General features: G+C 60.7%; 49 protein-coding genes, 1 pseudogene and 1 CRISPR repeat array. Of the genes and pseudogenes, 13 read left to right on the top strand and 37 right to left on the bottom strand.

Going from position 1 to position 57,671, the window contains the following annotated elements; translation table 11 throughout:
* Positions 1 to 35: 35 nt before the first annotated feature.
* The 3 genes from MR935_RS05050 to MR935_RS05040 are packed head-to-tail and all read right to left on the bottom strand — an operon-like array spanning position 36 to position 5,287.
* Positions 36 to 2,252 carry a DNA gyrase/topoisomerase IV subunit A gene (locus tag MR935_RS05050; RefSeq protein ID WP_290571620.1) on the bottom strand — a complete coding sequence of 739 codons (2,217 nt, stop codon included), beginning with the start codon at positions 2,250 to 2,252 and terminating at the stop codon, positions 36 to 38.
* Positions 2,215 to 3,270, bottom strand: coding sequence for an acyltransferase (locus tag MR935_RS05045; protein WP_290571618.1), 1,056 nt, complete (start codon positions 3,268 to 3,270; stop codon positions 2,215 to 2,217). Before MR935_RS05045 ends, MR935_RS05050 begins: the two co-directional genes overlap by 38 nt.
* A gap of 25 nt (positions 3,271 to 3,295) precedes the next feature.
* Positions 3,296 to 5,287, bottom strand: coding sequence for a DNA gyrase/topoisomerase IV subunit B (locus MR935_RS05040; RefSeq protein WP_290571616.1), 1,992 nt, complete (start codon positions 5,285 to 5,287; stop codon positions 3,296 to 3,298).
* A gap of 242 nt (positions 5,288 to 5,529) precedes the next feature.
* Between MR935_RS05040 and MR935_RS05035 the strand changes: the two genes are divergently transcribed.
* On the top strand, positions 5,530 to 6,930 hold the full coding sequence (locus MR935_RS05035; protein WP_290571613.1) for a spore germination protein: 1,401 nt from the start codon (positions 5,530 to 5,532) through the stop codon (positions 6,928 to 6,930).
* A 304-nt stretch (positions 6,931 to 7,234) separates the two neighbouring features.
* Here MR935_RS05035 and rpsU read toward each other — a convergent pair whose 3' ends face one another.
* The 4 genes from rpsU to MR935_RS05015 form a co-directional block, all read right to left on the bottom strand.
* Positions 7,235 to 7,417, bottom strand: coding sequence for a 30S ribosomal protein S21 (gene rpsU / locus MR935_RS05030; protein ID WP_031472056.1), 183 nt, complete (start codon positions 7,415 to 7,417; stop codon positions 7,235 to 7,237).
* A 119-nt stretch (positions 7,418 to 7,536) separates the two neighbouring features.
* Positions 7,537 to 9,945: a leucine--tRNA ligase gene (leuS, locus tag MR935_RS05025; protein WP_290571602.1), complete on the bottom strand. Its 2,409-nt coding sequence runs from the start codon at positions 9,943 to 9,945 to the stop codon at positions 7,537 to 7,539.
* Positions 9,946 to 9,992: 47 nt separating this feature from the next.
* A complete protein-coding gene (gene rsfS / locus MR935_RS05020) occupies positions 9,993 to 10,358 on the bottom strand; it encodes a ribosome silencing factor (protein WP_290571600.1) in 366 nt (121 codons plus the stop codon).
* 37 nt (positions 10,359 to 10,395) lie between these two features.
* Positions 10,396 to 11,775: an LCP family protein gene (locus MR935_RS05015; RefSeq protein ID WP_290571623.1), complete on the bottom strand. Its 1,380-nt coding sequence runs from the start codon at positions 11,773 to 11,775 to the stop codon at positions 10,396 to 10,398.
* Between the two features lie 19 nt (positions 11,776 to 11,794).
* Between MR935_RS05015 and MR935_RS05010 the strand changes: the two genes are divergently transcribed.
* Positions 11,795 to 12,190 carry a hypothetical protein gene (locus MR935_RS05010; protein WP_290571598.1) on the top strand — a complete coding sequence of 132 codons (396 nt, stop codon included), beginning with the start codon at positions 11,795 to 11,797 and terminating at the stop codon, positions 12,188 to 12,190.
* Positions 12,191 to 12,281: 91 nt separating this feature from the next.
* Here the strand turns inward: MR935_RS05010 and yqeK are convergent, their stop codons facing one another.
* The 18 genes from yqeK to MR935_RS04920 form a co-directional block, all read right to left on the bottom strand.
* Complete coding sequence (yqeK, locus tag MR935_RS05005) at positions 12,282 to 12,869, bottom strand: bis(5'-nucleosyl)-tetraphosphatase (symmetrical) YqeK (protein ID WP_290571596.1); 588 nt, start codon at positions 12,867 to 12,869, stop codon at positions 12,282 to 12,284.
* A gap of 38 nt (positions 12,870 to 12,907) precedes the next feature.
* Entirely contained in the window at positions 12,908 to 13,501 is a 594-nt protein-coding gene (gene nadD, locus MR935_RS05000; protein WP_290571594.1) for a nicotinate (nicotinamide) nucleotide adenylyltransferase, read from the bottom strand.
* Positions 13,498 to 13,797: a YhbY family RNA-binding protein gene (locus tag MR935_RS04995; RefSeq protein WP_290571592.1), complete on the bottom strand. Its 300-nt coding sequence runs from the start codon at positions 13,795 to 13,797 to the stop codon at positions 13,498 to 13,500. Before MR935_RS04995 ends, nadD begins: the two co-directional genes overlap by 4 nt.
* Entirely contained in the window at positions 13,791 to 14,393 is a 603-nt protein-coding gene (gene rdgB, locus MR935_RS04990; RefSeq protein WP_290571590.1) for an RdgB/HAM1 family non-canonical purine NTP pyrophosphatase, read from the bottom strand. The genes MR935_RS04995 and rdgB overlap by 7 nt, the downstream gene beginning before the upstream one ends.
* The gene (rph, locus tag MR935_RS04985) at positions 14,393 to 15,118 is read right to left on the bottom strand and encodes a ribonuclease PH (RefSeq protein ID WP_290571588.1); all 726 of its coding nucleotides are present in this window, start codon (positions 15,116 to 15,118) and stop codon (positions 14,393 to 14,395) included. Before rph ends, rdgB begins: the two co-directional genes overlap by 1 nt.
* Entirely contained in the window at positions 15,119 to 16,045 is a 927-nt protein-coding gene (gene ftsY, locus MR935_RS04980; RefSeq protein WP_290571586.1) for a signal recognition particle-docking protein FtsY, read from the bottom strand.
* Between the two features lie 61 nt (positions 16,046 to 16,106).
* Positions 16,107 to 16,490 carry a DUF7668 domain-containing protein gene (locus MR935_RS04975; RefSeq protein WP_290571584.1) on the bottom strand — a complete coding sequence of 128 codons (384 nt, stop codon included), beginning with the start codon at positions 16,488 to 16,490 and terminating at the stop codon, positions 16,107 to 16,109.
* Positions 16,487 to 20,080 (bottom strand): chromosome segregation protein SMC, encoded by a 3,594-nt coding sequence (smc, locus tag MR935_RS04970; RefSeq protein ID WP_290571582.1) that lies wholly within the window; start codon positions 20,078 to 20,080, stop codon positions 16,487 to 16,489. The genes MR935_RS04975 and smc overlap by 4 nt, the downstream gene beginning before the upstream one ends.
* A 170-nt stretch (positions 20,081 to 20,250) precedes the next feature.
* Positions 20,251 to 20,922, bottom strand: coding sequence for a ribonuclease III (gene rnc / locus MR935_RS04965; protein WP_290571580.1), 672 nt, complete (start codon positions 20,920 to 20,922; stop codon positions 20,251 to 20,253).
* A 20-nt stretch (positions 20,923 to 20,942) separates the two neighbouring features.
* Positions 20,943 to 21,956 (bottom strand): phosphate acyltransferase PlsX, encoded by a 1,014-nt coding sequence (gene plsX / locus MR935_RS04960; RefSeq protein ID WP_290571578.1) that lies wholly within the window; start codon positions 21,954 to 21,956, stop codon positions 20,943 to 20,945.
* Position 21,957: 1 nt separating this feature from the next.
* The gene (gene trmFO / locus MR935_RS04955; RefSeq protein ID WP_290571576.1) at positions 21,958 to 23,262 is read right to left on the bottom strand and encodes a methylenetetrahydrofolate--tRNA-(uracil(54)-C(5))-methyltransferase (FADH(2)-oxidizing) TrmFO; all 1,305 of its coding nucleotides are present in this window, start codon (positions 23,260 to 23,262) and stop codon (positions 21,958 to 21,960) included.
* On the bottom strand, positions 23,255 to 25,720 hold the full coding sequence (gene topA, locus MR935_RS04950) for a type I DNA topoisomerase (RefSeq protein WP_290571574.1): 2,466 nt from the start codon (positions 25,718 to 25,720) through the stop codon (positions 23,255 to 23,257). The genes trmFO and topA overlap by 8 nt, the downstream gene beginning before the upstream one ends.
* Before the next feature lie 77 nt (positions 25,721 to 25,797).
* Positions 25,798 to 26,997, bottom strand: a complete 1,200-nt coding sequence (gene dprA, locus MR935_RS04945; RefSeq protein ID WP_290571572.1) for a DNA-processing protein DprA — start codon at positions 26,995 to 26,997, stop codon at positions 25,798 to 25,800.
* A gap of 12 nt (positions 26,998 to 27,009) precedes the next feature.
* Entirely contained in the window at positions 27,010 to 27,789 is a 780-nt protein-coding gene (locus MR935_RS04940; protein WP_290571570.1) for a TrmH family RNA methyltransferase, read from the bottom strand.
* Positions 27,786 to 28,442 (bottom strand): potassium channel family protein, encoded by a 657-nt coding sequence (locus MR935_RS04935; protein WP_290571568.1) that lies wholly within the window; start codon positions 28,440 to 28,442, stop codon positions 27,786 to 27,788. Before MR935_RS04935 ends, MR935_RS04940 begins: the two co-directional genes overlap by 4 nt.
* 51 nt (positions 28,443 to 28,493) lie before the next feature.
* Entirely contained in the window at positions 28,494 to 29,864 is a 1,371-nt protein-coding gene (locus tag MR935_RS04930) for a TrkH family potassium uptake protein (RefSeq protein WP_290571566.1), read from the bottom strand.
* 201 nt (positions 29,865 to 30,065) lie between these two features.
* Entirely contained in the window at positions 30,066 to 30,197 is a 132-nt protein-coding gene (locus MR935_RS04925; RefSeq protein ID WP_290571564.1) for a hypothetical protein, read from the bottom strand.
* A gap of 93 nt (positions 30,198 to 30,290) precedes the next feature.
* Positions 30,291 to 31,181, bottom strand: a complete 891-nt coding sequence (locus MR935_RS04920) for a helix-turn-helix transcriptional regulator (RefSeq protein WP_290571562.1) — start codon at positions 31,179 to 31,181, stop codon at positions 30,291 to 30,293.
* A gap of 107 nt (positions 31,182 to 31,288) precedes the next feature.
* On the opposite strand from MR935_RS04920, the gene MR935_RS04915 reads away from it, so the two are divergent.
* From MR935_RS04915 to MR935_RS04905, 3 genes are read left to right on the top strand one after another with little or no spacing between them, the layout of a single operon-like run.
* Positions 31,289 to 31,972, top strand: coding sequence for a class II aldolase/adducin family protein (locus tag MR935_RS04915; RefSeq protein WP_290571560.1), 684 nt, complete (start codon positions 31,289 to 31,291; stop codon positions 31,970 to 31,972).
* Between the two features lie 30 nt (positions 31,973 to 32,002).
* Positions 32,003 to 33,442 (top strand): rhamnulokinase, encoded by a 1,440-nt coding sequence (locus tag MR935_RS04910; RefSeq protein WP_290571558.1) that lies wholly within the window; start codon positions 32,003 to 32,005, stop codon positions 33,440 to 33,442.
* Between the two features lie 4 nt (positions 33,443 to 33,446).
* The gene (locus MR935_RS04905) at positions 33,447 to 35,231 is read left to right on the top strand and encodes an L-fucose isomerase (RefSeq protein WP_290571556.1); all 1,785 of its coding nucleotides are present in this window, start codon (positions 33,447 to 33,449) and stop codon (positions 35,229 to 35,231) included.
* 13 nt (positions 35,232 to 35,244) lie between these two features.
* On the opposite strand, the gene MR935_RS04900 is transcribed toward MR935_RS04905, so the two are convergent.
* Positions 35,245 to 36,111 carry a hypothetical protein gene (locus MR935_RS04900; RefSeq protein WP_290571555.1) on the bottom strand — a complete coding sequence of 289 codons (867 nt, stop codon included), beginning with the start codon at positions 36,109 to 36,111 and terminating at the stop codon, positions 35,245 to 35,247.
* A 132-nt stretch (positions 36,112 to 36,243) separates the two neighbouring features.
* Here MR935_RS04900 and MR935_RS04895 point away from each other — a divergent pair, with 132 nt between their 5' ends.
* From MR935_RS04895 to MR935_RS04875, 5 genes are all read left to right on the top strand, one after another.
* Positions 36,244 to 37,548, top strand: coding sequence for an ABC transporter substrate-binding protein (locus tag MR935_RS04895; protein WP_290571554.1), 1,305 nt, complete (start codon positions 36,244 to 36,246; stop codon positions 37,546 to 37,548).
* Positions 37,549 to 37,633: 85 nt separating this feature from the next.
* Positions 37,634 to 38,509, top strand: coding sequence for a carbohydrate ABC transporter permease (locus MR935_RS04890; RefSeq protein WP_290571552.1), 876 nt, complete (start codon positions 37,634 to 37,636; stop codon positions 38,507 to 38,509).
* On the top strand, positions 38,506 to 39,330 hold the full coding sequence (locus MR935_RS04885; RefSeq protein WP_290571550.1) for a carbohydrate ABC transporter permease: 825 nt from the start codon (positions 38,506 to 38,508) through the stop codon (positions 39,328 to 39,330). Before MR935_RS04890 ends, MR935_RS04885 begins: the two co-directional genes overlap by 4 nt.
* A 19-nt stretch (positions 39,331 to 39,349) precedes the next feature.
* Positions 39,350 to 40,651, top strand: a complete 1,302-nt coding sequence (locus tag MR935_RS04880) for an alpha-L-fucosidase (protein WP_290571548.1) — start codon at positions 39,350 to 39,352, stop codon at positions 40,649 to 40,651.
* A 192-nt stretch (positions 40,652 to 40,843) separates the two neighbouring features.
* A complete protein-coding gene (locus MR935_RS04875; RefSeq protein ID WP_290571546.1) occupies positions 40,844 to 42,028 on the top strand; it encodes an ABC transporter ATP-binding protein in 1,185 nt (394 codons plus the stop codon).
* 74 nt (positions 42,029 to 42,102) lie between these two features.
* Here MR935_RS04875 and MR935_RS04870 read toward each other — a convergent pair whose 3' ends face one another.
* A complete protein-coding gene (locus tag MR935_RS04870; RefSeq protein WP_290571544.1) occupies positions 42,103 to 43,014 on the bottom strand; it encodes a YitT family protein in 912 nt (303 codons plus the stop codon).
* Positions 43,015 to 43,205: 191 nt separating this feature from the next.
* On the opposite strand from MR935_RS04870, the gene pfkB reads away from it, so the two are divergent.
* Entirely contained in the window at positions 43,206 to 44,135 is a 930-nt protein-coding gene (pfkB, locus tag MR935_RS10790; protein WP_442863014.1) for a 1-phosphofructokinase, read from the top strand.
* A 65-nt stretch (positions 44,136 to 44,200) separates the two neighbouring features.
* A CRISPR array of direct repeats spans positions 44,201 to 44,840; the repeat unit is 33 nt; unit sequence ATTTCAATCCACGCTCCCCGTGCGGGGAGCGAC.
* Between the two features lie 174 nt (positions 44,841 to 45,014).
* Here pfkB and cas2 read toward each other — a convergent pair.
* The 7 genes from cas2 to cas3 all read right to left on the bottom strand — a co-directional run bounded on the left by cas2 (position 45,015) and on the right by cas3 (position 52,678).
* Positions 45,015 to 45,305: a CRISPR-associated endonuclease Cas2 gene (gene cas2 / locus MR935_RS04865; protein WP_290571542.1), complete on the bottom strand. Its 291-nt coding sequence runs from the start codon at positions 45,303 to 45,305 to the stop codon at positions 45,015 to 45,017.
* A 7-nt stretch (positions 45,306 to 45,312) separates the two neighbouring features.
* On the bottom strand, positions 45,313 to 46,344 hold the full coding sequence (gene cas1c / locus MR935_RS04860; RefSeq protein WP_290571622.1) for a type I-C CRISPR-associated endonuclease Cas1c: 1,032 nt from the start codon (positions 46,342 to 46,344) through the stop codon (positions 45,313 to 45,315).
* On the bottom strand, positions 46,344 to 47,003 hold the full coding sequence (gene cas4, locus MR935_RS04855; protein ID WP_290571540.1) for a CRISPR-associated protein Cas4: 660 nt from the start codon (positions 47,001 to 47,003) through the stop codon (positions 46,344 to 46,346). Before cas4 ends, cas1c begins: the two co-directional genes overlap by 1 nt.
* Positions 47,000 to 47,896 carry a type I-C CRISPR-associated protein Cas7/Csd2 gene (cas7c, locus tag MR935_RS04850; protein WP_290571539.1) on the bottom strand — a complete coding sequence of 299 codons (897 nt, stop codon included), beginning with the start codon at positions 47,894 to 47,896 and terminating at the stop codon, positions 47,000 to 47,002. Before cas7c ends, cas4 begins: the two co-directional genes overlap by 4 nt.
* A complete protein-coding gene (gene cas8c, locus MR935_RS04845; RefSeq protein ID WP_290571537.1) occupies positions 47,889 to 49,619 on the bottom strand; it encodes a type I-C CRISPR-associated protein Cas8c/Csd1 in 1,731 nt (576 codons plus the stop codon). The genes cas7c and cas8c overlap by 8 nt, the downstream gene beginning before the upstream one ends.
* Positions 49,616 to 50,278 (bottom strand): type I-C CRISPR-associated protein Cas5c, encoded by a 663-nt coding sequence (gene cas5c / locus MR935_RS04840; protein ID WP_290571535.1) that lies wholly within the window; start codon positions 50,276 to 50,278, stop codon positions 49,616 to 49,618. Before cas5c ends, cas8c begins: the two co-directional genes overlap by 4 nt.
* A 255-nt stretch (positions 50,279 to 50,533) precedes the next feature.
* Complete coding sequence (gene cas3 / locus MR935_RS04835; protein ID WP_290571533.1) at positions 50,534 to 52,678, bottom strand: CRISPR-associated helicase Cas3'; 2,145 nt, start codon at positions 52,676 to 52,678, stop codon at positions 50,534 to 50,536.
* Positions 52,679 to 53,110: 432 nt separating this feature from the next.
* Here cas3 and MR935_RS04830 point away from each other — a divergent pair, with 432 nt between their 5' ends.
* Positions 53,111 to 54,226, top strand: a complete 1,116-nt coding sequence (locus tag MR935_RS04830) for a galactose ABC transporter substrate-binding protein (protein ID WP_290571531.1) — start codon at positions 53,111 to 53,113, stop codon at positions 54,224 to 54,226.
* A 210-nt stretch (positions 54,227 to 54,436) separates the two neighbouring features.
* Entirely contained in the window at positions 54,437 to 55,936 is a 1,500-nt protein-coding gene (locus MR935_RS04825) for a sugar ABC transporter ATP-binding protein (protein WP_290571530.1), read from the top strand.
* A gap of 132 nt (positions 55,937 to 56,068) precedes the next feature.
* On the opposite strand, the pseudogene MR935_RS04820 reads toward MR935_RS04825, so the two are convergent.
* From MR935_RS04820 to MR935_RS04810, 3 genes and pseudogenes are all read right to left on the bottom strand, one after another.
* Positions 56,069 to 56,245: pseudogene (locus tag MR935_RS04820) on the bottom strand (toprim domain-containing protein); the annotation flags it as partial.
* A 69-nt stretch (positions 56,246 to 56,314) separates the two neighbouring features.
* Positions 56,315 to 57,166, bottom strand: a complete 852-nt coding sequence (locus MR935_RS04815; protein ID WP_290571529.1) for a hypothetical protein — start codon at positions 57,164 to 57,166, stop codon at positions 56,315 to 56,317.
* Between the two features lie 118 nt (positions 57,167 to 57,284).
* The coding region (locus MR935_RS04810; protein ID WP_290571527.1) for a CD1107 family mobile element protein at positions 57,285 to 57,671 on the bottom strand (387 nt) is incomplete at its 5' end.

The raw sequence follows: 57,671 nt of genomic DNA, 5'->3' as shown, positions 1-57,671 counted from the left end.
AAGCGCCACGCTTTCGCCCGGTTTTTGCTTTTGTGTCAATCCAGCGTCATCTGCTTGTCCGGCAGATCCTCCTCGCTCAGCAGCGCGCCGATGGATGGGATCGCGCGGCAGCGGTAGCGGCCGTTATCGGTCAGGCCGGCATCCTCCATGCGCACCGCGCGCGTGATGGTATGCTTGCCGCGCAGCACCATCGCCTGCACGCCCTGCGTCGCGCGGCTGGCCTTGATATCCAGCATCCCCGCGCGGAAGGTCAGCGCGCGGTTCGCGGTCGAGAACAGGGTCAGCTCGGTCTGCTCGTCGACCGGATGGAAAAACGCGACCGCGGGCGACTTATCCGAATATGCGCCGGTCAGGCGGCGGCGGTTGGTTTTGGTCTCAAACGACTCGAGCGAAAAACGGGCGGACTTGCCGTTTTGGAACACGATGACCATATTGCCCTTATAATCCCCGGGCAGCAGCGCGTAAACCGGCGCTTCGCCCTCGTCCATGCCAAGCTTCTGCGGCAGATAATCGCCCAGCACCGAAGCCTTGCTGTCGTCAAAATCGCTCAGGCGTGCCTTGTATGCCTGGTGCGCGGTGGTCAGGAAGATGATTTCGGCCTTGTTGGTCGCTTCGGCCTGCCAGCAAACAGCATCGCCCTCCTTGAGCTTGTGCTCCTGCGACATCCGCCACGACTGCGGCGTGATCTTTTTGAAATAGCCCTCGCGCGTCAAAAACAGCAGCACAGGGTAGTCCTCGATGTGCTCCTCCTCGTCAAACACACTGACCGCCTCGGCCGTGACCAGCCGGGTGCGGCGCGGCGCGGGATATTTTTTGATGATCTGCTCCAGCTCCTTGATGATGATGCCGCGTATTTTCGCGTCGGACTTTACGATCTCCCCGAGCCGTCCGATCTCCTTTTCGAGCGCCTCGGTCTCCTGCGTGCGCTTGAGGATGTATTCCTTGTTGATATTGCGCAGGCGGATGTCCGCGATATACTCGGCCTGTAATTGGTCTATGCCAAAGCCGATCATCAGGTTGGGGATGACCTCGGCGTCCTCCTCGGTCTCGCGGATGATGCGGATGGCCTTGTCGATATCGAGCAGGATCTTGGCAAGGCCGTGCAGCAGGTGCAGCTTTTCCTTTTTCTTGGTCAGGTCGAAAAACACGCGGCGGCGAACACATTCGGTCCGCCATGCGGTCCACTCCTCCAACACCGCGCGCACGCCCAGCACGCGCGGCATACCGCCGATGAGCACGTTGAAGTTGCAGGAAAAGCTGTCCATCAGCGGGGTCATCTTCATCAGCTTGGCCATCAGCTTGTCCGCATCAGCGCCGCGCTTGAGGTCGATGGCGATCTTCAGACCGGAAAGGTCGGTCTCATCGCGGATATCCGCGATCTCGCGTATCTTGCCCGCCTTGACCAGCTCGGCCACCTTGTCGATCACGGCTTCGATCGTGGTCGTGTACGGCAGCTCGGTCACCTCGATCAGATTTTCCTTGCGGAGCAGCTCCCACTTGGCGCGCACCTTGAATGAGCCGCGCCCGGTCTCATAGATGGCGCGCATCTCGCGCTCGTCGTAAATCAGCTCGCCGCCGGTAGTAAAATCCGGGGCGGGCAGGGTCGAGAGCAGGTCGTGCGCCGGGTTTTTGATATACTCGATGGCCGTGCGGCAAGTCTCCTCCAAATTGAAGCCACAAAAGCTCGACGCCATACCGACCGCGATGCCGGTGTTGGCCGATACCAAAATATTCGGAAAGGTGGTCGGCAGCAGCACCGGCTCCTTTTGCGTGCCGTCGTAGTTGTCGGCAAAATCGACCGCGTCCGCATCGATATCGCGGAACAGCTCGCCGCAGAAGGCGTCGAGCTTGGCCTCAGTGTAGCGCGGCGCGGCGTAGGCCATATCGCGCGAATACACCTTGCCGAAGTTGCCCTTGGAGTCGATAAACGGGGTCAGCAGCGCCTCGTTACCGCGCGTCAAGCGCACCATGGTCTCATAGATCGCGCTGTCACCGTGCGGATTGAGCTTCATCGTCGCGCCGACGATGTTGGCCGACTTGGTGCGGTTTCCGTTCAGCAAACCCATCTTATACATGGTGTACAGCAGCTTGCGGTGCGAGGGCTTGAAGCCGTCGATCTCCGGTATCGCGCGGGAGACGATAACGCTCATCGCGTAGGGCATATAATTCTCGCGCAGCGTATCGGTGATGCGCTGGTCGATGGATGCGTGTTCCTTATATATTTTTGGTTGATCGTTCTTCTTTTTTGCCATTCTGCCCCTCCATTATCATTGGCTGCTTGCGCGGTGCGCCGCCCAGCAGGCTGCCAAACGGCAAGCCGGACACCGCCACAGCAATCAGCAGGCCGCCGGCGGCTGTCATCAGATAGCTTTGCCATAGCCTGAGATAGATCACCGGCTTCTGCCGGATGGTCCACTCGTTCCACAGGCGCATAACGAGCGGATGCGATAGATAAAGCGCGAAAGACAAGCGGCTCAGCGCCCGCACCGGCCACGAAGGCTGCTCTGTCAAGCTGCACAGCAGCCATAGCAGCAGCCCGCTCGCAAAAACATAAACTGTCAGGTCAGGCCGCAGCGACAGCCTGCCAATCGCCGGCAAGCGCCGCGCCGTTGTCACGACAAGCGCCGCACTCAACATCCACAGCACAGCCACACCTGCCAAGTGCAGCCAATTCCCTTTTTCCGGCAGCCGGTCTCGCCGGCGCAGCCACAGCCCTGCCACATAAAACAGCAGGTAGGGCACGAAGAGCCGCGTGTAAGGCAGCGGCAGCGGCGGCAGCGTCCATAGAGAGAGAATTTCACCGCAGATCAGCACCTGCATGGCAAGCGTCAGCGCTGCGGCGGCAGCCAGCGTGGCATGGGGTGCGCGCCGCACCGCGCGGTACAGCGGTACATACAATATCTCCAACTGGATCAGCACAATGATAAAATACAGGTGGATATAAGCACCGCCGCTCGCCAGATCCCACAGCGGTCTTTCATGCGGCTTACCGAACGCAGCATCGACGAGCAGGTAAACGACCGACCAAAGCACAAACGGAGGCAGTATCCGCCTCATTCGCCTACAGAACAGCCGCAGCGGCGCGTCAATGTCCTGATTTTCTCCCCCGTGTCCAAACCCTGACAGCAGAATGAACAACGGCACCGCAAAACGGGCCAGTTGGTTGCAAACGGTCTGCACACCACTTGCACCGCCGGATGACACGTGGATCATCACCACTGCAAGCGCTGCGGCGGCGCGCACACCGTCCATTTGTCTGTATCGCCTCAATCCTGCACACCTCTCCGCCGCCTGTTCATGAGATATCCGCAAGCTCCAGATACTGTGCGCCGTTTTCCGCGATATACTCCTTGCGTCCGGCGAGATTATCGCCCAGCAGCAGGTCGAACATCTCGCTCGTGGCCTGCGCCTCGTCAGGTGTGATGCGGATCAGGCGGCGGGTCTCGGGGTTCATCGTAGTCTCCCACATCATGTCGGCCTCATTCTCACCCAGCCCCTTAGAGCGCTGGATGAGCAGCTTTTTGCCCGCCAGCTTTTGCAGAATGGCGGCCTTTTCGCCCTCATCAAAGGCGAAGTAGCTCTTGTCCTTATAGGTGATCTCATACAACGGCGATTCCGCGATATACACATAACCCTTTTCGATCAGCGTCGGCGTCAGCCGGTACAGCATGGTCAGGATGAGTGTGCGTATCTGAAAGCCGTCCACATCGGCATCGGTGCAAATGATGACCTTGTTCCAGCGCAGTCCCTCCAAATCGAACGCGGACAGCTCCTTGGCCGCCTTGCCGCGCACCTCTACCCCGCAGCCGAGCACCTTGAGCAGGTCGGTGATGATATCGTTTTTGAATATCTTGTCGTAATCAGCCTTCAGACAGTTGAGTATCTTGCCGCGCACGGGCATGATGGCCTGAAACTCGCTGTCCCGTCCCTGCTTGACCGACCCGAGCGCCGAATCACCCTCGACGATATACAGCTCGCGCCGCGCGGTGTCCTTGGTGCGACAATCGACAAATTTCTGCACGCGGTTGGCCAGATCAAGGCTGCCGGACAGCTTCTTTTTGATGTTCAGACGCGCCTTTTCGGCCTGCTCACGGCTGCGCTTATTGATGAGGATCTGCTCGGCGATCTTATCCGCCTCGGCCTTATTCTCGATAAAATAGATTTCCAGCCCCTGTTTGAGAAAATCGGTCATCGCCTCCTGAATGAACCGGTTGGTGATGGCCTTTTTGGTCTGGTTTTCGTAGGAGGTCTGGGTAGAAAAGCAGTTGGTCACCAGCACCAGGCTGTCCAGCACGTCCTGAAAGGAAACCTTGCTCTCGTTCTTGGTGTATTTGCCCAGCTGCTTGAGATAGCCGTCAATCGCCGAGACAAACGCGCTGCGCACCGCCTTATCCGGCGCGCCGCCATGCTCGAGCCACGAGGAGTTGTGGTAATACTCCACCCGGGAGACCGACGAGGAAAAGCAGAACGCGCAGCTCAGCTTGGCCTTATACTCGTCCTTGTCCGCGCGGTCCCGGCCGCGGCGCTCGCCCTCCAAAAACTGCACGGTAGTCAGCGGGTTTTCGCCCGCAAGCTCGGTCACATAGTCGACAATGCCATGCTGATACAAAAACTCGGTCGTTTCAAACTTGCCGCCCGTCTGGTTTTTCAAGATAAATTTCAGGTGGCTGTTGACAACCGCCTGCCGCTTGAGCGTATCCAGATAATATTCGACCGGGATGTTGATATCGGTGAACACCGCAAGATCGGGCTTCCAGCGGATGGTCGTGCCCGTTTTGCGCGCGGCCGTCGGCTTTTTGGCAAAGCCCTCGGGCACGCCGGTCTTGTTTTCACCCTTTTCAAAGTGGAGCGTGTACTCAAATCCGTCCCGCACGACGGTCACATCCATATATTCGGAGGCGTACTGCGTCGCACAGGTGCCAAGGCCGTTCAGTCCCAGTGAGAACTCATAATTCTCGCCCGTGTCGTTCTTATATTTGCCGCCCGCGTACAGCTCGCAGAACACCAGCTCCCAGTTGTAGCGCTGCTCGCTTTCGTTCCACTCGACCGGGATGCCGCGCCCATGGTCGGCTACCTCGATCGAACCGTCCGCGTAGCGGGTCACGACGATCTCGCTGCCGTAGCCCTCGCGCGCCTCGTCGATCGAGTTGGACAGTATCTCAAACACGGCGTGCTCGCAGCCCTCCAGCCCGTCCGAGCCGAAGATAACGCCCGGCCGCTTGCGGACGCGGTCTGCACCTTTGAGTGAGGAGATGCTCTCGTTTCCGTAGGATGGTTTCTTGCTCATGCAGTCTCTTGCTCCCGTTTTTCAAAATTCCGTTTTCTCACCAGTATAGTATACGCGATATCTTGCCCATTTTCAATCATTTCCTTGGCAAACGAAGCATATACCGCATTTTTATGCCGCATCTTCCATCTCCTGCCGCGCAGGCCGGGTGCTTTTGCGCGGCAGGCGCTTGCCGCTGTCGTATAATCCCACCCCTTTTCGCGCAAGCTATTTCCATTTATATGGAAAGGGCGGAACCTTCTATGTCCGATTTTGATGCCCGCGCCAAGGCGCTGCGGGCGGCCTTGCAGACCCAAAAGAGCTTCGATCTGCTCGATCGCCCGGTATTTTTCGGCGGACGGCGCGCGCTGTTCGTGCTCGTCGATGGCTTTGTCAAGGACGATCTGTTTGAAAAAATCATGGAATTCTTCTACGCGCTGAAGCAGGACGACCCTTGCTTTGAGAGCGCGCAGCACTTTCTCGACCGCGCCGTGCCCTACTGCGAGGCCGCGCTCGAGCCGGATCTGGACAAGGCTGTCACCGCCGTGCTGTCCGGCCAGACCGCGCTGCTGATTGAGGGCTTTTCGCAGCTCATTCTGCTCGACATCCGCACCTATCCCCAGCGGGACACCGCCGAGCCGGAAAAGGACAAGGTGTTCCGCGGCTCGCACGACGGCTTTGTTGAGACCATGGTGCTCAACTGCGCGCTCATCCGGCGGCGCATCCGCTCGACCGCACTGCGGATGGAGGCCTATTCGCTTGGCAGCGCCAGCCAGACTGACGTTGTGCTGTGCTACATGGATGACCGCGTTGACCGCGCTGTGCTCGACAAGCTGCACGAAAAGCTGGCGCACCCCGGTGATGTAGACGCGCTGACCATGAATCAGGAGAGCTTGGCCGAGCTGCTGTTGCCGCACAAGTGGTATAACCCCTTTCCGCGCTTCAAATACACCGAGCGTCCGGATGCCGCCGCCGCGCAGGTGCTCGAGGGCGACGTGGTGCTGCTGGTGGACAACTCCCCCGCTGCAATGACGCTGCCCTCCTCGCTCTTTGACATCATGGAGGAGGCAAACGACTATTATTTCCCCCCGCTGACCGGCTCATATCTGCGCCTGATCCGCTTTGCGGTGCTGCTGGCCATGCTGCTGCTCACGCCGCTCTGGCTGCTGGTCAACCGCAACCCGGCGCTGCTACCCACGTCGATTTCCTTTCTCATCCCGGCGGAGGCGCCCCGCGTGCCGCTGTTCTGGCAGCTGCTCATATTGGAGCTTGGCATTGACGGACTGAAGCTCGCCACGCTCAACACCCCTTCGATGATGACGACTTCGCTCTCGGTCATCGCCGGTATCGTTGTGGGCGATTTCGCGGTACAGTCCGGCTGGTTTTCCGCCGAAGCCATGCTGTATATGGCCTTTGTTGCGCTCGGCGCGTTCAACCAGCCCTCGTTCGAGCTGGGCTACGCGGTCAAATTTATGCGCATCGCGCTGCTCATCCTCGTCACGCTCGGCGGCTTGTGGGGACTGCTCGGCGGCCTGCTCGCCGTGCTGGTCATCCTGCTGCGCTGCAAGACCTTTTCCGGCCGCAGCTATCTGTATCCGCTCATCCCGCTCGACCTGCGGGTGCTCCGGCAGAAGCTGTTTCGTCCGTCTATCCGCCGCCAATAAAAAAGCACGCGCCGGGGAGCACCCCGGCACGCGTTATCGAAAAGAGGCGGTACCGCCTCGTGTTGTTGGACTGTCCGGGAGCCTGCGCGGTATTCCGTCCCGCAGGGCCGAACAGATTTTGATACGCTCCCCATGAAGAAGCGGTTCAGTCAAAGGTGATTTATGTCCTTTGCTCTGGTCATAGTATAGCCTACGCATGTGTCCAAAGTTTGTAGAAATCATAAAAAATCTGTTAAGCCTACGCAGCGCGGGCGGCAAGGGTCAAAAAAAGCTCCGGAAGCAGCTTCCGGAGCTTTTTGTACGATCATCTGAACTTTTTCTTCTTGGCACGAGCGGCCTCAGACTTCTTGCGGCGCTTTACGCTCGGGCTTTCATAATGCTCACGCTTGCGGAGCTCGGAAAGCGTACCCGCCTTCGCGCACGAACGCTTGAAGCGGCGCAGCGCGCTGTCGATCGACTCGTTTTCCTTAATGCGGATTTCCGACACAGTTTTCCCTCCCTCCGCGCGTTCCCCTCCCCGGGAACACTTTGCACGGCCAATGTGCTGCCGGCACACAGAACCGTAAAATTATTATATCTTGTTTTGCAGTCCGTGTCAACAACAAATTACTTGACCACAAGGTTGACGATCTTGCCGGGCACGACGATCTGCTTGACCATCTGCTTGCCCTCGATCGCATGCTGCACCTTGTCCTGCGCCAGCGCGGCATCGATGGCCGTCTGCTTGTCGCAGCCGGTCGGCAGGTTGATCGTGCACCGGAGCTTACCGTTGACCTGCACGGCGATCTCAACGCTGTCCTCGACCGTTTTGGCCTCGTCATACACCGGCCACGGCGCGACCGAGAGCAGGCCCTCGCCGCCGGTCTGCTGCCACAGCTCCTCAGCGATATGCGGCGCGAAGGGACTGAGCAGCGCCAGCAGCGTTTTGTACTCAGCCATGTTAACGCCCTTGTCGTAAAACTCGTTTAGCATGGTCATCAGCGCCGCGATCGCGGTATTGGCCTTGAGGTTGTCCACATCCTCGCCGACCTTTTTGATCGTGCGGTGCATGAGCACCTCATGCTGCGCGGAATACGCTTCGCCCGGCTGCACCTTATCGGCCAGGCTCCAGACGCGCTCGAGGAAGCGGCGGCAGCCCTTGATGGATTTTGAGCTCCACGGCGCGGCCTTTTCAAAGTCGCCGATGAACATTTCGTACAGGCGCATGGTGTCCGCACCGTAGGTCTCGACGATCTCATCCGGGTTGACGACGTTGCCGCGGGATTTGGACATCTTCTCGCCGTTCTCGCCGAGGATCATACCGTGGCTGGTGCGCTTGGCATACGGCTCCTTGGTCGGCACGATGCCGATATCGTACAGGAACTTGTGCCAGAAGCGGCTGTACAGCAGGTGGAGCGTCGTGTGCTCCATGCCGCCGTTATACCAATCGACCGGCGACCAGTACGCGAGTGCCTCCTTGGAGGCCAGCGCCTTGTCGTTATGCGGGTCCATATAGCGCAGGAAATACCAAGACGAGCCGGCCCACTGGGGCATGGTATCGGTCTCCCGCTTGGCAGGCGCGCCGCACGCCGGGCAGGTGGTGTTCACCCAATCGGTCATGTGCGCCAGCGGCGATTCGCCGTTATCGGTCGGCTCATAGGTGTGCACATCGGGCAGGGTCAGCGGCAGCTGCTCCTCGGGCAGCGGCACCCAGCCGCACTTGTCACAATGCACCAGCGGAATCGGCTCGCCCCAATAGCGCTGGCGGGAGAACACCCAGTCGCGCAGCTTATACTGCACCTTGGCGCGGCCGATGCCTTGGCTTTCCAACCAGTCGATCATGGCTGGGATGGCGTCCTTGACCGTTTTGCCGTTGAGGAAATCCGAATTGACCAAAATGCCGCTCTCATCCTTGGCGGTAAAGGCGGCCTGCTGCACATCCCCGCCGCCCGAAACGACCTCGACGATGGCGCAGCCGAACGCCTTGGCAAAAGCCCAGTCGCGCTCGTCATGCGCGGGCACGGCCATGATCGCGCCCGTGCCGTAGCCCATCAGCACATAGTCGGACACGAAGATCGGGATCTCCTTACCGTTTACCGGGTTGACCGCCGCAACACCCTCCAGCCGTACACCGGTCTTGTCCTTGTTCAGCTCGGTGCGCTCAAAGTCGGACTTGCGCGCGGCCTCCTCGCGGTAAGCGCGGATATCAGCCATATTGGTCAGTTGATCCGCCCACTGCTCGACCATCGGATGCTCGGGCGAGATGACCATGTAGGTCGCGCCGAACAGCGTGTCCGGCCGGGTGGTATAAACGGTCAGCGTATCGCCCGTGGTGGTCTTAAAATCAACCTCCGCGCCGGTCGAGCGGCCGATCCAGTTGCGCTGCTGTATCTTGACGCGCTCGACATAGTCGACCTCGTCCAGATCGTCGATCAGCCGCTGGGCGTACTTGGTGATGGCCAGCATCCACTGGCTCTTGTTCTTGCGCACGACCTCGCTGCCGCAGCGCTCGCACACGCCGTTAACCACCTCTTCGTTGGCCAGCACGCACTTGCACGAGGTGCACCAGTTGACGTTCATCTCCTTTTTGTACGCCAGACCCTTTTTGAAAAGCTGCAGGAATATCCACTGCGTCCATTTGTAGTAGCTGGGGTCGGTGGTGTTGATCTCACGCGACCAGTCAAACGACAGGCCGAGCGCCTTGAGCTGCCCCTTAAAGCGGGCGATATTCTTCTTGGTTACCTCGGCCGGGTGGACGTGATTTTTGATGGCGTAGTTCTCGGTCGGCAGGCCAAAGGCATCCCAGCCCATCGGATAGAGCACATTGTAGCCCTGCATCCGCCTTTTGCGCGCCACGATATCGAGCGCCGTGTAGGAGCGCGGATGGCCGACATGCAGCCCCTGTCCGGACGGATACGGGAACTCTACCAGCGCGTAGAACTTTTCCTTTTGGCTGTCATTCTCTGCCTCAAAGCAATGCGCCTCATCCCAAATGTCCTGCCATTTCTTTTCTATTTGTTCGTGATCGTACTTCAACGGTGTTTCCCCCTAAAGTGAATGTCTCATTTCAAGCGCGGCGCGTGCTATTCTTCTTCGATGCCAAGGTCGGCCAGCGGTATGGGCGTGCCGTCCTTCCATAGATTTTCCAGATTGTAGAACTTACGCGCTTCGGGCATGAAGATGTGCACTACGACGCTGCCGTAATCGAGCAGCATCCACTGCGCGGACTCATAGCCTTCGGTATGGTGGACGAGCGTCTCATGATCGTACTTGAGCCGCCACTCCACATTGTCGGCCAGCGCCTTGACCTGCGTGGTCGAGGTCGCCGAGCAGATGACGAAATATTCGGTCAGCTCGGTCAGGCGCTCCACCTGCAGCACCTGCATCCCCTGCGCCTTCTTTTCGCGCAGCGCCTCACAGATCGCTTTTACAGTCTCTTTTGCGGTCAAAATTTGCCCAACTCCTTCTATCAAAATCACAAATCCCTCAGGCCTCCGGGTCGACCGACGCGGTATCGCCGCCCGCTGGTGGTGTGGGCGTGGGGCTCGGCCCGGCAGCACCGGGATCGGTCGTGCCCGTCCCGCCTGTGCCGCCCGTGCCGGGGTCGGTCGTGCCGGTCTCGCCCGTACCGCCCGTGCCGGGGTCAGCCGTACCTGTACCGCCCGTCCCGCCTGTGCCGGGATCGGTCGTGCCGGTCTCGCCCGTGCCGCCCGTACCGGGATTGGTCGTACCGGTCTCGCCCGTACCGCCCGTACCGGGGTCGGTGGTCTGCCCGTCCCCGTTGCTCTGTTCGGGATCGTCTGTGCCGCCGCCATCATCGCCGGTGGACTGATTGGTATCGCCCCAAACGTAGTTATCCGCCGGGTCGTCGTCACCGCTGCTGCTCGAACCGCCGCCCGAGCCGCCCTCAGGGCCGCTGACGATATCCAGCGTCTCGATCGGCAGTGAGAACGGGTTGAAATACCGGTTGACCAGATCGAGCGTCTCCTGATAATACGGGAAGAAAAACGAATACCGGTACGGGTCGCTGCCGGCATAGCTCATCTGGCCGTAGCCGGGCAGAGTGAAGAACCTAATGTTCTCGTTCTTGATCTGCATGGCCTGCATCCCCATCCAAAGGATTTGCCCCGCGGTAAAATCGGTCTTGACGTTTTCAAACACCGCGTTTGCCAGCGCCTTGATCTTGGTCACGTTTTTCAGCTGAAACACCTCGGCGGCCAGCGCCTTAAGGAACTTCTGCTGGTTCTCCACACGCCCCTCGTCGCCGTTCGGGTACTGCACTGAATAATCGTTGTTGTGCCGCCAGCGCAAGAACTCGACCGTTTGCTTGCCGTTCAGCTTTTGCATTCCGGCATACAGGTCGATGTGCAGGTTCTGCGAGGGGTCGTCATACTGCATACGGAACGGCACCTCATAATCAATGCCGCCGATCGCGTCCACGATAGCGGCGATGCCGTCAAAGTTGACGATGACGTATTTATCCGGCTTAAAGCCCATCAGTCGCTCGATCTCTTTTTTGGTACGCTCGATATCGCCGCCCTTTTTCATGCCGTAGGCCGCGTTTATCTTGCGGCTCGCGCCCGAATAGCCATTGTTGCACATGGTATCGCGCGGGATATTCATGACGCTGATGGTCTTTTTCTTGACATCCATCGTTGCGACCATGAGCGCGTCGGTGCGGGTCTGATCCTCATCCACCGCACCGATCACAAAGGTGAACAAATCGTCCACGCGCTGCCCCGAGTTGAGCAGGCTGTCCACGTCGACCTTATCTCCGTTTTCCTCATCCATGATGGTCGGATCGTTCTTGATCTCGGGCGGACGCACAAACATCCACACCGCGCCCGCCGTCACGGCCAGCAGCATAGTCAGCACGACCGACACCGTGATGATGACCGCACGCTTCCGCCTTTTTTTCTGCGCGGCAAGCGCCTGCGCTGCGACAGCGGCGCGTGCTGCCGCCGTACTGCCCGGCCTTGGGGCGGTGGGACGCGCCGCCGTACTGCCCGGCTTCGGGGCGGTGGGACGCGCCGCCGTACTGCCCGGCCTTGGGGCGGTGGGACGCGCCGCCGTGCTGCCCGGCCTTGGGGCGGTGGGACGCGCCGCCGTACTGCCCGGCTTCGGGGCGGTGGGACGTGCCGCCGTGCTGCCCGGCCTTGGGGCTGTGGGACGCGCCGCCGTGCTGCCCGGCCTTGAGACGGTGGGACGCGCCGCCGTACTGCCCGGCTTTGCGGCGGCAGGGCGCGTCTTTGGCGCCGTCTGCTGCAGCGGCCGCTCGTAGCGTTCTTCCATGCGGGTGACTCGGTTTTTTTGCCCGTTTCGGCCGCTGCTTCCTCCAAAGAGTTTCAAAATGAATCCTTGCCTCCAATTATTCAGTCGTGTTCCTCACGCCAGCGCACACCATGTCCAACCAAATCGTTATAAGCGCCGATGGTGTCGCTGTGGATCAGCTTGCCCCGCCCGATCAGCTCGCACAGCGTCTGGTCGTAGCAATAGAGCAGCGCGCGGTCGATATCCTTCCGCGCCAGCTTGCGCGCCTTTTCCACGCCGTGGAAATCGCGCGTATCCTCTATATAGTCCGCCAGATAAAGTATCTTATCCAGCAGCGTCATGCCGTGTTTACCTGTGGTATGGCAGGCGATCGCGGCGCACACATCCTCCGGCGCGCCGTATTCGGCCCGCGCGATGGCTGCGGCCGTTTTGCCATGCAGCATTTTGGGTTCGCTTTTTTCAACGTTACAGGGTATTATACCGTATTTCTCACATAAATTCAACTGTTCTTCTTTTGAAAAATGCTTTGTTATGTCGTGCAGGATCGCGGCGAAGGCCGCTTTGTCCACCTCCCCGCCAAACCGTTCGGCGAGCATTTTGGCCGCGCGCTCGCAGCCGAGCGTATGTTCATAGCGGTATCCGTGAAGCCTTGACAGGATATCCCTTCTCATTTCGTCGTTGCACAGCATAACATGGCCGCCTTTCTGTCTTATGTCATTTTTAGATGTCAAAACCCGTAAAGGTGCTTTTGCTCGATATATGCGGCAACTGCGGGCGGGGTAAAGCGGCGCAGCGCGCCGCCCTGCCGCAGCTCGGTCGATGAAACAGTCAGGCTCGCGCCGCGAATCAGCGCGATGCGGGCGCGCAGCGTGCTGCGCAGCTGGGCGGCCTTGCGCTCGATCTGTGCCCAGTCGTCCGCCGCGCGGGCGCACACGGCCAGCGTCGCCAGCCGCGCGATCTCCTCCGGTGCGCGCCAGAGACGGTCGAACGACAGCAGCATATCCGTGCCGACGATCAGGTACAGGTCGTCCTCGCCCCGTGCGCGCAGCGCGCGCAGCGTGTCGACCGTGTAGCTCGCGCCGCCGCGCGCCAGCTCCAGCGTGTCAAGGAACGCCCAATCCTCGTCCGCAATTAGGCGGCGCACCATCTCGCACCGCTCATCCGCCGTAGCCGTGTTCGCAGGCAGGCTTTTGTGCGGCGGGATATTGGTCGGAATAAACAGCACCCTGTCCAGTCCCAGCGCGTCCTTAGCCAGACGCGCGGCGTGCAGATGCCCCAGATGCGGCGGATTGAACGTGCCGCCTAGCACCCCTGTTTTCATTTGACCAGCACGATCTTTCGCTTATCCTTGTCCCGCGCGGGGCGGTACAGGACGAACTTCGAGCCAATGCACTGCACCGGCTCGGCGCCGGCCGCCTCACAGAGTGCAGCGGACACCGTGCGCGGGGTGAGCATGGCGCTCTCCAGCACCCTGCCCTTGACCAGCTCGTGCGCGTTCAGCAGTTCGTCCAGCTGGCGCTCGACCGCGTCGGTCACACCCTCCTTGCCGACGATCAGCGTATCAGACAGCGTATTGGCTAATGCGCGCAGCTGGGCGCGCTGTTTGGCAGTCAGCATGATCCCATCTCCTGTGTGTTGTGTTCGAGCAGCTCCTTAAGCGCCTGCTTAAAGGTCTGCAAGGCGCGCGTTCGATGCGAAATCCTGTTCTTGATCTCGGGCGCAAGCTCGCCGAAGGTGCAGCCATACGCCGGCACATAGAACAGTGGATCGTAGCCAAAGCCGCCCTCGCCGTGGCATTCACACATCAGCTCGCCCTCGCATTCACCGCGCACGGCCAGCGTGTCGCCATTCGGCAGAACGCAGGCGATGGCGCAGACAAAGCGGCAGCTGCGGTTATCCCTGCCGGCCATGTTTTGCAGCAGGAAGGTGTTACGGTCGTGGTCGTCTCCCGCGCAGTACCGCGCCGAGTAAATGCCCGGCGCACCGCCCAGCGCGTCAACGCACAGGCCGCTGTCGTCCGCGATGGCAGGCAGGCCGGTAAGGCTCGCCGCCGCCCTTGCCTTGATGAGCGCGTTTTCCTCAAAGCTCGCGCCGTCCTCGACCGGCTCAGGCGCGTCCGCAGGCAGCGGAACGATCTCGATACCCAGCTCGTCCAGAATGGCCGCAAGCTCGGTCATTTTCTTTTTATTGTGAGAAGCAAGCACAAAACGCATCACAGTTCCTCCCCCATGCTCTTGCTCTGCGCCCTGCACAGCCGCGCGCAGCCCTTTTTGCCCAGCGCGAGCAGGCGGCGCAGCTCGGCCTCGGTAAAGGGTCGCCCCTCTCCCGTGCCCTGCACCTCGACAAACTCCCCCTTGGAGGTCATCACAACATTGCAGTCAGCGATCGCATGGCTGTCCTCGCGGTAGTCGAGGTCAAGGATGGCCTCATCCTCGTAAATGCCGACCGACACGGCCGCGACCTGCGCGGTCAGCGGCATTTTGGCGATCGCGCCGCTGTCCACCAGTCCTTTACAGGCCAGCCACAGCGCGACAAAGCCGCCCGTGATCGACGCGCAGCGTGTGCCGCCGTCTGCCTGGATCACATCGCAGTCGACCGTGATCTGGCGCTCTCCAAGCGCCGCGCGGTCAACCACCGCGCGCAGGCTGCGGCCGATCAGGCGCTGGATTTCAGCCGAGCGCCCGTCAAGCTTCAAGCTCTTGATATCACGCTGCTTGCGTGTAGCCGTCGCCCGGGGCAGCATGGCATACTCGGCCGTCACCCAGCCCAGACCCGTGCCCTCCAAAAAGGGCGGCGTCCTATCCTCGACAGACGCAGTGCAGATGACCTTAGTGCCGCCCATTTCGATCAGCACCGAGCCCTCGGCGTGTACCGTGTAGCCAAGCGTGAGCTTGACCGGACGCAGCGCGCCCGGTGTTCTTCCGTCAGGTCGCTGCATTTACGACAGCCCCCCTTCCAGCGGCGGCAGAATGGCCTCCAAAAAGGCCGCGCGGTCAAAATCGACCAGATCGTCGATCCCTTCGCCCACGCCAACCAGCTTGACCGGCACACCAAGCCCCTCGGAGATAGCGATCACGATGCCGCCCTTGGCCGTGCCGTCCAGCTTGGTCAGCACGATGCCGGTCAGCTTTGCGGCCTTGTTAAATTCCTCGGCCTGATGCACAGCGTTCTGCCCGGTCGTCGCGTCAAGCACGAGCAGCGTTTCGCGCGAAGCATCGGGCAGCTCGCGGGTGATGACGCGGTCGATCTTGGCCAGCTCGTTCATCAGGTTAGCCTTATTGTGCAGGCGGCCGGCGGTATCGACGATGATGATATCGCTGCCGCGCGCCTTGGCCGCGGCGATCGAGTCGAACACGACCGCCGCAGGGTCTGCGCCCTCGCCGTGGCGGACGATATCCGCGCCTGCGCGGCGCGCCCAGATAGCAAGCTGGTCAGCCGCCGCCGCGCGGAACGTATCCGCCGCTGAGAGCAGCACCTTTTTTCCCTCGCCCACATAGCGGGCGGCCAGCTTGCCGATGCTGGTCGTCTTGCCGACGCCGTTGACGCCGATGACAAGGATGACCGCCGGCTTGCCCGAAACGTCGAGCGGCTGCCCCTGTGACATCATCTCGGCCAGCGTGTCCTTGAGCACATAGCGCAGCTCAAGTGCGCTCGTCACATTCTGCCGCTGCGCGCGCTTCTTCACCTCGGCCACGATCCGCTCGGCGCTCACCGCGCCCACATCGGACAGGATAAGCGCCTCCTCAAGCTCTTCAAGCAGGTCGTCGTCGATCTTGACAAAGCCCGCGAACACCGCGTCGAGCGATCGGCCGACCGCGTCGCTCGTCTTTGCCAGACCCTTTTTTATCTTATCAAATAATCCCATGGCAGCTCCTCTTTTATATTACTTCTTTTGCGGAAAACCTCCCTGGTCAAACGGCACGCTGCTACATGACGTGCGCGTCCAGCACCCTTGCTTCCAGCGCGCCCGCTTCGTTCCATAAAAATTCCATTTGCAGTGTAAGGTCGTTGAGCTCTCCGTCGGTCGTCAAATCGTAGTCCACATGAAACCCGCTCCCATCCTTATACGGGATGCAGCGCATCTGCCGGTATTCATACCGCGGCTTGAAATGGCACACGGCGCCGTATGCGTCAATATGCGTCAGCTGGTTAAGCGCCAAATAGCCCTCTATCATTTCCTCCAAATCGGCGGCGGACAACTGCTCCAACACGGCATATGCCGGCATATCGGCGTATCTTCTCTGCGCGATGCAGTCCACGACCGCCCTTACAGCCGGCTCTATCGCTTTTTTTGCTTCTTCCTCGCTCATTGCGGCACTCCTTTGCCCATCCGTTCGGCTTTGATATGCTTTTCGGCCTCGGCCAGATTGAGCATCAGCAGTCTAGACACGCCATGCTCCTGCATGGTCACGCCGTACAACATATCAGCCTGCTCCATCGTGCCCCGGCGGTGCGTGATGACGATAAACTGCGTCCGGTCAGTCAGCCGCCGGATGTACTGCGCAAACCGCGCGACGTTGACATCGTCCAGCGCGGCCTCGATCTCGTCCAGCACGCAGAACGGGGTCGGCCGAAGCTTGAGAATGGCAAAATACAGCGCGATGGCCACGAACGCCTTTTCCCCGCCCGAGAGCAGCGTCAGCGTCTTGACCGCCTTGCCCGGCGGCGAAACGCGAATGTCGATGCCGCAGCCGAGGATGTCCGACGTATCGCTGAGCGCAAGCTCGGCGTAGCCGCCGCCGAAGATCTCACGGAAGGTCTCGCCGAAATAAGCATTGAGCTTGGCAAATTCCGAGGCGAATATCTCCTTCATGCTGACCGTCAGCTGCTCGATGACCTTGTACAGCTCCCTGCGCGCCTTTTCGAGGTCATCCTTTTGCTCCCCCATAAAAGTATAGCGCGCCAACACCTCGCGGTATTCCTCGACCGCGTCCAGATTGACGTTGCCAAGCGCCTTCATTTTGGCGCGCAGGCCGTGCGCCCGCTCTCTGGCGGCAGGCAGGTCGTCTACCGGCCGCGCGACCTCGGCGGCGGGTGTGGGCGTCAGTTCATAGCTTTCCCACATTTTGTCTAAAATCTGCGTCTCCTCGCTTTTGAGCTGCGCAGACTTGCTTTCCAGCCGCGCGGCCTCGCGCTCAAGGCGTAAAATCTCCTCGTTTGCGCTCTGGGCCTCACGATCGAGCCGCACGCGCTCGCCCTCGACCTTGTCCCGCCGCGCGGCCGCTGCGGCCAGTTGCCGGTTGAGCGCGTCTGTCACCTCGCCGGTGTCCTCCTGCGTGGCCTCAGCGTGCGCCAGCTCGGCTTCCAGCCGCGCAATCTCGGCTTCAAAGCCCGCGATGGTCTGCCCGGTGTTTGACACGCCCTCGTCCAGCTCGGTCTTGAGCCGTTCCAGATCGGCCAGCGCACGGCTCTCGCTCGCAGCTTCGGAGCGGTTCTGTGCGATTTCGGTGCGCAGCGCCGCGCTCTGCGCGGTCTGCTCAGCGGCCTGCGCGGCCAGCTTATCCAGCGCGTCCCGGCAGACTGCCGCCTGCCCCTCGGCCTGCTCGAACGCCTGCCGCGCGCCGCTCTGCCGCGCGGCGCAGGCCGCGATGGTATCCGCATAGCGCTGCTTTGCGGCGGACAGGCTTTGCTGTTCAAGCAGCAAGGCCTCGTGCTGCTGCCGCAGGCTGTCCACCAGCGCGCCATGCTGCTGCACGGCGGCGCACAAGCCGGCTTCGTCCTGCTCGGCGCGGCGGCGCTCGGCCTCGATCGCCTTGAGGTCGTAATCGAGCGCGGCCAATTCCTCCTTAGCCGCATCCAAGCGTGCCTGCTGCTCACCCTGCCGCGCGGCGAGTGTCCGCACGGTTTCCTCCGCCGCCTTCAGCCCGGCGGCGCGCGCCAGCGCGCCCGTTCCGCGCGCGGCCGAGCCGCCTGTCATCGCGCCGCCCGCCTGCAGAATCTGCCCGTCGAGCGTGACAATGCGGAAGCGGTAGCCGTATGCCTTGGCCAGCGCCAGCGCCGTGTCCATATTCTCCGAAACGACCGTGCGCCCGAGCAGGTTTTGCACGATGGCGGTATACCGGCTGTCGCATGTGACCAGCCGATCAGCTGTGCCAAAGCAGCCATCCCGGTCTTCCAATCCGCTCTCGCGCAGCACACTGGGGCGGATCGTATCGACCGGCAGAAAGGTGGCGCGGCCGCCGTCGCTCCTCTTGAGGTATTCGATGCAGCGCTTGCCGTCCGCCGCCGTATCCACCACGATGCTCGACGCGGACGCGCCGAGCGCGGTGTCGACCGCGGTGACGAATCTGTCCTCCGCCGCAATCAGCGCAGAGACCGGCCCGTGTACGCCGCGCACCGCGCCCCGACCGGCCTGTCCCATGATCGCCTTGACCGCGCGCGAAAAACCCTCATAGTCGCGCTGCATATCGCTGAGCATCTTGACGCGCCCCCGCGCGTTCGCCAGCGCAGCCGTGGTCTGTGCGAGCTCGCTTTGCAGTCCCTCCACCTTTTGGCGGCGGCTGTCCGCCTTGAGGGCAACGCCCTGCGCCTTGTTTTTCGCGCCCGCAAGCATGTCAAGGCAGGCCGCACGGCGCGCGGTCAACTCATCCTGCGCCTGCTGCTCGGCGGCCAGCCGCGCGGCTGCGATTTCGATATCGGCGTCGATGGTGTCGCGCCGTCCGTCCATGCCGTCCAGTCCGGCCTGTGCAGCCGTCAGGTCGAGCGCAAGCGTGTGCAGCGCCTGCCGGCAATCCTCACGCGCCTGCTCGGCCGCGGCCAGCGCCCGCTCGGCCTCCGTGCGGCGGGTCTGCTGCCCGCCTATCTGCCGCTCCATTTGGTTCGCGCGCGCGGTCAGCTCGTCCTGCTGCCGCTCGAGCAGCGCGATACGCGAGCGGCGCGCGTCTATCTGCGCGCCAAGGCCGCGCGCCTGCGCGGCGCGGCCCGCGCTCTCCTGCTCGGCACGGGCGATGTTGTCCCGGTTGTTCTGGATATTCGCCCGCAGCACAGCGGCACGGCTGGCCTGCGCGGCCGCGCGCTGCTCGGTCTCGCGCAGCGTCTGCCGCAGGCGATCGGTCTCGCGGTCGACCTCCCGCATATCTGCGCCCAACTGCTCACAGCGCGTATACAGCCCCTCCTGCGCGCGCCTTACCTCATCAAGCTGCGCCGCGCAGGCCGCAGCATCGGCCTCACGCTTTGCGCCGTCCGCCTTGATGCGGCCAAGCGCCACCAGCCAAAGCGATACCTCGAGCACACGCAGCTCGTCGCGCAGCAGCAGAAACTGCCGCGCCTTTTCGGCCTGCTTTTGCAGCGGCTCCACCTGCCGCTCCAGCTCGTCATACAAATCATGGATGCGGGTCAGGTTGTCTTCGGTCGCGCGCAGCTTGCGCTCGGCTTCCTCCTTGCGGTAGCGGAACTTGGTGATACCAGCGGCTTCTTCAAATATCTCGCGCCGGTCCTCGCTCTTGAGCGACAATATCTCGTCGATACGCCCCTGCCCGATGCTCGAATAGCCGTCCCGTCCAAGGCCGGTGTCCATGAACAGCTCGTGGATATCCTTGAGGCGGCAATGGCTCTTATTCAAATAATACTCGCTCTCGCCCGAACGATAGTAGCGGCGGGTGACCATCAGCTCGGTAAAATCCGAGCGGAACAACCGCGCACTGTTATCCAGAATCAGGGACACCTCGGCAAAACCGACCGGTCCGCGCTTGGCCGTGCCGCCGAAGATGACATCCTCCATCTTCGCCCCGCGCAGCGAGCGCGAGGACTGCTCGCCCAGTACCCAGCGGATGGCATCCGAAATATTGGATTTACCCGAGCCGTTCGGCCCGACGATGGCAGTCAAACCGCCGAGAAAACGGATCTCAGTCTTATCAGGAAAGGACTTAAAGCCCTGCAGGATCAGGCTTTTTAGAACCATGTCACACCTCAAAGATATACATAACATTATTCTACCACCGCGCCTGCCGTTTTTCAATGCACAAACGCGGAATTTACAGCTTATTCAAACCATAGCCCGCGCGCAAACGAAAAAACCGGCGTAGCCGCCGCCCTGCCCGGGTGACGGCCATGCCGGCCGCAATGCTTTCCCTATATTTCTCCCATCAGCCGCAGCGCCTGCTTGGCTGCGGACTGCTCGGCCTCCTTTTTGCTCCGCCCGGTGCCCGTGGCGAACACGTTGGAGTTGAGCAGCAGCTCCATGGTAAAGCGCTTGTCGTGATCCGGGCCGGACGTGCCGGCCAGACGGTATTCGAGCGTCTCCTGCTTGTTTTTCTGCACGATCTCCTGCAATACGGTCTTATAATCCTTAAACGCGCCACCCGCGATGACCAGCTCGACCCTCTGCGGGATAAAGCGCAGCACAAACGCGCGCGCAGGCTCGATCCCACCGTCCAAATAGATCGCGCCGAGCAGCGCCTCGGTCGCGTCGGCCAAGATCGACGGACGCTCACGCCCGCCGCCAAGCTCCTCTCCATGGCCAAGGCGCACCTGTCCCGGAATGCCCAGCTCCCTTGCAATTTCGCACAGCGCGCTCTCGCACACGACCGCCGCGCGCAGCTTGGTCAGCTCGCCTTCAGGCAGGTCGGTATAGCGCATCATCAGAAAATCCGCCGTGACAAAACCAAGCACCGAGTCGCCCAGAAACTCCAGCCGCTCATTGCAGTGCATGTGCCCGCCGCGATGCTCATTGGCAAAGGAGGAGTGCGTCATCGCCAGCTCCAGCAGCGCCGGATCGTTGAACGTATAATCAATATTCAGCATACATCTGTCTCCCGATGTGGTTATTCTACTGTCATATATTGGATATTCTCCCGCACCGCGTCGATCATGCCCGAGCGGGTATAGGCGATGGCCTGCCGCACGGCGTTCTTGATCGCCGTCTCGCCCGAGGAACCATGCGCCTTGATGACCGGCTTTGCGATGCCCAGAAAGGGCGCGCCGCCGATGCGGTCCTGATCGAACAGCCCACGAAACTCGTCCATGCCGCGCTTGCAGGCCAGATAGCCGAGCTTGGTCGCGGTGTTGCGCGTAAACACCTTTTTGATCTCGCCCGCCATGAATTTGGCCACACCCTCGATGGTTTTGAGCATCACATTGCCCGCAAAACCGTCACACACAGCAATATCGCACGCGCCGAGCGGCACCATGCTGCCCTCCACGTTGCCGACAAAGTTCAGCCGTCCCTCCTCGCTTGCTTTTTGCAGCAGCGCGTAGGTTTCCTTGCGCAGCGTGTCGCCCTTGGTATCCTCGGTTCCGTTGTTGACCAGACCGACACGCGGCTTGTGCACGCCGCCGATCTTCTCGGCGTACAGCGAGCCGAGAAAGGCAAATTGCAGCAGCATTTCTGCCGTGCACTCGGTGTTCGCACCCGCGTCGCACAGCATGACCTGCCCGCCCGCGCACGGCATGACGGGCGCGAGCGCACCGCGCCGGATGCCCTTGATGCGACCGCCGAACAGCGTCGCGCCGGTCAGCAGCGCGCCGGTGTTGCCCGCGGAGACGAGCGCGTCGCCCTCGCCCGCCTTGAGCAGCCGAAACGCCACCGCCATCGAGGAGTCCGGTTTTTGCCGCAGCACGGTCGCGGGGTCATCATGCATATCTACTATATCGGCAGCCGGGACGGTGGTCAGCCCGGGCGTGCTCTCCATGCCCTTTTCCCGGAGGATCGCGGCGATGCGCGCGGCATCGCCGACCAGCAGAACCTCTTCTCCGTATTCCTTCGCAGCCAGCGCGCCGCCGATGACCGCAGCAGCGGGCGCGTTGTCGCCGCCCATTGCGTCCACAATGATTTTCATTTCATATCTCCCTCTTCAAAATGTCGATCTTTTCGAGCGCACGCGCGGAGATTTTGGCATTTTTCTCCCGTTTGCCCTTGACCTTATAGCCCAACGGTTCAAGGATGCCGAAATTAATGTTCATCGGCTGGAACTTTACCACCGTATGGTCGGAGATATACAGTGCCAGCGCGCCGATGGCCGTGTCGCGTCCCAGCGCGGGCATCCGCTCGCCTAAAAGCTCCATCGCGGTGGCTGCCCCGGCGACAAAACCCGAGGCCGCCGACTCGACATAGCCCTCCACGCCGGTCATCTGCCCGGCAAAGCGGATGCGCGGGTCGCTTTGCAGCGCGTAGGTCTCGTCCAGCAGACGGGGCGAGTCGAGAAAGGTGTTGCGGTGCATCACGCCGTAGCGCACGAACTCGGCTCGGCGCAGCGCCGGAATGAGCGAAAACACGCGCTTCTGCTCACCCCATTTCAGGTGCGTCTGGCAGCCGACCAGATTGTACAGGCTGCCTGCCGCATTATCGCGGCGCAGCTGCAAAACCGCGTAGGGATCCTTGCCCGTCTTGGGGTCGGGCAGGCCGACGGGCTTTAGAATGCCGAAGCGCAGGGTGTCATACCCGCGGCGGGCGTTGACCTCGACCGGCATACAGCCCTCAAACACCTTGGTATCCTCAAAGCCATGCACGGGCGCTTCCTCCGCCGTGGTCAGCGCGTGCCAGAACGTGTCGTACTCTTCCTTACTGAGCGGGCAGTTGATATAGTCCGCCGTGCCCTTGCCATAGCGCGAGGCCGCGTAGGCCGCGTCCATGTCGATGCTCTCCGCGGTCACGATCGGCGCGGCCGCGTCGTAAAAATGCAGCAGCTCGCCGCCGACCTTTTGACGGATGGCCGCGAACAGCGCGTCCGAGGTCAGCGGGCCGGAGGCAATGACCACCCTGCCGGCCGGGATATCGGTCACCTCACCGTGCACGACCTCGATGGCGGGGTGGCTCTTGATTCTTTCGGTCACAGCCTGCGCAAACGCCGCGCGGTCGACCGCGAGCGCGCCGCCCGCCTCGACCCGGTTTGCGTCCGCACAGGCGAGGATCAGACTGCCCAGCCGCCGCAGCTCCTCCTTGAGCAGGCCGACAGCGTTGGTCAGCTCGTCCGAGCGCAGCGAGTTGGAGCAGACCAGCTCGGCAAAATCGTCCGTATGGTGGGCGGGTGAGCGTTTTTCTGGCCGCATCTCATGCAGGCGCACCTTGATGCCGCGCGCGGCCAGTTGCCACGCGGCCTCGCACCCGGCAAGCCCCGCGCCGACGACGGTAACAGTATCACACATCGGCGTTCTCCTTCCCGCGCCCGCGCGCGGCCGACTTCTTGGCCGCTTTTTCCGCCGCTTTTTCGGCCTCATGCTTGGCCAGCGCCTTGGCGTACCGTGTCTGCTGGGTCTTGGTCAGCGCCTGCACGGCCTCGTCATTGAGCTTTTTGAAGCGCCCTGTCGTCTTGGTCAGCCACGGCACCTGCGCCGGCTTTTTCGCGGCGGACTTTTTGGCCGTGCTCTTTTTAGCCGTGCTCTTTTTCGTCTTTTCGGCCTCCGCGGCGGACTCTTCCTTTTCTTTTGCGGCGGCGCGCTCAGCCGCCTTGGCCGCACGCGCTTCCCGGCGCAGGCGGTTCTTCTCGGCCTCCTCGGGCGGCAGACCCTCCTTGACGATCTCCCGGTAGCCGCAGCCCTCGCGCAGGCAGACGTCCGTAACCTCCTTAGAGTCGCGGTCGGTATGGCGGAACAGCGAGGAATCGCAGGTCGGGCACTTGGTCTTGAGCGGTCTGTCCCACGTCATAAACTGGCAGGCAGGGAACTTATCGCACGAATAGTACACATAGCCGCGCGCGGATTTCTTTTTGACCACCTTGGCCCCGCACACCGGACAGGCCGCGCCGGTGTCCTCGGTGATGGGCTTGGTGTTGGTGCACTCCGGAAAGCCCGGGCAAGCGAGGAACTTGCCGAAGCGTCCCGATTTGATGACCATATTGCGTCCGCACTTGTCGCAGATGACGTCTGTCACCTCATCCTGTATCTTGACGCGCTGCCCCTCGAGGTCAACCTCGGCCTGCCGGAGCGCACCCTCAAAGCCGCCATAAAAGTTTTCGAGCAGCTGAACGTAATCAAGCTTGCCCGCCTCGACCTCATCCAGCTCGTGCTCCATATTGGCGGTGAACTCATAATCGGCCACCGACTTGAATTTATCGACCAGCAGGCCGGTCACCCCTTCGCCGAGTGGCGTCGGGCGCAGCGCCTTATTCTCCTTGGTCACATAGTCGCGGTCGAGGATGGTCGAAATGGTCGGCGCATAGGTGGACGGGCGGCCGATGCCGCGCTCCTCCATCGCGCGGATGAGCGAAGCCTCGGTATAGCGCGCGGGCGGCTGGGTGAAGTGCTGCGCCGGGTCGATCGAAGACGGGAGCATACTGTCCCCCTGCTCAAAATGCGGCAGCAGGCGGCTGCCCTCCTCGCCCTTGTCGTCGTCGCGCCCCTCCTCATACACGGTCAGAAAGCCCGGAAACGCGATCGTGTGCCCGCTCGTGCGGAACACATACCGGTCGGCGTGCAGATCGACCGACAGCGTATCGAAGATCGCGTCAGCCATCTGGCAGGCGACAAAGCGCGACCAAATCAGCCTGTACAGCTTAAACTGGTCGGGCGTAAGATAGCGGCGTATCTCCTCCGGGATCAGTTTAACATCCGACGGGCGGATGGCCTCGTGCGCGTCCTGCGCGCCCGACTTAGTTTTGAATACACGCGGACGGCCGGGATAGTATTCCTCCCCATAGCGGCCGCGGATGAAGCCTGCGGCGGCGCGCGTGGCCTCGTCGGACAGGCGCAGCGAATCGGTACGCATATAGGTGATAAGACCGGTCAGGCCATGCTCGCCCAGCTCAATGCCCTCGTACAGCTCCTGCGCCACGCTCATCGTGCGGCGGGGCGTCATGTTGAGCTTGCGCGAGGCCTCCTGCTGCAAGGTAGAGGTGATAAACGGCGGCGCGGGCGAGCGCTTTTTCTTGCCTTTTTTGATCTCGCCCACAATGAACGGCTTGCCGCTCACCGCCGCGACGACTGCGCCCGCCTGCTCCTCGCTTTTCAGCTCAATCTTGCCGTCCGCGTCCCCGAAGAAGCGGGCGGTAAAGGTCTGCTCCCCGTCACGCGGCGCGGACAGGGTGGCTTCGATCGTCCAGTATTCTTCAGGCACGAAGGCACGTATCTCGTTTTCTCGGTCGACAACCAGCCGGGTCGCCACGCTCTGCACCCGCCCGGCGGACAGGCCGCGCTTTACCTTGCGCCACAGAAAGGGCGAAAGCTCGTAGCCGACCACCCGGTCAAGGATGCGGCGCGCCTGCTGCGCGTTGACCAGATCGATATCGATATCGCGCGGGTGCTCGATGCCGTATTTGACCGCCGGGCGCGTGATCTCGTTGAAGGTGACGCGCTTGGAGTCGCTGTCGCTCAGCTCGAACAGCTCCTTGATATGCCACGAAATGGCCTCGCCCTCGCGGTCGGGGTCGGTTGCGAGATAGACGAAATCGCTTTTGCGTATCTCTTTTTTCAGCTCGGCAATGATCTTATCCTTGCCCTCGATCGGGACATACTCCGGCTTAAAGCCGTGCTCGATGTCCACACTCATCTTCTTTTTTGGCAAATCGCGCAGGTGCCCCATCGAGGCCTTGACCACATACCCGGAACCGAGGTATTTGCCGATGGTCTTGGCCTTGGCGGGCGACTCCACGATGACTAATTTTGACATATAACAATTATCTCCTATTCTAAAGGGCCGCCGCTCATGCCGCGTCCCGCTTGTATCGCTTGGCAAAACCGGTGCGCTCACCGGCGGAACAAAACCAGCTTGCCCTTTTCCCGGCGCAAGATACCATCCATCTCGAGCATGGTGACAAGGCTCATCACACGTGCCGCGGGCAAGCCGCAGCGCGCGACCAGCTCATCAGCGCCCGACACGCCCTGCCGCACCAGCTCGACGATCGCGCGCTCGTCGTCCCCAAGGCTTTGGGGCAGCGCGTCTCCGGCCGGAGCGGAAGCCTGCGTCCGCAGGACGGGCGTATCCGCTGCCTTGGGGCGGCGCGCCTCTCCCTGCCTGTGCCTGTCCTGTCGAGGCGGTGCAGGACGCACTTGTGTGTTTGCGCCGCGCAGTAGGCCGCTGTATGCGCGCACCAGTGCCGCCGGGCTGCTGAGCAGCGCCGCCTCGCCCCTTTCGATCAGCGCATTGCAGGCAGCCGAGCGCGGTGCGTCCAGTGTGCCGGGCACGGCGTACACATCGCGCCCCTGATCAAGCGCGTGGCGCACGGTGATCAGCGCGCCCGAGCGCCAGTCGGTCGCCTCGACGATGACGGTCGCCACGGACAGGCCGCTGATGATGCGGTTTCGATTGTGGTAGTGCGCGCCCCTTGGCTCGCTGCCGGGCGGATACTCGCTGACGACCGCGCCGGACAGCAGGATATCGCCCATCAAGCTGCGGTGCTCGGGCGGATAGCACACATCCGCGCCGCCCGCCAGCACGGCAACAGTCAGCCCGCCTGCGCGCAGCGCGCCGCGGTGTGCTGCGCCGTCATTCCCGCGCGCCATACCGCTGACCGTGATGAACCCGGCGCGCGCCAGCGCCGCGCCGAGCTTTTCCGCAGTCGTTCGGCCATACTGCGTCGCGTCCCGCGTGCCGACGACAGCAACGGCGGGCGTCACGTCAAAATCAGGCCAGCGGCCGCGCACATACAGCACGACCGGCGGGTCAGCGATCGCGCGCAGGCGGTCGGGATAGGCACTGTCGCCGAGCGTGAGGATGCGGATATCGCCCGCCGCGCACCGCCGTAGGATCTCCTCGGCCTCGTCGGTCGATTTATCGCACAGGCTGTCCGCCTGCGCCCTGCGCAGCGGACAGGCCGCCTCCAGCGTCCGCCGGTCGGCGGCGTAGACTGCGTCGGGCGAGCCAAAGACACGCAGCAGCTCGCAGAGCAGCCCCGCGCCGATGCCGCGGCGGCGGGACAGCCAGACATAGCTCAGTTGTGCAGACATGCGCTCGCCCCCTCACTTAGTCATTTCGTAAATGATGATCGAAGCCGCCACACCTGCGTTGAGCGATTCGGCACGCCCCGCCATCGGGATGATGACGCGCTTGTCGGCCAGCGCGAGCGCCTGCCGCGTCACGCCGCTGCCCTCGCTGCCGACGATGACGGCCGCGCGCCCGAGCGGCACGCTGCCCAGCGGCACACTGTCGCCGTGCAGCGCGGCGGCGTACACAGCCAGCCCCTGCGCGCGCAGCCTGCCCACCGCCTCAGCCAGCGGTAGGGACACGCACGGCAGGCGGAACACCGCGCCCATCGTCGCGCGCACGACCTTGGGTGAAAACGGATCGGCGCAGCCTTCGCACAACACGACGGCGCCGAGCGCAAAGGCCTCGGCGGTGCGTAAAATCGTGCCAAGGTTGCCCGGATCCTGCACCCCGTCCAGCAGCAGCGCCTGCCGCTGTCCGTCAAGCGCGACAGCCTTCCACACCGGCTGCGCGCAGGAAAAAATGACGCGCTGCGGCGTCTCGACCTCGCTTGCCAGCGCAAAAAGCGCCTCCGGCGCGGTATAAAGTGCCGCGCCCTGCTCCTCGGCCCGCGCCAGCAGCGCGCGGCAGGCGTCGTCCGGCTTGCCCTCGCGCACCAGCACCTGCTTGACCTGGGCGCCCGAGGACAGCGCCTCATACAGCATTTTTTCGCCCTCGCACAGCATTTCGCCCGTGCTGCGGCGGTACTTCTTCTCCCGTCCGAGCCGCGCCAGATGCCGCAGCGCGGCGTTGTGACGGCTTTCGATCCGCGTCAATCCATTTCCACCACCTTGCCGATGTTCTCATTGGTGCCGATGACGATGAGCATATCGTTCTGCTCGATGCACTGGTCGGCCGAGGGCGAAACATCGACCGTGCCGCCCTCGCCGTGGCGAATGGCCAATATGTTGATGAGGTACTTGGCGCGCACGTTGAGCTGGCCGAGCGAATGCCCCAGCCACGCCCGCGGCGGATGGATCTCGACGATGGAAAAATCGTTGGACACACCGATAAAATCGACCACGTTGGTGCGCGCCAGCCGCTGCGCCAGCCGCTGCCCCATGTCGCTCTCGGGCGATACCACGCGGTCGGCGCCGACGCGCTCGAGCACGCGCGCATGCACCGCGCTTTTGGCCTTGGCCACGATGTACTTTGCGCCCAGCTCCTTGAGCGTGACCGTCACGAGGATGCTGGCCTCGATATCCGCGCCGATGGCCACGATGCAGCAGTCAAAGTTGCGCGCGCCGACCGAGCGCAGCACGGCCTCGTCCTGTGCATCGCCCTGAATGGCCTGCGTCACCTCGTCGGCCATCTGCTGCACATGGTCGATAGCCTTGTCCAGCACCAGCACCTCCTGCCCGAGTGCGGAAAGCTCCCGCGCGACCGACTCGCCGAAGCGCCCCAGACCGATCACCAAAAACGATTTCATAGCCGTCTCCCTTCTTTTCTATGCCGCGCCCTTGCCGGCTCGCCATCAGGCTCAAATGAATATCTCGGCCACGGGATACTGCATCTTAGGCGGCTCCCGGTGCCGCATGAACACCGCCACGCCGAGCGTCAGCACGCCCACGCGGCCAAGGTACATCAGCACGATCAAGATGATGTGCGAGGCCGCGCCGAGCGAGGGCGTCAGCCCCATGGTCAACCCGACCGTGCCAAAGGCCGAAATGGCCTCAAACAGACTTTGGTGGAAGGACACGCCCTCCAAAAACGCGATCGCGCACGCGCCGGACATACTGATGACCACGCCGACCGTTATCATCGTGACCGCGTTCATCACTGTGCGCGGCGCGATGCGGCGGCCGAAGGCATCGACCTCGACCTGTCCGCGCAGCGCCGAGCTGGCCGACAGCAGCAGCACGGCAGCGGTGACGGTCTTGATGCCGCCCGCAGTCGAACCGGGCGAGCCGCCGATCAGCATCAGCACACAGGCGATCGCCTGCGACGGGCCGCTCAGCGCGGCCTGATCGACCGTGTTGAAGCCCGCGGTGCGCAGCGTCACCGTCTGGAATGCGGCCGCGAGCAGCTTATCGCCCACAGGCAGCGCGCCGAGCGTCGCCGGGTTGCTCCATTCAAACAGCAGCGTCATCACAAAGCCGAGCGCCAGCAGCGCACCCGTCGCCGCCAGCACCAGCTTGGTGTGCAGGCGGAGACGGCGAAAGCACCGCTTATCCCAGATATCGCTCCACACGATAAAGCCGAGGCCGCCGGCCACGATCAGCGTCATGATGGTCAGGCTGACGAGCGGATCGTCCACATAGCCGACCAGTGAGCAAAATGGGTCGTCCGCCACGCCCATCAGGTCAAACCCCGCGTTGCAGAACGCGGAGACCGCATGGAACACGCCCATCTTCAGCCCCCGGCGCAGGCCAAAGCGTGGCACAAACCGCAGGCACAGCAGTGCGGCGCCCACGCTCTCACAGGTAAAGGTGCCCACCAGTATGCGCTGCGTCAGCCGGACAATGCCCGAAGTATCGGTCAGGTTCAGTCCGGCGCTCATCACCAGCCGCTCACGCAGCGTGATACGCCGGCGCGTGACAAAGGAGCCGAGCGCAGCCAGCGTCATAAAGCCCAGTCCGCCGATCTGGATGAGCACCAAAATGACCGCCTGACCGAAATTCGACCAGTGTGTCGCCGTGCCGACCGTGATAAGCCCGGTCACGCAGGTAGCCGAGGTCGCGGTGAACAGCGCGTCCAGCGGCATGGTGGGCGTGCCGCTGCGCGACGACACCGGCAGCATGAGCAGCGCCGTGCCAATAAGGATAATGAGCAGAAAGCCGATCGCCATGACGGAGGTCGGGCGCATCGGGCGGTGTGTCTGCTGGTGCAGGATAATATGCGTTCGTGGCATTGCCGTTTCTTCCCCTCTACATGAAATGCCAAAAGCCTGAACGCATCCGTTCAGGCCTTGAAAAGCGTGCTGTCCCTCTGCGCCGGGCGGAATGATGATAGGGGTCTATTCGGTTTGCGCCGCACATTTCTGCAAAGCCCTGTGCCTCGCTTGCCGGGGTATATGCCGCAATACTCTTTTCCGTGTCTTTCCTCATAGCCTTTATGATGACTCCTTTGATCGCGCAGCAGGCATGGCAAGCGCCGCAAGGCTCATGCCGCCCTGCGCCTGCAATATATCTATAAAAGCAGATTGTTGCACGCCTGTCAAGGTTTGTTTTCTCGTTTTTGCCATCCCGGCTCTTTTTTTATGCCGTCATAGCACCGCCTGCTCCTCCCGAAACGAAATCTGCCGTCGAAAAAACGCCCGCCTTTCGGCGGGCGGCGCTCAGCCGGGGCGGAGGTGCTTGCGCCCCAGCGCGTCGTGCGTTTGCTTGCGGTATTCGCTCGGCGACATACCCTTGTACTTGCGGAAGCTGCGGCTGAAATAACACGAATCGTTAAAGCCGCACCGCAGCGCGATGTCTGTCAGGATATCATTTGTCGTATAGATCAGCTCGGCGGCGCGCTCGACGCGGTAATAATTCAGGTAGTCGATCGGCGGGCGGCCGACGATATCCCGGAACACCCGGCAGAAGTAGTTGGGCGCCATGGTCGCCTCAGCGCTCAGCTCGTCGAGCGTGAGCGGCAGACGAAAATCCTTGCGGATGCGCGTGAGCGCCCGCTTGATCTGCTTGGCCTGCTGGGCGCTCTTGTGCTGCTTTTCCGAGGGGACGCCGTAAAAGCCGCCGCGGATGACCGCGCCGACAAAGCCCAGTATCAGTCCGGCGGTCAAAAATTCATGCCCGGCCGACCGGCCGCGGCCTTCCATAAACAGCTGCTCGATGAGCTGCCCGGCGGCATCCTCGCGCGTAAAATGGCGGACGATGTTCGCACCGTGGTTGAGCTCGGTTGCAAAGACGCCCTGCTCGATATAAAGCGCCTGACAAAAATAGTCCAAATCGAGCACGATGCATTCATAAACACTGTCAAAGCCGCATGGAACGCCGCCGTGGATGGTCTCTCCGGGCACGAAGGCAAAGCTGCCCGGCCTCAGCTCATGCACGCTTCCGTCGATGCTGAGCGTGAAAACGCCCCGCAAAACCGAGATCAGCTCACATTCCATATGCCAATGAAAGGGCATATCGTAGCGCGGATGGAGAAAATCCACATAATAATATTCGAGCGGAAAGTTGTTCGATCCGCGCTGCTTGCCCTCATACGCCGCATGTTTTACCATTGTGCAATCCTCATAGAAAAAAGTGAAAATCATCCATGTAATTGTTATTATAGCACAAGCACGGCAGATGTTACAAGGATATACTGAAGTTAGGAGGTGAAAATTCAATGAATTTGGATTCTATCAAGCAAGAAATTTGTGGCATATGTCACAAAATGTGGCAGCTTGGCTGGGTGGCCGCAAATGACGGCAACGTTTCCGCAAGGCTTGCGGACGGCACCTTTCTCGTCACGCCGACCGGCATCAGCAAGAGCTTCATCACGCCGGAAAAGCTGCTGCAAATCGACGCCTCGGGCAAGGTGCTGGCAGGGCAGGAGGGCTACCGCCCGTCTAGCGAGATCAAAATGCACCTTCGCTGCTACGAAAAGCGGCCGGATGTGGGCGGCGTGATCCACGCACACCCACCGGGCGCGACCGGCTTTGCCGTGGCGCACCGCGCGATGGATATGTACAATATGATCGAAACGGTCGCCGTGCTGGGCGCCGTTCCGCTGACCCCCTACGGCACGCCGAGCACGAGCGAGGTGCCCGACGCGATCGAGCCGTATCTCGACCGGCATGACGCGCTGCTGCTGGAGAACCACGGCGCATTGACTGTGGGCAGCGACCTGCTGACCGCCTATTACCGCATGGAAAGCCTTGAGCTGTGGGCAAAAATCACGATCAACGCGATCATCCTCGGCGGCACCCGGGACATCAGCCGCGAAAACATCCAGAAGCTGATCGACCTGCGCGAATATTACGGCGTCACCGGCAGGCATCCGGGCTATGTCAAATACGAGCAGGCGTAGCCGCTGCGTCCGAGGGGAGGGAAACTGACGATGGGCAGCTATCAGGCGCTCGCCTTTGACTTCGGCGCCTCGACGGGCAGAGCCGTGCTCGGTACGCTGGCGGACGGCAAGCTGACCCGCCGGGAGGTATACCGCTTTGACAATACGCCGGTCGAGCTGGACGGTACGCTGTACTGGGATATTGACGCACTGCTTGCAGGCGTGCGCGAGGGCATGGCACGAGCGGAAACGTTTGACAGCCTCGCCTTTGACACATGGGGCGTCGACTTTGGCCTGCTGGACGCGGAAGGGCGGCTGCTCGCCCCGCCTGTGCACTACCGTGACCGGCGCACCGCCGGGCTGATCCCGCGTGTTACGGACAAAGTCGGCACGAATCGGCTGTATCAACTGACCGGCAACCAGATCATGGAGATCAACACCCTGTTCCAGCTTGTCGCGCTGCAAGCGCAGCCCGCGCTGCTGCGCCGGGCGAAGACGCTGCTGTTCATGCCCGACCTGCTGGCCTACCTGATTTCGGGCGCGGCGGTCTGCGAGCAAAGCATCGCCTCGACCAGCCAGCTGCTCGACCCGGCCGGTAAAGACTGGTGCCACGCGCTGCTGGACGAGCTGTCGCTCCCGGCGGACATCCTGCCGCCGGTCATCCCCAGCGGCAGCATCACAGCCACGCTGCCCGGCGGGGCAAAGGTGATAGCGGTGGCCGGGCACGATACCCAGTCGGCGGTCGCAGCCGCGCCGCTGCAAAGCGACCGGGCGGCCTTTCTGTCCTGCGGCACATGGAGCCTGCTCGGCACCGAGCTTGACCGGCCTGTTCTGACCGCCGAAAGCGCGGCGCTTGGCCTATCCAACGAGCTGGGCGCGAACGGCAAAGTCAACTACTTAAAGAACATCGTTGGGCTGTGGCTGCTGCAAGAGAGCCGACGACAGTGGCAGCGCGAAGGCAAGGACTATTCCTTTGCTGCGCTTGAGCAGCTTGCGACGTACGCCCCGCCCTTCCGCTGCTTCATCGACCCGGACGACGCACTGTTCACCTCGCCGGGCGACATGCCCGGGCGCGTGCGCGCCTACTGCCGTGAAACCGGGCAGTATGTGCCGCAGACGGTCGGCGAGGTCGTGCGCTGCATCTACGAAAGCCTGGCGCTCAAGTACCGTCTGGCCCTCGGGCAGCTCGAAGCCGTCACCGACAAACGGTTTGATACGCTGCACATCATCGGCGGCGGCGCGCAGGCCGCGCTTTTATGCCGAATGACCGCATCAAGCTGCGCGATCCCGGTGCACGCCGGTCCGGTCGAGGCGACCGCACTGGGCAACCTACTGGTGCAGTTTGTCGCACTGGGCGCGCTGCCCGATATCGCGGCCGGGCGCGGTCTGATCGCGGCCTGCGAGCCGGTGCAGCTTTATCAGCCCGAGCAGCCCACAGCTTGGCAGCAGGCCTATACAACCTTTGTTCACCATTTGCAGAAAAGGAGCTGATAACATGCAATATCCCAAAATTGGTATCCGCCCGGTCATTGACGGCCGCTGGGGCGGCGTGCGGGAAAGTCTGGAAGACCAGACAATGGGCATGGCGCGCGCGGCGGCCAAGCTCATCACCACCCGCCTGCGCTATCCGGACGGCACGCCGGTACAGTGCGTGATTGCCGAGGGCACCATCGGCGGCGGCGCTGAGGCCGCTGCCTGCGCCGAGCAGTTCTCCAAAGAGAATGTGACGGCCACCCTGTCGGTCACGCCGTGCTGGTGCTACGGCACGGAAACCTTCGACATCGATCCCAAGACCATCAAGGCCGTCTGGGGCTTTAACGGCACCGAGCGCCCGGGCGCAGTCTATCTCGCCGCCGTCATGGCCGCGCACGCGCAGCGCGGACTGCCCGCCTTCTCGATCTACGGCCACGATGTGCAGGACATGACCGACACCAGCGTGCCTGATGATGTGGCCGAAAAGCTCCTGCGCTTTGCCCGCTGCGCGGTCGCGGTAGGCTGGATGAACCGCAAGGCCTATGTCAATATCGGCGGCGTGTCCATGGGCATCGCGGGCAGCTACTGCGACGCGGCGACCATGCAGAAGTATTTCGGCATCCGCGCCGAATGGGTCGATATGACCGAGATCGTGCGCCGCATCACGTTGCAGATCTACGACCACAAGGAGTATGACAAGGCGCTCGCTTGGGTCAAGGCGAACTGCCGCGAGGGCGTTGACTGCAACGCGGGCAAGGCGCTGCCGCGCATCATCACCGACTCCAAGGTAGTGCCCGCCGAGCAGGATTGGGAGTTCGTCACCAAAATGACCATGATCATGCGCGACATCCTGTACGGCAATCCCGCCCTCGCCGAGATGGGCTGGCACGAGGAGGCACTCGGCCGCAACGCAGTCGCGGGCGGCTTCCAAGGTCAGCGCCAGTGGACGGACTGGCTGCCCAACGCGGACTTTACCGAGGCCATCATGGCATCCACCTTCGACTGGAACGGTACCAAGTGTCCGACCGCCTTTGCTACCGAGAACGACACCTGCAACGGCATTGCCATGCTGCTGGGCACGCTGGTGACCGGCTGCGCGCCCTGCTTCCACGATGTGCGCACCTATTGGAGCCCCGAAGCCTGCGCGCGTGTGACCGGCAACAAGCCGGAGGGCGTGGCCGCGAACGGCTTTATCCACCTCATCAATTCGGGCGCTACCGCGCTGGACGGCTCGGGTGCGGCGCGCGGCGCGGACGGCAAGCACTGCATGAAGCCCTTCTGGGAGATGACCGGCGCCGATGTAGCCGCCTGCCTCGAAGCGACCGATTGGTGCCGGGCAAATTACGAGTATTTCCGCGGCGGCGGCTTTTCCAGCCACTTCCGCTGCCGGGCGGAGATGCCGGTCACGCTGCTTCGCCTGAACATCATCGACGGCATTGGGCCGGTGCTGCAGATTGCCGAGGGCCACACGGCCGATCTGGCCGATGCCATCCACCAGCCCATCGATGTGCGCACCGACCGGACGTGGCCGACCACATGGTTCGTGCCCCGGTTGACCGGACACGGCGCGTTCACCGATGTTTACAGCGTGATGGCAAACTGGGGCGCCAATCACGGCGTTACCGTGTACGGCCACGTCGGCGCCGACCTGATCACGCTGGCCTCGATGCTGCGCATCCCGGTCGCCATGCACAACGTGCCGCAGGAGCAGGTCTGGCGGCAGCACGCATGGGCCGCATTTGGCACCGAAGATGCCGAGGCGGCCGATTACCGCGCGTGCGCCGCCTACGGCCCGCTGTATCAATAAAGGGCGCGCCGCTTCAGCGCATACCGATGTGTGTGTCCGCACCAATTTGCGCGTTGAGGGTTTCCTCGCACAGCTTGTTTGCCACAAAGGCGTATAGCAGCCGCGAAAAGGCAAAGCCGAAGAACAGATAGTACACACACAGGACAAACAGCGCGGCGATGAACACCTTGCCGCCGACCGCAAAGGCCGCCACGCCCAGTAAAGCGGGCAGCAGCGCGAGCAGATGCACCCCCGCGACCAGCGGCAGGCGGCTGAGCGTGAGCGCGAACGCATTTTTGACCTGCTCGCCCAGCGGCAGGCGGTAGGTCGCCAGCATCATGTACAGCGTGGGCAGCGTCATACGCCAGATCGCGCACAGCACAGCCGTGAGCAGCAGCGGGATGAGCACCAGCCGCGCACCCCCGGCAAGCTGCGTGCCGTAATAGGCAAGCGCCGCCCAAAGGAGCAGCGGCATGGTCGAGGCCGCGGCTGAAACCGCAAGCGCAGCACCCGGCGCGCTGCGCAGGCCGGAGAGAAAATACTGCCGGGCGAAGCGGCAGTCATCCCTTGCCAGATTGCGCAGCAATAGCGCGCTGCCTGTGCAGAACGGGCCTGTAAACAGCAGGCACGGGATCATGCCCAGCACCCAAGTGCGCGAGAGCGAGAGCAGGTCGGCAAAGGAGCCGTCCCCGCCCATTGCGCCGGCGATGTAAAACAGCCCGGTAAACACCCAGAACAGAAAGGGAAGAAAAACGGCCAGCAACACCAGATTGCACGGGATAAGATCGGTAAAATGGTCGGCAAGGATCAGCCTGACCAGCTCGCGCCGGTTCTGCGGCCGCTCCCCAGCGGTGTATCCCCGCTTATTTTCCGCGGTAAAGGAAGGCCGAAACAAGCCCATGACAACAACCTCCTGCGTTGTGCTGCGAATTTTGGATATATCATAGCAGGGAAACGGAAGGAAGTCAATCAAGCCCCTATGGCGCGCGAGCGTCATAGGGCGGTAAAAAAAGTGATGCAAAGGAGAATGGAAATGAAAAAGATAATTGCAGCGGCACTCATCGGTACGATGTGTCTCTCTCTGGCGGCCTGCGGCGGCACGGCAAACGGCGGCGGCGGCGCGGACGCCAATGCGGGCGGTGCGCAGGGCGGCGTTACGCTGAGCATCATGGGCAACGCCAACGACCTGGCCAAGCCCTACATGACCAAGATGTTCGACCTCTATGAGCAGAAAACAGGCAACAAGCTCGATATCGTGTCCATCGAGGCCTCGACCTTTGACACCGTTGCGACCAGCAAGTTTGCCACCGGTGACATCCCGGATGTATTCGTGCATTTCAACAACTCCTCGCTCAGCAACTACGATGTCGCAAACAACTTCTATTATATGAACGACGAGGCTTGGGTCAGCGACCTGACCGACGGCGCGCACAGCTACGTTCTGGACGCGCAGGGCAACGTCCTCGGTCTGCCGTTCTGGGAAAGCTCGGTCTCGGGCTGCTACTACAACAAGACCCTGTTCGACGAGCTGGGACTCAAGCCTGCGACCACGCAGGCCGAGTTCGACCAGCTCTGCCAAGCGCTGACCGACGCAGGCAAGACCGCGATCTGCTGGCCGGCCAACGGCTGCAACTGGATGTACCAGTTTGGCCTTGACCCCATCTTTGCCGACGACTCTGCCCTGCTTGAAAAGATCAACAAGAACGAGATCCGCTACGCCGATATCCCGGCCGTTGCCGACATGGTGCAGTGGACCAAGAGCGCGGCGGACAAGGGTTGGTTCGGTGCGTCCTACCTGACCGACGGCTGGTCGGATATCAGCCCGATCCTTGGCACCGGTGAGGCCGCGATGGTCTTCATCTGGGACACTTGGTTCTACACCGATTTTGACGAGGGTTACGACTACACCAAGGACGACTTCGCGCTCATGCCGGTGTTCATGAACACCACCAATGAGGGCACCTACGAGGGCGGCAACCTGAACATGATGATGGCCAATAAGAACGGCGGCAACCTCGACGCCGCGCTGTCGTTCATCGCCTTCTGCGCAACCCCGGAAAACTACAACATGGCTTTTGAGGGTGTGTCCACCGTCAGCTGCTTCAAAGGACAGACGACCAACATCCAGTCCGAAATGGTCACCGCTGCGATGGATTCCATCAACCAGCACCAGCGCACCTCGACTGCCGAGCCCAAGGTCATCGGCTACACCCAGAACGAGACCGGCTCGGCCTTCCAAGAGCTGTTCATGGGCAGCGTGGACGTTGCCGGCTGCATTGAGCTGATGGACCAGTACCGCATGACCTCGGCCAAGGCGCTCGGCACGCCCGGCTTCTAATCCCCCTCCCGTCACTCAGCTACGGCAGCACCCAGCGGCCTCCGGCGGTGCGCCGGAGGCCGTATAAAAAGAGAGGAGGATATTTGTGAACAAGGACAAGGTTTATCCGAAATACATGGTCTTTCTGCCGCTGATCTTGTTTGTCATCTTCTTTGTCATCCCATCGACCGTCGGCTATTTATACGCCTTTACCGATTGGAGCGCGACCAGAAGCAAGTTTGGCGACATCTCCTTTGTCGGCTGGAGCAATCTCATTGGCATGATCACCAACCGCAAGGTGCCGGTCGCGCTGGTCAACACGTTCATCTACGCGATCGTCAAAACCGTGGTCGTGACCGTGCTGGGCCTGTTCCTTGCCTATATCTTAAACCGGAAGATCCGCTCCCGCAACGCGCTGCGTACGCTGTATTTTCTGCCAGCAGTACTCTCTCCGCTGGTCGTCGGCCTGATTTTCAGCGCGGTCTTCCAAAACCGGGGCGGCACGGCCAACGCGATCCTGACCCTGCTCGGCATGGAGCCGGTGCAATGGCTGGGCGCGCGGTGGACGGGCGTGTTCGCCATCAGCTTTGCCGAGGTCTGGCGCAACGTCGGCTACGCAATGGTCATCAGTCTGGCTGGTATGCAGTCGATCTCCTCGGATTACATCGAGGCGGCGCATATCGACGGCGCGAACGAATGGCAGACCTATGTGCATGTGACCCTGCCGCTCATCATGCCGACCGTCAACGTCAACATCCTGTTCAGCCTGATCTACGGCCTGAAGATGTTCGACCTGATCTATGTGATGACCGCCGGAGGACCGGGCGGCAGCACGGAGAGCTTTGGCACGCTGATGCTCAACGAAATGGGCGCGGGACGGTATGCGGCCTCGGTCGCGGTCAACCTGATCTTCACGGTCATACTGGTCATCGTTGCAGTGCTGTATAAAAAATTCAGCGAAAGGTGGGAGCGCGCCGTATGAACCATGCGGAAAAGAAAAAGAACGCGCTGTTCGGCGCGCTGCTCTGGATACTGAGCCTTATCATCATCTACCCGCTGCTCATGGTCATCCTGGCCTCTTTTAAGGAAAAGCGCGAGGCCGGCAGCCTGAATATTACCCTGCCGCGCGCGTGGCTGTGGGAGAACTACCTTGAGGTCTTCGAGCGCGGCGACATCCTGCGCTGCCTGTTCAACAGCGTTTTCGTATCGGTTATCACGGTCATCATCGTCATCGCCACCGCGTCGCTGCTCAGCTACGCGATCGTCCGGCGCGACACGCCGGTCTGCCGCCTGATCGACAAGCTGCTGACCTTCGGCATCATCGCGCCCTTCGCGGCCATGCCCACCATGCAGCTGTTGCAGCTGATGGGCATTTACGGCAGCCTGTGGGGCATGATCTTTGTGTATTCGGCGCTGTATCTGCCGTTTTCCGCTATGATGATCACCAGCTACATCAAGGGACTGCCCAAGGATCTGGACGAGGCCGCCGTGATAGACGGCGCGACCGGCATGGGGCTGTTCGTGCGGATCATCGTGCCGCTGCTCAAGCCGATCGCGGCGACTGTTATGATACTGGTTTTCATGTGGAGCTGGAACGAGCTGCAGATCCCGATGTACCTGCTCAAATCGTCGGCGCAGTATACGCTGCCGATGTCGGTTTACAGCTTCTATGGCGCGTTCAGCACCAGCTGGAATCTGGTTTGCGCGGATGTGATCGTGGTCTCGCTGCCGGTCATCCTGCTGTATGCGTTCGCGCAGAAATATGTCATCTCCGGCATGACGGCCGGCGCGGTCAAGATGTGATAAAATGGAGGGCGTTTTGATGAACCGATTTCAACCGACTTGGAACTCGCTGCACGGGCGCAAAATGCCGCCGTGGTATGACGAGGCAAAGCTCGGCATCTTCATTCACTGGGGACTGTATTCCGTGCCCGCATTCGCCCCGCCTGTGGGCGAGCTGGGCGCGATACCCGATACCGAGTGGTTTATCTGTAACCCATATGCGGAATGGTATTACAACTCGGTCAATGTCGGCGAGGGGCCGACCTATCAGCACCATTTGAAGACTTATGGTAAGGATTTCGCCTATGAGCAGTTCGCTGACATGTGGAAGGCGGAAAACTGGGATCCGGACGCTTGGGCCGCGCTCTTTGAAGCGGCGGGCGCGAAATATGTCGTGCTGGTCACCAAGCACCACGACGGCTTCTGCCTGTATCCCAGCCGGTATACCTCCTATCACGCGCTAAACCGCGGTCCCCGGCGCGATATCGTGGGCGAGCTGGCCGCGGCGGTGCGCAGGCGCGGCCTGCGGTTTGGCTGCTATTACTCGGGCATCATCGACTGGCGCTTTATGCACGAGCCGATCTACACCGATTGGGACTGCCGCAACCTCAACTGCCCAACCTATGAATACGCAGACTATGCCTTCAAGCAGTGGCTCGAGCTGATCGACACCTACCGGCCGGACATTCTGTGGAACGACATCGGCTGGCCGTATGCCGGGGAGCGCCAGCTGCCGCATCTGCTCGCGCATTATTACAACACCTGCCCGGACGGCGTGGTAAACGACCGCTTCAACGACCTGTGGCATGATTTCTGGTGCAAGGAATACCAGCAGGGGGCGGTGAACCGCGAGGAGAAATGGGAGATGACGCGCGGCCTCGGCCTGAGCTTTGGCTACAACGCTGAGGAAGGCCTCGAGCACATTCTCTCCCCCCAGCAGCTGACCGGCCTGCTGTCGAGCACGGTGGGCAACAACGGCAATCTGCTCATCAATGTCGGCCCAATGGCCGACGGCACCATCCCGGCCTTGCAGGAGCAGAGCCTGCGCGGCATGGGAGATTGGCTGCGCACAAATGGGCAGGCCATCTATGCCACCCGCCCGGACGAGCAGGCGTCGCTTGCGGCAGACGGGCTGCTCGTCCACTTCACCCGCAGCGGCGCGCGGCATTTTGCCATCGTCGAGGGGCTGGACGAGCAGGAGCGGCTTATCCCCGGCCTGCGGGGCGCATACCGTGCGCTGGACGAGACAGCGGGCGTGCGCCTGCGCGCGACCGAGCAGGGCATTGCCGCTGCGGCCGCGCGGGCAAACGGCTTCCCGGTCGTGCTGGAAAGACTGTCCTGATACCCCGGCAACGATGAAAAACCAAGTCCGCAGCGGCCACTCCACCGCAATGGCGCTGCGGACAGACAAAAAGGAGGAAAACGCCGCTTCACTTGCGGTGCGGCAGTGTGGAGACCTGCCGTAACGCGGCGCGGGCAAGCCCGGCCGCAAGGCCGCCCACCGCACAAGCGGGGCGGCCAAAGTGATACCGCCATGGCAACTGTCGTATTGAACAAAATCAAGAAAATCTATCCGAACGCCGCCAAAAAGCGCAAGAAAAAGGAGGCGGAGAAAAAGACCAACCTGCAAGTGACCGACGAGGGCGTGCTGGCTGTGCAGGAGTTCAACCTTGAGATCGCGGACAAGGAGTTCATCGTGCTGGTCGGCCCGTCCGGCTGCGGCAAATCGACCACGCTGCGCATGGTCGCCGGGCTGGAGGAGATCAGCGGCGGTGATCTGTACATCGACGGCAAGCGCATGAACGACGTCGACCCCAAGGACCGGGATATCGCAATGGTCTTCCAGAACTACGCGCTGTATCCGCACATGACTGTTTTTGAGAACATGGCATTTTCGCTCAAGCTAAAAAAGGTCAGCAAGGATATCATCGAGCAGAAGGTGCGCGAGGCGGCCGAGATACTCGACATCACGCAGTATCTGGACCGCAAGCCCAAGGCGCTCTCCGGCGGCCAGCGGCAGCGCGTAGCCATCGGCCGCGCGATCGTGCGCAACCCCAAGGTCTTTCTGATGGACGAGCCGCTCTCCAATCTGGATGCCAAGCTGCGCAACCAGATGCGCGCCGAGATCCTCAAGCTGCGCCAGCGCATTGATACGACGTTCATTTACGTCACCCACGACCAAACCGAGGCCATGACGCTGGGCGACCGTATCGTCATCATGAAGGACGGCGTCATCCAGCAGGTCGGCACACCGCAGGAGGTATTCGACCACCCGGCCAACCTCTTTGTCGCGGGCTTCATCGGAATGCCGCAGATGAATTTCTTCGAGGCCGAGCTGCAGCTTTCGGAGGACGGATATGCGGTCGCGCTGGGCGGCGTTGCGATACCGATCTCGGCGGAAAAGCAGGCCAGACTGCGGCAAAACGGTATCAAGGCGCAGCCGGTCACGCTGGGCATCCGCCCCGAGCACATTTCGCTGACGGGAGACAGCACGCGTATGCTGCGCGGCACGGTCGATGTCAGCGAAATGATGGGCAGCGCCATCCACCTGCACGTCAATGTGCTTGGCCGGGACGCGATCATCATCGTGCCGACCACCGAGTTGGACGCGAATGGGCACAAAACGGTAAACACCATCGGCCACGCAATCGCGTTCACCTTCAGCGGCAATCTGGTTCACCTGTTCGACCGGGAATCGGGCAGCAATCTCGAAGCCTGAGCATAGCAAAGCGCGGCACGGAAAAGACTTCCGCGCCGCGCCTTTTGCTGTCTGCCAAGAAAGGCGGCGGCCTATCACCGGCGCGCTTCTTTGTCCACGCGCGCCGGTTTGACGGGCTGCGCGGGCGGCCGCTCGGAAAAGCCCTCTCCGAACACCTCGCTCGTCTCGGTCACCATGACAAACGCGGCCTCGTCCAGTTCCTGCGCCGCACGGCGCACCAGATAAGCCTGCGATTTAGAGCAGGCGCAGAGCAAAACGTCCCGCGTTTCCCCCGTGTAGCTGCCCCGCGCCCGTAGCTCGGTCGCGCCCCGGCCGATCAGCTCATTGATATGCCGCGCGATCTCCTCTCCCCGGCCGGTGATGATGATGAGCAGCGCGCCCGCACCGATGCCGTACATGATCTTATCAATCACGACCGAGGTCAGCAGCATGGCGGTCAAGCCGTAGAGCACGGCATCCGCGTTGCCGAACACCGGCCAGCCCAGCAGGATGACCACCAGATCAATGGCCATTGTCACCATGCCGATGGACAGATGCGGGCGCAGCGCTTTGACCGACATGGTCAGAAAATCCGCCCCGCCCGAGGACGAGCCGCGCATATAAAAAAGCGCCGAGCCGATGCCCAGAAAAATGCCGGAGTAGAGCGCCGCCATGAACTGCACGCCGGTGTAGGCCGGCAAACGCGGAAAAACGATATCCAGAAACACGGTGCACACGCACATGGTCTTGATGCTTTTCAGCTCAAAGCGTCTGCCCAGTATCCGAAAGCTCAATAGCATCAGCGGTATATTGAGCAGCAGCGTGGTCAGGCCAATGGGCAGCGCCCACAGATGATTGGCGATAAGGGCAAGGCCGGTCAGTCCGCCCGGCGCAAAATTGCCCATTTTGGCAAAGGTATACACACCCATTGCATAAAAAATCGAACCGATGATGTCATAAGCCAAATCAAGCGCCAGCTCTTTGGCGGTTGCTGCCTTCAAGCCCATCCCCCTCCTCCATGCATCATAACGCGCGCGGGAACGCTTTTATTGTATGCTTTTCTCTCCGTTTCATCCAAGGCCGCGCACGCAGGACTCATATCCGCGCCTTGCAATCGTGCACTGTTGTTGTTAATATAAGGATAGGATACCCGTTTTACATCCGGGCGGTGCGCGCCGCCCCGGCAGGAGGTAGTGCAATGATCCACACCGTAACGCTCAATCCCGCACTGGATAAAACCGCCCGGATACCGGGGTTTTCACCGGGCACGGTCAACCGTGTCACGGCCATGCGCACCGACCCTGGCGGCAAGGGGCTGAATGTCTCCAAGGTCGTTGCCGCACTAGGCGGCACGAGCACCGCCATCGGCCTGCTGGGCGGCGCGACCGGCCGCTGCATCGCAGACGCGATGCATATACCCGGCGTGCTTTGCCGGTTCACCTTTATCGAGGGAGAGACCCGCACAAATCTCAAGGTGGTCGACCCTGTAAAGCATACGAATACCGAGCTGAACGAGCCGGGTTTGACCGTCCGCCCCGCGGTGCTGGATGACATGCTGGCCTCGCTGGCCGAAAGCCTGCGCCCCGGCGATATCATCGTGCTGTCCGGCAGCCTGCCGCCGGGCGCACCGCCGGACACCTATAGCCGGTGGGGCACGGTGTGCCGCGCGCGCGGCGCGCATGTCTTTCTGGACGCAGACGGCGCGCCCCTAGCGCATGGTCTAAAGGCCATGCCGTATCTGGTCAAGCCGAACGAGCACGAGCTGTCCCGGCTGACCGGCCGCGCACTGACCACAGCCGACGATCTGCTTACCGCCGCGCGCAGCCTCATTTCGGACGGTGTGGAGCGCGTGGTCGTCTCGATGGGCGAGGCGGGCGCGCTGTTCGTCAGCCGGGCAGGCGCTTACCGCGCCGAGGGACTGCGCGTACCGGTCGGCAGCACGGTCGGTGCGGGCGACAGCATGGTTGCCGCGCTGGCTTACGCGGCCGAGCAGGGCATGGACGAAACCGATACCATCCGCTTGGCCGTCGCCGCGAGCGCGGCCAATGTGATGTGCAGCGGCTCACAGCCCGCGACGCACGATGCGGTCGAGCAGCTGCTAGCGTGCGTTGTTTTTCACCGGCTATGAAGATATGCGTCGCTCCCCGTGCGGGGAGCGACTGCTCCTCGCTGAGTCCCTGCTGCTGGAAGTAGATTTCAATCCACGCTCCCCGTGCGGGGAGCGACATTTTGACGCGGCGGCAATCAGCGAACCCATAACGATTTCAATCCACGCTCCCCGTGCGGGGAGCGACCTTTGCTCGCGCCGTATTCGGCCTGCTCCTGTGTATTTCAATCCACGCTCCCCGTGCGGGGAGCGACAAAAGATGTTCAGCGACTCTTTGAGCTTAAAAAGATTTCAATCCACGCTCCCCGTGCGGGGAGCGACTGGATGCAGCGGAGCTAGAGCGGCTGCGCCTCGACATTTCAATCCACGCTCCCCGTGCGGGGAGCGACGTTGCTCATATTGGTTTTCCTCCTGTTGTCATTTTATTTCAATCCACGCTCCCCGTGCGGGGAGCGACACACCGAGACCGATGTGCTCAGTCCCACTACGGAATTTCAATCCACGCTCCCCGTGCGGGGAGCGACGCGTCCGTAAGTATTACGCCAGACAGTACTGCAATTTCAATCCACGCTCCCCGTGCGGGGAGCGACTGCCCTTATCGGCCTACCTCATCCACTACCTCACAGATTTCAATCCACGCTCCCCGTGCGGGGAGCGACGCATGGCAGCTACGCGGAGCACGACGTGCAACCGATTTCAATCCACGCTCCCCGTGCGGGGAGCGACAGCAAATATACACAAACTTATATCCTCAGATTTATTGATACTGCACCACTTGCGCCTCTAATTTACCGGCAAACCGCCCACGCATTGCGCGCACTACCCTCCAAAGGCAGGAAAAGTGCAGAATCCCCGGTGCGAACCTGCCAGGAAAACCGCGCATGCTTACCCTTCGCGCGCTCAAATCAGCAGTGTCCCTTCCGGGAGATAGGATACCTTGCAGCCGAAATGCTCGATCTTGCTTTCGTACCGTTTACCCAAATAATAAAACCGCAGACTGTCCTTTTCGGCATCCATGATAGACAGCAGTTTTGCTTGCAGCAGCTTGCACTGTGCCGGCTCGAGCAGACATTCAAACACCGAGCACTGCACCCGTTGACCATAGTTGACGCACTGCTTTGCGATCTGCCGCAAGCGTTTTCTGCCGGCCGCATCCTCCGTATTCACATCATAGGTGATCAATACCAGCATCGTCTCCTCACTTCCACAAAAAGGGCGGATATTCATCCAGATCGCCGCGGAGGCAACGCGCCAAAAGCAACGCTTGCAAATACGGAACCAGTCCCCAAGGGAGCTTTTCGCCCACAAACGGATGCGTCAAAGTCTCTCGCTTGCGCTCCTGCCAGCGCTGTAGGAAGGTGCGCCGGGCATCGCCGGTCAACCATACCCCGCCGCCCTCTCGGTATGTAAAATCCTTTTCCTTGAATATACGGTTATTAATCGTGGTTAATACAAACCGCTCGGCGATGCAGGGGCGCAATTCTTCCATCAAATCCAAGGCAAGCGAGCTGCGGCCGGGGCGGTCCCGGTGCAGGAAACCCACATAGCTATCCAGCCCCACGCTCTCGAGCGCCGCAGCACAATCGTGGGACAGCAGGCTGTACGCGAAGGAGAGCAGCGCGTTGACCGGGTCGAGCGGCGGACGGCGGCTGCGGGTCTGGAATGAAAAAACCGACCGGTCGCCCAAAATTAGTTGGTCCAATACACCAAAGTATGCGGCCGCCCCCGCCCCCTCCTTACCTCGCAAGCTGTCCAGCGCGGTCTCCGATGCGATCTGCGGCAGCAGCGCCTTGAGCTGATCGGAAACCACCGCCAGCCGCTGTCCGTCCACACGCAGCGCATGATCCCGGCGGGTGCGCTCGATACTCCGGCGGGCATTATAAATCTTGCCGAACACCATCGAGCGGGCAATGCGGCAGCTTTGTGCTGGGTCGTCCGCCATGCGGTACTGCGTGCGGCGGAGCAGCACATTGCCGTTCGCCTCGCCGCACACCCGCGCGAGAAATTTACCCTGCGGGGTACAGAACGCCAGCGCAATACCCCGCCGGGCGCAAGCGCCCATCAGCGCCGGCGATGCGCCCGGGTAACCAAAGGAGAGAATACCCGACAGTGTGTGCAGCGGATATCTGGCCACAACCGCCTTATCCCGGCTGGCGACCACATTCTCCCCATCCAGCGATAAATAAACATCCTCTGAAGTGACAAACAGGGTATTGAGCAGCTGTCTCATCATGCCTCCTCCATCGCCTGCCGCAGATATACACCGGCCTGCCCGCGCCGCAGCAGGACGGATAGGCACAGCTCCCGCAGTGAGCAGGCGTTACAGGCTTTGCTCGGCCTTACCTTAGGCGTATGCCCGCGGTGGTAAAGCTGGTGCATCTCCTCCAGCATATCGCGCACCTGCCCGCGCAGCGCTTCGGTTAAGGGAAGCACCGTGCGCCGCCGGGTCTCACCATAGAACAGCGCTCCCTCCGGTATCGTGCAGCAAAGCATCTCCTCGAGGCACATCGCCTGCGCGCAAAGCTGCAATGCGTCGGCATTATGCACCTTGGGTGCGCCCCGTTTATACTCAACAGGGTAGGGCTGCCAAAGTCCGCCTTCACCGTGCAGCGGCACGCCCTGTGGGCTGGCATGGCATTCCACCACGTCGCATTTCCCCGTCACACCCAGACGCGCGGAAAACACCGGCAATCCCCGCAGGATCAGTGTGTCCCCCCTGCGCTCGCGCTGGCTTTCGTCATGCGCGCGAGCGTGGAACAGCCCACCCTCTACCGTGCGCAGATTGTCCTGCCACTGGCTTTCAATATGAATCAGCGCCCATTGCCGGCGGCAAAAGGCGAAATGCTGCAAGCCGGAAAGCGCAAGCCACTCCTCCTCGCGGCAGCTCATCCCATGCGCTGGCAGGTAACGCCCGCCGGCAGGGCAGCTTCATCCACCGTGACCACATAGTCCTGATAGCTGCGCGCAGGCAGCGGGTCGGCGGCGTTCCTTCTGGTTATCTGCACGGTGTCAAACAGCTTCCAAGCCGGGGCGCAGCCCAGCTCGCAATCATGCTTGAAAACAATCAGCTCGCGCACCGCCATCTTGCCGCGTGCGGCCGATCGGTCGTGCTCGAACATATTGAGGATGGCCTCCCACAGCAACTGCAGATCATCCTCCGAAAAGCCGGTGGTCTTGCGAGCAAGGTTCGCCGAGATATAGCCCTCACAGCGGTACAGTCCATAGGGGATGATGTCCTTGCGCCCCATCTCCGTGCCCTTTCTCTCTGCGTCGGCCTCGGTAGTGATGGCCACGCGGGTGATGGTGACCTCCTGCGGCATCACCGGCTCGATGCTGCGCGCAAAGCCCAGCTGTACCGGGCCGCGCACCTGCCCGCAGTTGAGCGCGCCCTTTACAAAGGTGGTCATGACCGCGCCAAAGGTGCGGATGTCATAAAAGTTAGCGCACATCCAGTCGCGTATCTTGCGATCTAGTTCGGGATCGTTCTTTTTCTTTTCCTTTACCGTCTTTTCATTCACATCCAGCTGGACATAGGCTTCGGCGTCGCTGCGGTTGAGCGGTACGCCATCCTTAATGTAGATGCGATAGCCTGCGGCATCCTCCTTGACCATTTCAACATAGTTGCGGATCTTGCGCTTCAGGCACACGTCGGTGACAAGGCCAAGGCCGGTCTCCGCGTCGACACGGGGCATATTGCCCGCGTCTGGGTCGCCGTTTGGATTGCCGTTTTCCACATCAAACAGAATAACGAATTCATAGCGGTTTTTGATGGGTTCAGACATATGATTTCTCCTCCTTTTTCTCATAACGAGCCTGTGTCTGCTGGTAATAACCGATCTGGAACGCGCCCTGCTGCTTCAGGTTCAGGCAGTCGGGAAAATCCTCGTCCAGCCTGTCCATCAACGCGGTCAGCTGCTTGGCATAGTAGACACGCAGACCGTTGTCCATTTTTTTCAGATGCGCCTGCGCCAGCTTAATGAGCGTTGGAAATGTGTAGGACGGGGTAGCGCAGGCAGAACTGAAATACTTGTCCGTAATGGTCGTGTTTATGCCGGGGTTCGCAGCCGATTGGATGGCCTCCAGCATGGAGAACAGCCGCCCGAGATTGTAAGGGATATTGGTGCTTTCAGGGTTGAGAGACACGGTTAAAACCTCCTTTGGTACATCAGCATTGGGGTGTTTCAGATAATACGCCTTCAAAATGGCCGCGCGCCCGCGGGTGACTTTTTGCTCTGCGCGGATGCGCAGGGCGACGCCCACCCGCAGCGTAGCAGGATAAGGGGTATCGGTCAGCACTGCGCGCAGCACCTCGCCGGCCATATTGGGCGCAGGCTTTTTGTCCTGCGCATGTTGGTTGACCGTCTCGGCGAGCAAGCTGTTGATCGACAGTGTTTCGGCCTTGTCAAATGCGGGGCGCACGATTTCCAACCGCGCGTAATGCGCCTGCACGTTTTTTAAAAAGCCGCCAAACGTATTGCGCAGGAAAAACCGTACCGACAGCCGTGCCGCGTTGGGCGACAGGCCGAGAATGTAAAAGTCCATATTGGGGTCGAGCCTTTCGTCCTCATAGCAGACCGCTTGACCCGCGCACAGCTTTTCTACCATGCCCCGCAGATCGTTTTCGCTGTACGAAGCCGCGAACGCGACCAGAAGAGATTGGTACGCCGTCTCGCCGCTCTGCGCCCAGCAGACCACGGTAGCGTCGCCCACCCGATAGACGCGGTCGCGGTCGGCCAGCAGATGGTTGAGCGCGGTGGTATAGGCAAAGGCGGCAAATTTACCGGTGGGGGCGTTCAGGCTCTGTTCCTTTCCGTAGGAGCAAAATGCTGTCCCGTTGAAGGACACCAGCGCGGCGCCGCTCGGCTGTGCGCCCGCAACATTTTTGATGGAGGGATGCACGCTCTCCGCCGGGCAGGTTTCTCCGGTGACCAAACAGACCATCTCCGGCCCCTCGCCCGCTGCCTGATAATACGCATCCCACGCCTGCCGTACCGCCGCGTCGCGGTGGACAAACGTGCCCTGACAGCGAAATACCAGATTTGCACCCGACAATATCTCTTCCAGATGCTCCTGCAGCGCCGGATGTTCCCGCGCCTGCGCGGGCTGCCATGTGCGGAAAAAGGCCAACAGCGCGCGGGCTGCCGGCGCATCCACCCCGTCCAGCAGCTTTTCGTGCAGCGCCTTGCAGGCGGCAAAACGCTTCTGCGTCTGCTCCGGCTTGCCCTTGTTATCCATACCAAGGACATACCCAGCATTATCGCAAAGGAAGTTGGCCTCTATGTTGCTGGCCCTCTTGACTGGCGCGGGCAGCAGCATGGACTGCGGCGCCAGCACGGTCTTTTTACCCCTTGCCTGCTCAGTCTTGACCAGAAGCACTTGCTCCAGCGCGCCGCTCTCGTCAATACACAGCGCGAAGGAGACGCCGACCTGTCCCCAACCGTAGGGCGCGATCTCACCGTGCGCGGCCAGCGCTTGATAATAGTCAGTCAGCGCTTGTAAGATCATCCCCGCACCTCCCCGCTGTCCCGTGCCGGTACGGTCAGCACGCCGTTTTCCAATCTTGCTCGAAAGAACAGCGGGCGAATGTCTTGCAGGTCGGTGTAATCCATGTCATACAGCATCCAGCCCAAGTCCTTTTCGCCCAACAGCTCGTCCGGGCAGGGTGGGATCTGCTCGCACCACCGAAAATGGGCGGGCATCTCCCGGCAGCCAAAGTAGGGCTGGCTGTAACACTGGCCTTTTTTGATGCGGCGCTTGACGATATCCTGAAATTTGCCTGGATTATCGCCCGGCGCGGCCTTGTTTGTCATGTCGAAATGTGCCTCGATGACATAGCGCACATCCCGCAGCAGCAGGGCGGCACGCTGCTGGATATCTCCGGAAGTGCTCAGATACAGCGTGCCCTGTCCACGCTCCATCACCGTGCGGGCAGTGCGCGCGGAGATGGCGCTTTTGACCTCGTTGCGGCGCAGGTTGGTAAACCGGATAGGGGCGCACACATGGATTCGGTCGATCACCCACTGCAATCCGGGGTGCAGGTAGATAGATTCGATTAACCCCCGTGCCGCCGAGGGCGTCATCACATCGTAGCTGACCCGTTCCGTTTTGAGCTCTGGATGCGAGTAGAGGGCATAGTTCCCCCAGACCTCCAGACAGATTGACATGGGCATTTACTCCTTTCGTTTGTCTTTGGTTAAATTTGGATGTATTTACATAATACATTACCAATTCTTAAAAATCAACAAATTTTTCATGTAAAATTTAATAGAAATATCTTGACAGAAATGGTTGCATTGTACTATGATAAATTTGTCAGGCCAGTGCCTGTGAGTTGAAATATGTATAATTTCATACCGGCTTTGGGGTGCGGAGGTATTACTATATACCTCCGCACCAGCCGTTTCCATGCTATTGTGGACTCATACAAACAGTGCTTTTCCGTTATCAGCCTCAAGCGGCAGGCCGGTCTGCTCCCGATACAGCGCGGTGTTCAGCAAAATGGCCGAGCCGTCCTCCAGCACCTCCAAATCGCCCGCACGCTCCAGCGCGGCAAAGTGCTGCGCGTAAACGGACACACCGTACTGCCCCAAGCGGCGGAACAGACTGCGGCTGCGCTCCCCCGCACGCAGGCGTGCCGCGAGCGCCTCACCCTCGCCCAGCGGCACATATACGGTCTGCGTGGGGCTGTCGATGAGCCGAACGCGCGCGGCCACCGTGCGGAAAGGGAGCAGCCTGCTCTTGTCACGCATGGTATGTAAAATGTGCTGCACATCCTGCGCCTGCTCGCCCTTTAGGTCAAGCAGCTGGCTAAAATAATCCCGGATCGCCTCCCGGGAAGCGACGTCACTGTGCTTTGCCATCACCTGCCGCCCCACGCCGACGGCTGTGGCGAACAGCGGCGGCACCTGTGTTTCGCTTTCAAAAACTGTAACGATGCTCTCCTCCGCCGACGCGCCGCCCTCTCGGTTGCACCGTCCGGCGGCTTGCAGAATGGAGTCCAGTCCGGCCTGCTCACGGTACACCGCGGGAAAATCCACATCCACCCCGGCTTCGATCAGCGAAGTGGCCACCACGCGGCAGGTCAGTCCCGCCCGCAGCCGGCGGCGCACCTCCTCCAACTGGGCGCGGCGGTGCGCGGGGTACATCAGCGTGGACAGATGGAAGCATCCCTCACCCGTCAGCCGTGCGAAAACCTCCTGCGCGCTTTTCCGGGTGTTGACGATGCACAGCACCTGCTCTTGCCGGTTCAGCTGCGCGGCCAGCTCCTCCGGGCTGAACCGCCCGACGTGACGGATGGTCGTGCGCCGGAACAGTTCCCAGTCGCACACGGCGGGCGGGCAGAGTTCGACCGCCGTATGCCCGGGCAGAAAGTCCTCAAAAATCGGCGCAAGGGCGGGCTGGGTGGCCGTGCACAGCACAGCCGAAACGCCGTAATACTTGAGAAGCTGGCAAATGGCAAATACACACGGACGCAAATACGACAGCGGCAGCATCTGCGCCTCATCGAAGATGACCACACTGTCGGCAATGCTGTGCAGCTTGCGGCACTGGGACGGGCGGCAAGCGTAAAGCGACTCAAAAAACTGCACCGCCGTCGTCACGATAATCGGCATATCCCAATTTTCCGTTGCCTGCGACAGGCGCACCGTCCGGGGGTCGGCCTCTTCCTGTATGTCATACAGCATATTGGAATGGTGCTCGAGCACGTTTTCTTCGCCTAAGATACCCCGAAAAACCTCAGCTGTCTGCTCGATGATCGAGGTATAGGGGATGACATAGATGATACGCCGCAGGCCGCGCGCACGGGCGTGCGCCAGCGCAAAAGCCAGCGAGGACACCGTCTTGCCGCCCCCAGTGGGCACAGTCAGGGTGAAAAGGCCTCTGTCGCGCTGCTCCCCCTGCCGGATGCACTGCTGCAAGATGGCATTGCGCTGCCGATCCAGCGCCCTCTGGGGCGCACTCCATTTGGCGATATGCGCTTGCAGCCTATCCCACAACTGCGCAATCGTCGCGCCGCCCTGCGCTCTCTCCTCGCCGGTCATGAACGCTTCGGTGTCCAGATAGTCGGCGTCCACCAGACAGGAGTACAGCATCCGAATAAAGAACATTGCCTCCGCAGCATCGTTTTCGCAAGGCAGCCGCGCCGGTGCGGGCAGCGATACCTCGTCCCGCCAAGCATCAGCGCACTCGAGCTTGCCCTGCTCTGCCTTGTTTATGCGTCCGAGAAAGGTCGCGCTCCCCGGCGGGTCAGTCCGCGCGCCGCCATCGGGCAGCCCGCCATGGTGCCCTGCGACGGCAAATGCAGCGCTTACCTGACCGGCTTTCAGGCATTCGGCCGCACCGGCTGTCGCATGATCGACCTTCGGCCCTCCCCTCAGCCGTTTTTGAAACGCTTCGGAATATTTACCGATGTCGTGCGCAAGACCGGCGAGCGCGGCCTGCTCTCCCCCTCCAAACGGCTGCGCGAAGCGCCGCGCCCGTGCGGCTGTTGCAGTCAGATGCGCCAAAACCGTCTGCTCCCGTCCGTCGGCGGCAATATGCGCCAGATATGGCTTGTTCTCCATTGTGCATCTCCTCCACTCATGTGATTATGGGGGTACCTTGTAGCAATCATTTTACCAGCTGCTTTGTCCCATAAACCGTACTTTGTGCAGCCCGGTCTATCTGACCAAGCGCGCGCATCGCGCTGTCCCCCACTGCTGCGCACTGCATCAAAAGACAGCGCGGCTAAAAACACGATAAGGTATCCCCTTTTGTTTGTCAACAGCGCGGAAATCGGCGGCCGTGAAAATCCCTGCCCACGGCTGTCATCGGAAGGCGACGCGCCGCGGCAAAGCAATTTTTTCGACAGTCCGCCTGCACCGAGAAAAGTTTTTTCCTACAAGAGCGAAGAATTTTCTATCGTTATTTTCCAGTCAAGCCGTTACAATAGAGGCAATCCAAGCGGCGTTGCCAAAGACGCCCATAACCCTAATGAATTTGAAGGAGGAACTATGATGAAGAAGAAAATTGCACTGATTCTGGCCGCCGTCATGATGCTGGGCTTGTTTGCCGGCTGCGGCGGCAACCAGCAGACCACCACGCCCCCGGCCAACGGCGGTGATACAGCCGCTGCCGGCGCGCTTGATGTGGCTGTGTTCTATTACAACTATTCCGATGTGTACATCTCCAGCGTGCGCAACGCGATGGACGCTCTGTGGGCGGATGCCGGCATCACCTACACCAACTATGACGGCGCCGGCAATCAGGCGCAGCAGACCGACCAGATCAACACCGCCATCTCCAACGGCGCTAACCTGCTGGTCGTGAACATCGTTGAGACCTCGTCTCCCGACGCTGCCCAGAACGCTGTCGAGGCTGCCAAGACCGCCGGCATCCCGATCATCTTCTTCAACCGCGAGGTTTCGACCGATGTGGTCAACAGCTATGACAAGTGCGCTTTCGTCGGCACCGATGCTCCCGAGGCCGGCCACATGCAGGGCCAGCTGATCGGCGAGTATCTGCTTGCCAACTATGACGCGGTCGACCTCAACGGCGACGGCAACATCTCCTATGTTATGTTCAAGGGTCAGGAAGGCAACGCCGAGGCTGAGGCGCGCACCCAGTACGGTGTAGCGGATGCCAACGCCGTTCTGACCGCAGCCGGCAAGCCTGAGCTGATGTACTACAACGCCGCCGCTGCCGACAAGTATCTGGTTGACCAGACCGGTAACTGGTCGGCACAGGCCGCCAACGACTACATGGCCACCATCCTGCCCGAGTACTCCGAGGCCAACGGCAACATGGTAGAGCTTATCATCTGCAACAACGACGGCATGGCTGAGGGCGCGATCTCCGCGCTGCAGGGCGCTGGCTATAACCTCGGCGACGGCGCGAGCAAGACCATCCCTGTCTTCGGCGTGGACGCAACCGACTCCGCCAAGCAGCTGATCGACGAGGGCAAGATGACCGGTACCATCAAGCAGGACGCTGAGGGTATGGCCTCCACCATCATGAATCTGGTGAGCAGCGTCAACGCCGGCGGTGCGCTGATGGACAACACCGCTGACTTCAACGTTGACGAAGGCGTTGCCAAGATCCGCGTTCCCTACGGCACCTATACCGGCCAATAAGCAAACCCGGAAGGCTTTGGCCCCAGCCGGATAACCAACCGATGAGCGGGGCTGTCAGTTGTGACAGCCCCGCTTTCTTTCAAAGCAAGCGGCCAGCAACCGGGGTCGCTTGCTGTTACGCGGCGGAGCCTCTGCCTGAGACGCGCCCCAAGGCTCGTTTGAGGCGGGCGCTTACGCAAACCATACGAAAACGAAGGAGGAAACGTGAATATGGCGCAGCCGGCATTGTTGGAAATGCGAAATATCACAAAGGAATTCCCCGGTGTCAAGGCGCTGGACGGGGTATCCCTCACAGTCCGTTCCGGCACGGTCCACGCCCTGATGGGCGAGAACGGCGCGGGCAAATCCACGCTGATGAAGTGCCTTTTCGGCATCTATAACCGAGACAGCGGCTCGATTACGATGGACGGAAAGGAAATCAACTTCAAAAGCTCGAAGGACGCGCTGGAAAACGGCGTGGCCATGGTGCATCAGGAGCTGAACCAAGCCCTGACCCGCACTGTCACCGATAACCTGTGGCTCGGCCGCTATCCCAAGGTGGGCGGTATCATGGTCAGCGAAAGTATCATGCGCAAGCGCACCCGGGAAATATTTGACGAGCTGAACGTGCATGTCGATCCCAAGGCCGTCATGTCCACCCTGCCCGTTTCCCAGCGGCAGATGGTCGAGATCGCCAAGGCCGTCAGCTACAACGCAAAAATTATCGTGTTTGACGAGCCGACCTCCTCGCTGACCGAGGCCGAGGTAGAGCATCTGTTCCGCATCATCGACATGCTCAAATCTCGCGGCTGCGGCATCATTTACATCAGCCATAAGATGGATGAGATCCTGCGCATCAGCGACGACGTCACCATCATGCGCGACGGCACTTGGGTGGCCACCCGCCCGGCCAAGGAGCTGACCATGGACGAGATCATCCGCCTGATGGTCGGCCGCGAGCTTACCAACCGCTTCCCGCCCAAGGAAAACGTTCCGGCTGATGTGATCCTTGAGGTCGAGCACCTCTCCGGCAAGTACACCCGTCTGAAGGAAGCCAGCTTCCAGCTGCGGCAGGGCGAGATACTGGGCATCGCCGGACTGGACGGCTCGGGCCGTACCGAGGTACTGGAAAACCTCTTTGGCGTGATGACCAAGGATACCGGCACCATCCGCCTGCACGGCAAGGAGATCAAAAACAAAAACCCCCGGGAGGCCATCAAAAACGGCTTTGCCCTGCTGACCGAGGAGCGCCGCGCCACCGGCATCTTCGGCATACGGGATATCCGGGACAATACGGTCATCTCCAACCTCAAAAGCTATCTGCTGGGCGGCATCTGCCTGAGCGATAAAAAGATGAAAGAGGATACCGCATGGGCGATCCAGGCCATGCATATCAAAACGCCCACCCAGAGCACCCAGATACGCACCCTTTCGGGCGGCAATCAGCAGAAGGTCATCATCGGCCGCTGGCTGCTGACCAAGCCCGAGGTGCTGCTGCTCGACGAGCCGACCCGCGGCATCGACGTAGGCGCAAAGTATGAGATCTATCAGCTCATCATCGATCTTGCCAAGGCAGGCAAGGGCGTCATCATGGTGTCCTCCGAGATGCCCGAGCTGCTGGGCGTGTGCGACCGTATTCTGGTCATGTCCGGCGGCCGTTTGGCCGGCGAGGTGGACGCCAAAAACACCAGCCAAGAGGAAATTCTCACGCTGGCCGCGAAATATGTGTAAGGAGAAAGATTCACTATTAGAAGTCAACCCCAAAAATGAATGGTGGTGGTGAAAAAAGATGGCCCCAAAAGGTATAGCAAAGCTGAGGTCTTGTCGGACCCCTGCTGGCTATTCAAGTAGCTGCACTTATGCCCATTTGCTGTATTTTGCATCGTAGGCTTCGGGCTGTGCCAGCTCCACCAGATGACCGACACACCAGCTGACAACATAGCCGTTTCCTTCAAGGTAGCCATCTTCACGCTTGTTTGCACCCAGCACCTTGGCAATGCTCTGTGCGACTGAGGGTTTCTCAGCCAATACTAATTTCATTCGCATCTGCTCCTTTCCAAAAAAATAAGCAGCCACACACCAAAAGTGCATGACTGCTATGTAAGTATTCTATAATTTTTCCGTTCGCTTTATAATTTTGTTACAGCGACTTATAAATTTTTCTTTCTTATCTACATCGGAAAAATAAGAAAGAAAATCCATTATGGTACAAACCATTGCGCCACCTGTTCCATCTGCATTTTCATCGTGGAAACTCGGCATATTTTTTATGAGATTCTCAATAGGTGTAGTAATCCTCTCTTCCTTTAACTGGAAATACCATTGATCATGCAATTGATTTAATCTTAATGCTGCATTGAATATACAAACACATTGATTATATACTGCAACATCGCTATTATATTGGTATGCAATCTTATAATTTGAGTAATTGCAACTTAGAATTTCCGCTTGTTGTTTTAATGTGTTCGCATTTGAAATTAATTCATTTTTGCATTCAAGCGGAACTCTAAAATCAACCCCAAAATGAGGATAATACTTTTTCAAAAGTTCAGTTTTGCGACATATTTCGGTCTGTATATCATCCCAAAAAAATATAATAACTTCAAAATCTGCATCTATATTTATAATATAATTTTGTGTTTCAACATCTCGATCCAATGATGTCATCGCAACGAATGTCTGAATAGGAAATGGTAAATTCCCGGCTGATGCAATGTCCTTCTTTAACTGTCCTTTTAATTTTTCATACGAACACGCATAATAATTCTTGCATTGTGCTACGATATGAGATGGTTGTGCAGACGAATCAACTAAATCAATTCCATTTTGCTTTTGTCCTTGCCTGCCATATCTTCCAAAAGAACTGTTATATATTATAGCCAATACATCGGCACACATATTCTCAAATTCTTCTGCGGAACGGCTTTTAGGCAGTTGCATAAGCGGAGCTGTCGGCATTTTATTTTCCTCCTTCATCAAATGATATTGTGTTTATTCTATCATGCTTTTAACAAGAAATAAACCTGATATGTAAAGGCAACCCGAAGGTCGCCCCAGGCATCATGCCTGTTCTTGGTTATACGGGTTCGTTGTCCTCATCGTCAGCAATGAAGTCCACATCATCGTCCTCGTATTCCTCGCTGTAGCCGTAGTCCTCATCATCGTCTACATAGTCCGCATCAGGGTCAGGCTTCGCAGCTTCTTTTTCCTTTTTCTTGCCCTGCATCTTCTTAAAGACGAAGAAACCACCGCCGCCGATCAGAGCCACAACAAGCAGAACCACAGGAATCATATTGGTCTTAGGCTTCTCCTCAGGCGCAGTCTCTGTGACCTCAGGCTCCGGTTCCGTCTCGGTCGGTTCTGGAGTGGTCTCAACCACAGGCTCGGTGTACTTGGCAGCTTCTTCCTCGCTCATCAGCATCAGAAGGTCGGCTTCGTCCACCTGATTCAAGAAGTGAACCGT

It is taken from the genome of Agathobaculum sp., assembly GCF_022775115.1.
GTDB lineage: Bacteria > Bacillota > Clostridia > Oscillospirales > Butyricicoccaceae > Agathobaculum.
Note: the sequence above shows the minus strand (reverse complement) of the source record. Positions and strands in the feature narration are given on the sequence as shown.

Bases quoted from the DNA above. Each gene is read 5' to 3' on its own strand.
- MR935_RS05050 (WP_290571620.1), bottom strand. From the start codon at position 2,252: ATGGCAAAAAAGAAGAACGATCAACCAAAAATATATAAGGAACACGCA.
- MR935_RS05040 (WP_290571616.1), bottom strand. From the start codon at position 5,287: ATGAGCAAGAAACCATCCTACGGAAACGAGAGCATCTCCTCACTCAAA.
- MR935_RS05035 (WP_290571613.1), top strand. From the start codon at position 5,530: ATGTCCGATTTTGATGCCCGCGCCAAGGCGCTGCGGGCGGCCTTGCAG.
- MR935_RS05015 (WP_290571623.1), bottom strand. From the start codon at position 11,775: ATGCTGCTGGCCGTGACGGCGGGCGCGGTGTGGATGTTTGTGCGTCCG.
- yqeK (WP_290571596.1), bottom strand. From the start codon at position 12,869: ATGCTGTGCAACGACGAAATGAGAAGGGATATCCTGTCAAGGCTTCAC.
- nadD (WP_290571594.1), bottom strand. From the start codon at position 13,501: ATGAAAACAGGGGTGCTAGGCGGCACGTTCAATCCGCCGCATCTGGGG.
- MR935_RS04995 (WP_290571592.1), bottom strand. From the start codon at position 13,797: ATGCTGACTGCCAAACAGCGCGCCCAGCTGCGCGCATTAGCCAATACG.
- rdgB (WP_290571590.1), bottom strand. From the start codon at position 14,393: ATGCGTTTTGTGCTTGCTTCTCACAATAAAAAGAAAATGACCGAGCTT.
- rph (WP_290571588.1), bottom strand. From the start codon at position 15,118: ATGCAGCGACCTGACGGAAGAACACCGGGCGCGCTGCGTCCGGTCAAG.
- ftsY (WP_290571586.1), bottom strand. From the start codon at position 16,045: ATGGGATTATTTGATAAGATAAAAAAGGGTCTGGCAAAGACGAGCGAC.
- MR935_RS04975 (WP_290571584.1), bottom strand. From the start codon at position 16,490: ATGAGCGAGGAAGAAGCAAAAAAAGCGATAGAGCCGGCTGTAAGGGCG.
- smc (WP_290571582.1), bottom strand. From the start codon at position 20,080: ATGGTTCTAAAAAGCCTGATCCTGCAGGGCTTTAAGTCCTTTCCTGAT.
- rnc (WP_290571580.1), bottom strand. From the start codon at position 20,922: ATGCTGAATATTGATTATACGTTCAACGATCCGGCGCTGCTGGAGCTG.
- plsX (WP_290571578.1), bottom strand. From the start codon at position 21,956: ATGAAAATCATTGTGGACGCAATGGGCGGCGACAACGCGCCCGCTGCT.
- trmFO (WP_290571576.1), bottom strand. From the start codon at position 23,262: ATGTGTGATACTGTTACCGTCGTCGGCGCGGGGCTTGCCGGGTGCGAG.
- topA (WP_290571574.1), bottom strand. From the start codon at position 25,720: ATGTCAAAATTAGTCATCGTGGAGTCGCCCGCCAAGGCCAAGACCATC.
- dprA (WP_290571572.1), bottom strand. From the start codon at position 26,997: ATGTCTGCACAACTGAGCTATGTCTGGCTGTCCCGCCGCCGCGGCATC.
- MR935_RS04935 (WP_290571568.1), bottom strand. From the start codon at position 28,442: ATGAAATCGTTTTTGGTGATCGGTCTGGGGCGCTTCGGCGAGTCGGTC.
- MR935_RS04930 (WP_290571566.1), bottom strand. From the start codon at position 29,864: ATGCCACGAACGCATATTATCCTGCACCAGCAGACACACCGCCCGATG.
- MR935_RS04925 (WP_290571564.1), bottom strand. From the start codon at position 30,197: ATGGCAAAAACGAGAAAACAAACCTTGACAGGCGTGCAACAATCTGCT.
- MR935_RS04920 (WP_290571562.1), bottom strand. From the start codon at position 31,181: ATGGTAAAACATGCGGCGTATGAGGGCAAGCAGCGCGGATCGAACAAC.
- MR935_RS04915 (WP_290571560.1), top strand. From the start codon at position 31,289: ATGAATTTGGATTCTATCAAGCAAGAAATTTGTGGCATATGTCACAAA.
- MR935_RS04910 (WP_290571558.1), top strand. From the start codon at position 32,003: ATGGGCAGCTATCAGGCGCTCGCCTTTGACTTCGGCGCCTCGACGGGC.
- MR935_RS04905 (WP_290571556.1), top strand. From the start codon at position 33,447: ATGCAATATCCCAAAATTGGTATCCGCCCGGTCATTGACGGCCGCTGG.
- MR935_RS04900 (WP_290571555.1), bottom strand. From the start codon at position 36,111: ATGGGCTTGTTTCGGCCTTCCTTTACCGCGGAAAATAAGCGGGGATAC.
- MR935_RS04895 (WP_290571554.1), top strand. From the start codon at position 36,244: ATGAAAAAGATAATTGCAGCGGCACTCATCGGTACGATGTGTCTCTCT.
- MR935_RS04885 (WP_290571550.1), top strand. From the start codon at position 38,506: ATGAACCATGCGGAAAAGAAAAAGAACGCGCTGTTCGGCGCGCTGCTC.
- MR935_RS04880 (WP_290571548.1), top strand. From the start codon at position 39,350: ATGAACCGATTTCAACCGACTTGGAACTCGCTGCACGGGCGCAAAATG.
- MR935_RS04875 (WP_290571546.1), top strand. From the start codon at position 40,844: ATGGCAACTGTCGTATTGAACAAAATCAAGAAAATCTATCCGAACGCC.
- MR935_RS04870 (WP_290571544.1), bottom strand. From the start codon at position 43,014: ATGGGCTTGAAGGCAGCAACCGCCAAAGAGCTGGCGCTTGATTTGGCT.
- pfkB (WP_442863014.1), top strand. From the start codon at position 43,206: ATGATCCACACCGTAACGCTCAATCCCGCACTGGATAAAACCGCCCGG.
- cas2 (WP_290571542.1), bottom strand. From the start codon at position 45,305: ATGCTGGTATTGATCACCTATGATGTGAATACGGAGGATGCGGCCGGC.
- cas1c (WP_290571622.1), bottom strand. From the start codon at position 46,344: ATGAGACAGCTGCTCAATACCCTGTTTGTCACTTCAGAGGATGTTTAT.
- cas4 (WP_290571540.1), bottom strand. From the start codon at position 47,003: ATGAGCTGCCGCGAGGAGGAGTGGCTTGCGCTTTCCGGCTTGCAGCAT.
- cas7c (WP_290571539.1), bottom strand. From the start codon at position 47,896: ATGTCTGAACCCATCAAAAACCGCTATGAATTCGTTATTCTGTTTGAT.
- cas8c (WP_290571537.1), bottom strand. From the start codon at position 49,619: ATGATCTTACAAGCGCTGACTGACTATTATCAAGCGCTGGCCGCGCAC.
- cas5c (WP_290571535.1), bottom strand. From the start codon at position 50,278: ATGTCAATCTGTCTGGAGGTCTGGGGGAACTATGCCCTCTACTCGCAT.
- cas3 (WP_290571533.1), bottom strand. From the start codon at position 52,678: ATGGAGAACAAGCCATATCTGGCGCATATTGCCGCCGACGGACGGGAG.
- MR935_RS04830 (WP_290571531.1), top strand. From the start codon at position 53,111: ATGAAGAAGAAAATTGCACTGATTCTGGCCGCCGTCATGATGCTGGGC.
- MR935_RS04825 (WP_290571530.1), top strand. From the start codon at position 54,437: ATGGCGCAGCCGGCATTGTTGGAAATGCGAAATATCACAAAGGAATTC.
- MR935_RS04815 (WP_290571529.1), bottom strand. From the start codon at position 57,166: ATGCCGACAGCTCCGCTTATGCAACTGCCTAAAAGCCGTTCCGCAGAA.